Source organism: Prevotella multiformis DSM 16608 (genome assembly GCF_000191065.1).
Taxonomy (GTDB): Bacteria; Bacteroidota; Bacteroidia; order Bacteroidales; family Bacteroidaceae; genus Prevotella; species Prevotella multiformis.
The window spans coordinates 1259869-1317539 of the sequence record NZ_GL872282.1 but is presented as its reverse complement, the minus strand read 5'-3'; the positions used below and the strand labels follow the sequence as shown (position 1 = coordinate 1317539).

The 57671-nt window shown below is 52.6% G+C and carries 38 protein-coding genes and 2 pseudogenes (2 of these 40 only partly in view); 25 read left to right on the top strand and 15 right to left on the bottom strand.

The genetic code is table 11. The features are described from left to right. Nucleotides 1–1645 carry the 5' portion of a bifunctional aspartate kinase/homoserine dehydrogenase I gene (gene thrA / locus HMPREF9141_RS05205; RefSeq protein ID WP_007367492.1) on the bottom strand. The gene continues 791 nt to the left of window position 1, outside the view, so only the first 1645 of its 2436 coding nucleotides appear in the window; it begins with the start codon at nt 1643–1645; its stop codon lies beyond the left edge, outside the window. 153 nt (nt 1646–1798) lie between these two features. Here thrA and HMPREF9141_RS05200 point away from each other — a divergent pair, with 153 nt between their 5' ends. After that, nucleotides 1799–3373: an NAD(P)/FAD-dependent oxidoreductase gene (locus tag HMPREF9141_RS05200; RefSeq protein ID WP_007367491.1), complete on the top strand. Its 1575-nt coding sequence runs from the start codon at nt 1799–1801 to the stop codon at nt 3371–3373. 203 nt (nt 3374–3576) lie between these two features. Here the strand turns inward: HMPREF9141_RS05200 and HMPREF9141_RS05195 are convergent, their stop codons facing one another. Then, the gene (locus tag HMPREF9141_RS05195) at nt 3577–4104 is read right to left on the bottom strand and encodes a flavin reductase family protein (protein ID WP_007367490.1); all 528 of its coding nucleotides are present in this window, start codon (nt 4102–4104) and stop codon (nt 3577–3579) included. A gap of 576 nt (nt 4105–4680) precedes the next feature. Between HMPREF9141_RS05195 and HMPREF9141_RS05190 the strand changes: the two genes are divergently transcribed. The 14 genes and pseudogenes from HMPREF9141_RS05190 (at nt 4681) to HMPREF9141_RS05135 (ending at nt 22537) form a co-directional block, all read left to right on the top strand. Then, nucleotides 4681–5109: a Fur family transcriptional regulator gene (locus tag HMPREF9141_RS05190; protein WP_007367489.1), complete on the top strand. Its 429-nt coding sequence runs from the start codon at nt 4681–4683 to the stop codon at nt 5107–5109. A 1557-nt stretch (nt 5110–6666) separates the two neighbouring features. Next, the gene (gene ileS, locus HMPREF9141_RS05185; RefSeq protein ID WP_007367487.1) at nt 6667–10332 is read left to right on the top strand and encodes an isoleucine--tRNA ligase; all 3666 of its coding nucleotides are present in this window, start codon (nt 6667–6669) and stop codon (nt 10330–10332) included. Nucleotides 10333–10466: 134 nt separating this feature from the next. After that, entirely contained in the window at nt 10467–10850 is a 384-nt protein-coding gene (locus tag HMPREF9141_RS05180) for a TraR/DksA family transcriptional regulator (protein WP_007367486.1), read from the top strand. After that, the gene (locus HMPREF9141_RS05175; RefSeq protein ID WP_007367485.1) at nt 10850–11563 is read left to right on the top strand and encodes a lipoprotein signal peptidase; all 714 of its coding nucleotides are present in this window, start codon (nt 10850–10852) and stop codon (nt 11561–11563) included. The genes HMPREF9141_RS05180 and HMPREF9141_RS05175 overlap by 1 nt, the downstream gene beginning before the upstream one ends. Then, complete coding sequence (locus HMPREF9141_RS05170; RefSeq protein ID WP_040554290.1) at nt 11550–12503, top strand: DUF4296 domain-containing protein; 954 nt, start codon at nt 11550–11552, stop codon at nt 12501–12503. The genes HMPREF9141_RS05175 and HMPREF9141_RS05170 overlap by 14 nt, the downstream gene beginning before the upstream one ends. Further along, a complete protein-coding gene (locus HMPREF9141_RS05165) occupies nt 12500–12730 on the top strand; it encodes a hypothetical protein (protein WP_007367483.1) in 231 nt (76 codons plus the stop codon). Before HMPREF9141_RS05170 ends, HMPREF9141_RS05165 begins: the two co-directional genes overlap by 4 nt. Nucleotides 12731–12797: 67 nt before the next feature. Beyond that, nucleotides 12798–14435, top strand: coding sequence for a M23 family metallopeptidase (locus HMPREF9141_RS05160; protein ID WP_007367482.1), 1638 nt, complete (start codon nt 12798–12800; stop codon nt 14433–14435). A gap of 17 nt (nt 14436–14452) precedes the next feature. After that, on the top strand, nt 14453–16090 hold the full coding sequence (locus HMPREF9141_RS05155) for a dipeptidase (protein ID WP_007367481.1): 1638 nt from the start codon (nt 14453–14455) through the stop codon (nt 16088–16090). A gap of 854 nt (nt 16091–16944) precedes the next feature. Continuing rightward, nucleotides 16945–17571: a TetR/AcrR family transcriptional regulator gene (locus HMPREF9141_RS05150; protein WP_007367479.1), complete on the top strand. Its 627-nt coding sequence runs from the start codon at nt 16945–16947 to the stop codon at nt 17569–17571. 7 nt (nt 17572–17578) lie between these two features. Beyond that, nucleotides 17579–17734 (top strand): annotated as a pseudogene (locus HMPREF9141_RS12850) (3-oxoacyl-ACP synthase); the annotation flags it as partial. Between the two features lie 35 nt (nt 17735–17769). Beyond that, the gene (locus HMPREF9141_RS12845) at nt 17770–18036 is read left to right on the top strand and encodes an SPASM domain-containing protein (RefSeq protein WP_231556696.1); all 267 of its coding nucleotides are present in this window, start codon (nt 17770–17772) and stop codon (nt 18034–18036) included. A gap of 18 nt (nt 18037–18054) precedes the next feature. Continuing rightward, nucleotides 18055–20364, top strand: a complete 2310-nt coding sequence (locus HMPREF9141_RS05145) for a TonB-dependent receptor (protein WP_007367477.1) — start codon at nt 18055–18057, stop codon at nt 20362–20364. A 21-nt stretch (nt 20365–20385) separates the two neighbouring features. Continuing rightward, nucleotides 20386–21348, top strand: a pseudogene (locus HMPREF9141_RS05140) (cysteine peptidase family C39 domain-containing protein); the annotation flags it as partial. 643 nt (nt 21349–21991) lie between these two features. Continuing rightward, nucleotides 21992–22537, top strand: coding sequence for a hypothetical protein (locus HMPREF9141_RS05135; RefSeq protein WP_007367475.1), 546 nt, complete (start codon nt 21992–21994; stop codon nt 22535–22537). Between the two features lie 162 nt (nt 22538–22699). Here HMPREF9141_RS05135 and pyrI read toward each other — a convergent pair whose 3' ends face one another. After that, complete coding sequence (gene pyrI / locus HMPREF9141_RS05130; protein WP_007367474.1) at nt 22700–23155, bottom strand: aspartate carbamoyltransferase regulatory subunit; 456 nt, start codon at nt 23153–23155, stop codon at nt 22700–22702. Between the two features lie 193 nt (nt 23156–23348). Next, nucleotides 23349–24296 (bottom strand): aspartate carbamoyltransferase, encoded by a 948-nt coding sequence (gene pyrB / locus HMPREF9141_RS05125; RefSeq protein WP_040554505.1) that lies wholly within the window; start codon nt 24294–24296, stop codon nt 23349–23351. Nucleotides 24297–24459: 163 nt separating this feature from the next. On the opposite strand from pyrB, the gene HMPREF9141_RS05120 reads away from it, so the two are divergent. Then, a complete protein-coding gene (locus HMPREF9141_RS05120) occupies nt 24460–26763 on the top strand; it encodes a transglycosylase domain-containing protein (RefSeq protein ID WP_007367472.1) in 2304 nt (767 codons plus the stop codon). A 589-nt stretch (nt 26764–27352) separates the two neighbouring features. On the opposite strand, the gene HMPREF9141_RS05110 is transcribed toward HMPREF9141_RS05120, so the two are convergent. The 3 genes from HMPREF9141_RS05110 to HMPREF9141_RS05100 all read right to left on the bottom strand — a co-directional run bounded on the left by HMPREF9141_RS05110 (nt 27353) and on the right by HMPREF9141_RS05100 (nt 33094). Beyond that, nucleotides 27353–28093 (bottom strand): YebC/PmpR family DNA-binding transcriptional regulator, encoded by a 741-nt coding sequence (locus HMPREF9141_RS05110; RefSeq protein WP_007367469.1) that lies wholly within the window; start codon nt 28091–28093, stop codon nt 27353–27355. 12 nt (nt 28094–28105) lie between these two features. Next, entirely contained in the window at nt 28106–30574 is a 2469-nt protein-coding gene (gene pheT, locus HMPREF9141_RS05105) for a phenylalanine--tRNA ligase subunit beta (protein ID WP_007367468.1), read from the bottom strand. A 129-nt stretch (nt 30575–30703) separates the two neighbouring features. After that, complete coding sequence (locus HMPREF9141_RS05100) at nt 30704–33094, bottom strand: DUF3943 domain-containing protein (protein ID WP_169309943.1); 2391 nt, start codon at nt 33092–33094, stop codon at nt 30704–30706. Between the two features lie 587 nt (nt 33095–33681). On the opposite strand from HMPREF9141_RS05100, the gene HMPREF9141_RS05095 reads away from it, so the two are divergent. The 8 genes from HMPREF9141_RS05095 (at nt 33682) to HMPREF9141_RS05060 (ending at nt 44316) form a co-directional block, all read left to right on the top strand. After that, nucleotides 33682–34902: an HD domain-containing protein gene (locus HMPREF9141_RS05095; protein ID WP_040554288.1), complete on the top strand. Its 1221-nt coding sequence runs from the start codon at nt 33682–33684 to the stop codon at nt 34900–34902. A 50-nt stretch (nt 34903–34952) separates the two neighbouring features. After that, the gene (gene lpxD / locus HMPREF9141_RS05090; RefSeq protein WP_007367465.1) at nt 34953–35993 is read left to right on the top strand and encodes a UDP-3-O-(3-hydroxymyristoyl)glucosamine N-acyltransferase; all 1041 of its coding nucleotides are present in this window, start codon (nt 34953–34955) and stop codon (nt 35991–35993) included. Between the two features lie 172 nt (nt 35994–36165). Further along, nucleotides 36166–37554: a bifunctional UDP-3-O-[3-hydroxymyristoyl] N-acetylglucosamine deacetylase/3-hydroxyacyl-ACP dehydratase gene (locus tag HMPREF9141_RS05085; RefSeq protein WP_007367464.1), complete on the top strand. Its 1389-nt coding sequence runs from the start codon at nt 36166–36168 to the stop codon at nt 37552–37554. A gap of 16 nt (nt 37555–37570) precedes the next feature. Further along, nucleotides 37571–38341 carry an acyl-ACP--UDP-N-acetylglucosamine O-acyltransferase gene (gene lpxA, locus HMPREF9141_RS05080; RefSeq protein WP_007367463.1) on the top strand — a complete coding sequence of 257 codons (771 nt, stop codon included), beginning with the start codon at nt 37571–37573 and terminating at the stop codon, nt 38339–38341. Nucleotides 38342–38449: 108 nt separating this feature from the next. After that, entirely contained in the window at nt 38450–39361 is a 912-nt protein-coding gene (gene miaA / locus HMPREF9141_RS05075) for a tRNA (adenosine(37)-N6)-dimethylallyltransferase MiaA (RefSeq protein ID WP_007367462.1), read from the top strand. Between the two features lie 90 nt (nt 39362–39451). Continuing rightward, nucleotides 39452–41977 carry a transglycosylase domain-containing protein gene (locus tag HMPREF9141_RS05070; RefSeq protein ID WP_007367461.1) on the top strand — a complete coding sequence of 842 codons (2526 nt, stop codon included), beginning with the start codon at nt 39452–39454 and terminating at the stop codon, nt 41975–41977. A 15-nt stretch (nt 41978–41992) separates the two neighbouring features. After that, the gene (locus HMPREF9141_RS05065) at nt 41993–43756 is read left to right on the top strand and encodes an ATP-dependent DNA helicase (RefSeq protein ID WP_007367460.1); all 1764 of its coding nucleotides are present in this window, start codon (nt 41993–41995) and stop codon (nt 43754–43756) included. An 8-nt stretch (nt 43757–43764) separates the two neighbouring features. After that, entirely contained in the window at nt 43765–44316 is a 552-nt protein-coding gene (locus HMPREF9141_RS05060; protein WP_007367459.1) for a hypothetical protein, read from the top strand. A gap of 324 nt (nt 44317–44640) precedes the next feature. On the opposite strand, the gene HMPREF9141_RS05055 is transcribed toward HMPREF9141_RS05060, so the two are convergent. From HMPREF9141_RS05055 to HMPREF9141_RS05030, 6 genes are all read right to left on the bottom strand, one after another. After that, nucleotides 44641–47493, bottom strand: coding sequence for a M16 family metallopeptidase (locus tag HMPREF9141_RS05055; protein ID WP_040554502.1), 2853 nt, complete (start codon nt 47491–47493; stop codon nt 44641–44643). Nucleotides 47494–47499: 6 nt separating this feature from the next. Further along, nucleotides 47500–48834, bottom strand: a complete 1335-nt coding sequence (locus HMPREF9141_RS05050) for a thioredoxin family protein (RefSeq protein WP_007367457.1) — start codon at nt 48832–48834, stop codon at nt 47500–47502. A 199-nt stretch (nt 48835–49033) separates the two neighbouring features. Then, complete coding sequence (locus tag HMPREF9141_RS05045) at nt 49034–49507, bottom strand: hypothetical protein (protein ID WP_007367455.1); 474 nt, start codon at nt 49505–49507, stop codon at nt 49034–49036. A 3-nt stretch (nt 49508–49510) separates the two neighbouring features. Continuing rightward, a complete protein-coding gene (locus tag HMPREF9141_RS05040; protein WP_007367454.1) occupies nt 49511–50143 on the bottom strand; it encodes a hypothetical protein in 633 nt (210 codons plus the stop codon). A gap of 42 nt (nt 50144–50185) precedes the next feature. Then, on the bottom strand, nt 50186–51733 hold the full coding sequence (locus tag HMPREF9141_RS05035; protein ID WP_007367453.1) for a RagB/SusD family nutrient uptake outer membrane protein: 1548 nt from the start codon (nt 51731–51733) through the stop codon (nt 50186–50188). A 6-nt stretch (nt 51734–51739) separates the two neighbouring features. After that, nucleotides 51740–55225 carry a SusC/RagA family TonB-linked outer membrane protein gene (locus tag HMPREF9141_RS05030; RefSeq protein ID WP_007367452.1) on the bottom strand — a complete coding sequence of 1162 codons (3486 nt, stop codon included), beginning with the start codon at nt 55223–55225 and terminating at the stop codon, nt 51740–51742. Nucleotides 55226–55266: 41 nt separating this feature from the next. Here HMPREF9141_RS05030 and HMPREF9141_RS13340 point away from each other — a divergent pair, with 41 nt between their 5' ends. Beyond that, nucleotides 55267–55419, top strand: coding sequence for a hypothetical protein (locus tag HMPREF9141_RS13340; RefSeq protein WP_156792421.1), 153 nt, complete (start codon nt 55267–55269; stop codon nt 55417–55419). Nucleotides 55420–56348: 929 nt separating this feature from the next. Here the strand turns inward: HMPREF9141_RS13340 and HMPREF9141_RS05020 are convergent. After that, nucleotides 56349–56801: a YqaA family protein gene (locus HMPREF9141_RS05020; protein ID WP_007367450.1), complete on the bottom strand. Its 453-nt coding sequence runs from the start codon at nt 56799–56801 to the stop codon at nt 56349–56351. Beyond that, on the bottom strand, nt 56774–57671 hold the 3' portion of the coding sequence (locus HMPREF9141_RS05015; protein WP_007367449.1) for a hypothetical protein. It continues 47 nt past the right edge of the window; the window shows 898 of its 945 coding nt (coding positions 48–945); its start codon lies off the right edge, out of view; its stop codon occupies nt 56774–56776. The genes HMPREF9141_RS05020 and HMPREF9141_RS05015 overlap by 28 nt, the downstream gene beginning before the upstream one ends.

The following is a 57671-nucleotide window of genomic DNA, read 5'->3' as shown; positions in this document are numbered from 1 at the left end:
CGAACACCGAGTTGAAAATGTTCATCCCGAGAATCACATCACGCAGATGTTCTGGACTGGACGGTTCGCTTGCCCGGAGATCTTCCAGACAGTTGTCAAGGTCCAGCCCGTCACGATTGAAGATGGCATTGTGCGATGAAGCGATTCCCACGACATTCAGTTTCAGATGGGAATGCCGCTTCAGTTCTTCATACTGGTTCTTGATCTGCTCGATGAGTTTTCCGCCCACCGTACCGACACCGCATATAAAAAGGTTCAGCTCCTTGTATTCGGACAGGAAGAACGAATCGTGCAGTACGTTCAGGGATTTGCGCAGATCCGTCCCCCGCACAACGAAGGAGATGTTCATTTCCGTCGCACCCTGTGCCAGTGCAATGATGCTGATTCCCGACCGTCCGAGCGTGCCGAAGAGCTTTCCGCTGATGCCCGGCGTGCGCTTCATGTTCTCTCCCACGATGGCCACGGTGGCAAGACCGCTCTCAGCATGCATGGGGAACATCCGTCCGTCCTCTATCTCAAGCCGGAACTCCTCGTTCAGTACATTCACGGCTTGCACGGCATCTTCATCCTTCACGCCGATAGAGGTGTTGTTCTCTGATGCAGCCTGCGAAACGAGGAAGACGCTGATGCCGTTGTCGGCAAGCGAACTGAAAATGCGCCGGTTGACCCCCACGACACCCACCATGGACAGACCGGTCACAGTGATGAGCGTCGTGTCTTTGATGGACGATATGCCCTTGATGGGTTTCCCATTGTTCTCTATGTGCGACTTGATGACAGTTCCTTTTCTTTCCGGGTGAAAGGTGTTCTTCACCCGGATAGGAATGTTCTTCACACACACAGGGTATATCGTCGGCGGATAGACGACCTTCGCTCCGAAGTTGCAGAGCTCCATGGCTTCTTTATACGAAAGCTCATTGATGGTATAGGCTCCTTTGATGACCCTGGGATCAGCGGTCATGAATCCGTCGACATCCGTCCATATTTCCAGCACTTCGGCATTGAGTGCGGCGGCGAGGATCGAAGCGGTGTAATCGCTTCCGCCACGTCCCAGATTGGTGATGTCGCCCGAGTCTCGGTCCTGTGCGATGAAACCCGGGACGAGGGAGATGCGGGGAAGGTCGGAGAAGGCCGCCGAGACAAGCCTGTTGGTAAGTTCCGTGTCGAGACTCCGTTTGCCCAGCTTCTCCTCGGTCTTGATGAATGTACGTGCATCAAACCACCTGGAACCCCCGATGAGCGTGGCCACAATGTTCGAGCTGAGGCGTTCGCCGTAGCTTACAATCGTGTCCTGTGTCTTGTGACTGAGGTCGTGGATGAGGAAGACACCGTAATAAATAGACTGTAATTGCTCGAAGAGGGCATCCACCTTGCCGGACAGCTTCTCACGGTCCTGCGGATCGGTAATGACGGCATCAATCATCCTGTGATGGCGGTCAACCATTGCATCGAATGCCGTCCGCCAGCCTTCATCGCCCTTCAAAGCGAGCTGGGATGTGGCTATGAGCTGGTCGGTGATGCCGCCCAAGGCACTGACAACCACGATGACAGGCTGGTGCTTCGCCTCCCGCTCCACGATCTTCTTCAGGCTGAGAATACTCGAAACAGAACCTACGGATGTTCCTCCAAACTTCAATACTTTCATTGCTGATAGCTTTTGGGATTATCATCCGCCTCCCTTTTACAATGATGGAAAGGCCGGACTTGGGCGCAAAAATAACAAGAAATATCCCAATTGCCAACGTTTTTCTCAATATATTTGACTAATTTTGTGGCTATAAGAAGAAACAGCACGATTATGACAGAGGAATACCAGCTGCGTGTTTTACCACAGGCAGCCTATGACGAGGACAATCTGAAGGCATATATTGCCCGGGAAAAGGGACTTGACGAGCGCACGATCTACCGGGTACGCACCCTGAAACGGTCTATTGACGCACGTCACCGTGACATCTTTGTAAACCTGAAAGTCCGTGTCTACATCAACGAGTTCCCGCAGGATGATGCCTTCGTGAAGACCGAATACCGGGATGTGAGCAGCAGCCCTGCCGTCATCGTGGTGGGCGAAGGACCTGCCGGACTGTTCTCTTCGCTGAAGCTCATAGAGCTGGGCCTGCGTCCGATAATCCTCGAACGCGGAAAGAACGTGCGCGACCGGAAAACGGACATTGCCTCGATAAAGAAGACGCAGACGGTAGACCCGGAGTCGAATTACTGCTTCGGAGAGGGCGGAGCCGGAGCCTACTCGGACGGAAAACTCTATACGCGCAGCAAGAAACGCGGACCTGTCGACAAGATCCTCAATGTCTTCTGCCAGCACGGAGCACCGGTCTCCATCCTCGCCGATGCCCATCCCCACATCGGGACAGACAGGCTCCCTCGTGTGATCGAGAACATGCGCAACACGATTCTTGCCTGCGGAGGCGAGGTACATTTCCAGACCAAGATGACCTCCCTGCTGCTCGAAGGCAGCAAAGTCGTGGGCGTGGAAGCCGTCGACAACCGGGAGGCAACCGGCACAAAGCGTACGTTCCACGGTCCGGTCATTCTTGCTACCGGACACTCCGCACGGGATGTCTACCGCTATCTTGCCGGCGCCGGCATTGAGATGGAAGCAAAGGGAATTGCCGTGGGAGTACGTCTGGAACATCCGGCCCGGCTGATCGACCAGATACAGTATCACAACAAGAACGGAAAAGGAAAATATCTCCCGACGGCTGAATACTCGTTCGTGACACAGGTGCAGGGGCGTGGCGTCTACTCGTTCTGCATGTGTCCCGGCGGATTCGTCATCCCCTCGGCTACCGGTCCGGAACAGACCGTAACCAACGGGATGAGCCCTGCCAACCGCGGCACGCAATGGTCCAACTCGGGAATGGTCGTCCAGCTCGAACCGGAAGACGTGGAGGGAGACTACCTACTCCGCATCATGCACTACCAGGAGCAGCTGGAGCATGACACATGGCAACAGGGCAACCGCAGCCAGACAGCTCCCGCACAGCGCATGGCGGACTTCGTGAACAACCGGCTATCGTACGACCTCCCAAAGTCGAGCTATGCACCCGGACTGATTTCCAGTCCGATCCATTTCTGGATGCCCTCCTTTATCACAGAACGGCTTCAGGAGGCTTTCAAAACCTTCGGAAAACAGGCGCATGGCTTCCTTACGAACGAAGCCGTGATGATCGCCTCCGAAACCCGTACGAGTTCGCCGGTCCGTATTCTCCGCAACCGGGACACCCTCATGCACATACGGCTGGAGGGACTGTTCCCATGCGCCGAGGGTGCCGGCTATGCCGGTGGCATCGTCAGTGCAGGCATCGACGGCGAGCGGTGCGCCGAGATGGCCGCGGCCTACCTCCGGCAGCTGTAACGCTTTGCGCCCAGCTTCCCACGGAACATGGCAGAGAACTCCTTATACAGACACAGGGGCATGTCCTAAACCTCCCGACAGCCCCGGCCGCCGACAGCTGCCATTGTCATGCTTCTTGCCGGAGCTCCGGCACAGCTTGGCTGGCAGAGAGCCACCCTATCTGATTATCCGACACACACCCGGAAACAAGACCGTGCACCGGTCTACCGGGACAGATACTCGTCATCGCGGACCAGCACCTTTACGATTCGGCCGACATACATCGTGTGGAGGTCATGGGCCGGATAAGCCTGCCGGAGAATTTCCTTGTCGATGAATCCGCCTTCCTGCAGTTCAGCTGCATACTCTTTCTTGCAGACAAAGACCAGCTTGGCTTCCTTGAAGTAGACACTGTGATCGGCAAAGACCTTCGTCAGTCCGGCCTTTGCGATCTTGTCTTCATCACGTCCCGACACGGAGCCGAGATAGGCCATCTGCTGCCTGAAGGTTCCGTCCATGACACAGAGCGTAAAGTAATCTTCCCGGTCCACAAACGTCTTTGTATAGCGGCTTGGACGGAGGTAGACGACAGCAGTCGGGTCGTTATGTCCCCAGAGACAGCCCAGATGTCCCCAGCTGATTGTCATTGTATTACAGCCATCCTGCTCATTGCCGGCAGACAGCAGCATCCATTCTTTCCCCAGAAGGTTGAACGGATTGAAGTTCAATTCTTTGTAACTGATTTCTTTCATTATATGTTCGTTTTATAGTTGTAGTGTCTTCTGAATCACCTCCCTTGCCACTCCTTACCGACAGGGGCGGTGACCTCTTTACACCGTCCTGCCTCTACACGGCTTCCTCCGCCTCTCTCCGGTAATACAGCCCCCTGCCTTTTTTCTAAAAGACGAGAACCTGCCAAACGGAAGGAGAAACCTCGGGAACGCTTCAGCAGCCGCTGCCATGTAGGACATCCAGTTCCTATCCAACTGCAAAAATAAGAATTTTATATTCCAGAACGACAGACTCCAGCAGATATTTTCAGCTTTACGGAGGTTCCAAGAAACACCTTTGATGGGATTTTCAGGACACACCTTATTATGAGACTGTCAGCTAACAGCCATGAAAAGATGGAAAAACAAAGACGAAGTGTAAATTAAAGTCAAATTCGTTAAAGCATTGTATTATTTACAATAGATTGTTTGCAAATTCATACAAAGTTCGTACCTTTGCAAAGAGTATCGTGCGCGGTTTCCCTACGGGAGCCGACACCTTATTGTAATCGAACAAGAATATCCTTCAAATTAAAACCAACAAAGAAAGTCATCATCGTGGATTCAGCTTATAATAAACTTATCGCATTGGGCATCCGCCCTTCCATCCAGCGCGTTGCCATCATGAAGTATCTGCTTGCCCACCATACGCATCCGACTGTCGAAGAGGTGTTCGTGGCACTGAAGAAGCAACTGCCGACGGTGAGCCGTACGACGGTTTACAACACGCTGAGGATGCTGTCGGAACATGGGGCCGCACTGATGATAACCATCGACGACCACCGTGTATGCTACGACGGTGTTACAGAGCCACATGCACACTTCTTCTGCAAACGCTGCGAGAAGGTCTACGACTTTGAGGCCATGGAGATGCCGCGCTATACGGGCGAAATCGGCAAGGGATTCCAGATTGACGATACCCAGCTCTATTATAAGGGAATCTGCCCCAAGTGTCTGGAAGCGATGAAGAAGGAAGGGGTGAACTGATCCCTTTCCTCTCCGTCCGGGAAAGGATGCGTTGCAGAGCAAGCCTGTAACAGGAGCTACCTGCCGCCCGGAAATAACCATCCGCCCGACCGACAATGCCCCCTATCCTGTCAGGCTGTTGTTACAGAAACTGTCCGGGGACAACTCCAGGAAACACCGGTTTCCGCTGACACCGTATGCCGACAGCCTCCGCCCTCTCCCTATGCAGACAACGAAGACCAAGACGGAGAGAGCATTTTTGTATCGTGGAAACAGCCCTTCCCGATAAACGGGAAACGATCGGGGACTTGCTCCGAAAGGGAAAACATCTTTACATTTCAAACCCTCCATACGACTGCTTTCCCCTCCCGCGGCGGCCACTAAATCAACTCCAAAGAATCATCTGGTTTTCAATATGCCGTCAGTTGACATCCAACCAAGCACTCCTTGGGCTTCAAGGGATGCTTAGTTGCAGGCCAACCAACGCCCGTTTGCAACACAATCAGGCATCTTTTAAAATCAGGCGTACACTCCGCTGATTACAAGCGGTTTGCAAATCCCATGCGAACAGTCTGGCACTTATAAAGACACCGCTTCCGCTCAAAACCAAAACATATCCATATCCTACTGAAGAATCCCGGATTCAGGTGGTAATTTTTTACAACAGAAAATTAAGGGAAATGTATGCGGAATCTGCCTCTTCGATTTACGGTTTCCACCATATTTTTCCCAAACGCACATTGCCTACCTGTTCCCGAACCACACCGGCTGCCTGTCCTTTTTCAGGCCTCTTCCCGCCAAATCTGTCTGACATGCCCTATAAGCATGATCTAAAAATCCATGCCTGGCCGCTATTGACGGGGATCAAGCCGGTTCTTCATCGCATCATTCATGCAGCATCTTTCGCCTTCTCTACCAGCTGCATAGCCTGCTATGCGCTTTCAAGAAGAAAGCAGAGACTGCCTGCCTAAAAGATAAAAAAGGTATTCAGGAATTTGGAATGATTAGGTTTGCCTCCCAAGTTTAGAACCTTACCGGAATGTCACACAGAGAGGCGGAAAGCGGAGGATTTTTAAAAACAATGCAACGGCAGTCGCGGAGGCACTGTCGGTGCGTGGAGCAACATAGGATCTTTGCAAATTGTATTAGAACTTTTCTGAAAGGTCTATGAATAGCGTTGATTCCAAAACATCAGTAACTTATACGCTGCATCTCTGTCGCCTTTTGTGCCCATCCCCCCTCCGTGACAGGCTGTTTACCTCGGTTCTCTCCATTTCTCCGTGTGCACTATGATGTAGTAGGCTTGCTTTATCACTTCATATTTCGGGAAGACCCGAAAAAATAAAGGTGTTTTTGGAACCTGCCGGAAAACACTTGGAAGTCGGCCAATAACCCCAAATATTCCGGGAATCTGCCTAAGATTCCTTCATGAGGACTTCAGCTTTTGATTTCCCCACGGCCATCTCAGACAGAGCCACCTCCGCCAGACGAAACGAAAGACTTAAAAGTTTGGTATTTTCAGTTGTTATTCGTATCTTTGCAGGTATTTAGAAAATAAGTACAATAAGCATAGATAATATGGCAAGGAAATTCGCCGAGCACAAGGGACTGGACCTTGTAAGTACCAACCAGGAAATCCTGAAAGCGTGGGAGGAGAAAGACATCTTCCACAAAAGTATCGATGAAAGAGAGGGTAATCCCCAGTTCATCTTCTTCGAGGGTCCTCCCTCGGCCAACGGTCACCCGGGTATTCACCATGTGCTGGCACGTTCCATCAAGGACGCTTTCAACCGCTACAAGACCATGCAGGGCTTCCAGGTTCGTCGCAAGGCGGGTTGGGATACGCACGGCCTTCCTGTTGAATTAGGTGTAGAGAAAGAGCTGGGTATCACCAAGAAAGACATTGACAACCACGCATCCCCAAAATATATCTCGACGGAAGACTACAACCACAAGTGCCGTGAGAACGTGATGAAGTTCACAGCCGAGTGGAAGCAGTTGACAGAGGAAATGGGCTACTTCGTTGACATGGAGCATCCCTACATCACCTACGACAACAAGTATATCGAGACGCTGTGGTGGCTGCTCAAGCAGCTTTACAACAAGGGGCTGCTCTATAAAGGTTACACCATACAGCCCTACTCCCCTGCTGCCGGCACTGGCCTTTCGAGCCATGAACTGAACCAGCCGGGGTGCTATCGTGACGTGAAGGACACAACCGTTACGGCGCAGTTCGCCATCCCTGCTGCTGATTGGAAAGTATTAGCAGAGAAGGCAGATCTTCCCAAGGAGGCCTGGGGAAAGCCCTGCTTCGTGGCATGGACCACCACTCCCTGGACCTTGCCTTCAAACGTCGCGCTCTGCGTAGGACCAAAGATAGAATACGATATCATCGAGACCTACAATCCCTACGATGCTGAAAAACTGACGCTGGTCATGGCTTCAAGCCGTGTCGCTGCCTATCTGAAACCGGAAGGCGAGATAACGGACGGCGGCGAGCTGCCGTCCTACGAGCGCGGCGACAAGTATGTCCCCTATCGTGTCGTAGCCAGACTGACGGGTACGGAACTCGAGGGCCTGCACTATCGGCAGCTCATGCCATGGGTAAAGCCGGTGGAGAAGACCGGTGAACTTGCTCCTAAGTTCGTGAACGACTATGCTGCCGCCCATCCGGAGAAGGTGTTCACGGGCGAGGACGGCCGCGACAGGTTCGTCGAGATGGAAAGCGAGGCTTTCCGCATCATCCTCGGCGACTACGTGACGACAGAAGACGGTACGGGCATCGTACACATCGCCCCTACCTTCGGTGCAGACGATGCCAAGGTGGCCAGGGATGCCGACATTCCTGCACTCTACCTTATATCAAAGAAAGGCGAAACACGCCCGATGGTGGATCTGCAGGGGAAATACTACACGATTGACGAACTGGACAGAAACTTCGTCAAAGCTTGTGTCAACGAAAAGGCTTACGGCCATCATGCCGGTGACTATGTGAAGAATGCCTACGATCCGCGCTTCAATCCGAATGGCATCTGGGACAAGAAGGCCTCAGAAAAGGCGGAAGACCTGAACATCGTCATCTGTATGGAGATGAAGCAGGAGGGAACGGCTTTCAACATCCAGAAACACGTACACAACTATCCCCACTGCTGGCGTACCGACAAACCCATCCTCTACTATCCGCTCGACAGCTGGTTCATCAAGGACACGGCAAGGAAAGCGCGCATGGTTGAACTGAACGGAACCATCCGGTGGCAGCCGGAGTCGACAGGCACCGGCCGTTTCGGCAACTGGCTGGAGAACCTGAACGACTGGAATCTGAGCCGTTCACGCTTCTGGGGCACTCCGCTGCCGATCTGGCGTGACGAGAACCGAGGCGAGAAGTGCATCGGTTCGGTAGAGGAGCTTTATAATGAGATTGAGAAGGCTGTCGCCGCCGGTGTGATGGACAGGAATCCGCTGAAAGAAGCCGGATTCGTAGTGGGGGACTTCAGTCAGGAGAATTACGACAGGATTGATCTGCACCGTCCTTACGTGGATGAGATTGTTCTTGTAAACGAGGAGGGCAGACCCATGTACCGGGAGACAGACCTTATCGATGTCTGGTTCGACAGCGGTTCCATGCCTTATGCCCAGTTGCATTATCCGTTCGAGGGCGAGATCAATGCAGAAGGATTGAAGGCCACAGGCAAGACCGAAGCCGAATACCGCAGGGAACTGGTACACTCCACCTACGAAGGAACAGCCGTTCCACCGGCTTTCTTCCCGGCCGATTTTATCAATGAGGGTGTCGACCAGACCCGCGGCTGGTTCTTCACGCTCCATGCCATTGCGACGATGGTGTTCGATTCTGTCGCCTTCAAGAATGTCATTTCGTCCGGCCTTGTGCTCGATGCCAAGGGCAACAAGATGAGCAAGCACGTGGGGAACGTGACCGATCCGTTCGAGATGCTGCATAAATACGGTGCCGACCCTGTCCGCTTCTACATGATGACCAACAGCGAACCATGGGACAACCTGAAGTTCGACCCGGAGGGAGTTGACGAGTGCCGCCGCAAGTTCTTCGGCACATTATACAACACATACAGCTTCTTTGCACTCTATGCGAACGTTGACGGATATGATGCCGCAACCTGCGAAGCGGTGAAGGCCGGTGCTCCGGAGATCGACCGTTGGATCATCTCCAAACTCAATTCACTCATAAAAGGTGTTACCCATGAGCTGGAGAACTTTGACCCGACACGTGCCGGCCGGTTGATTGACGCTTTCGTCAACAACGACCTCAGCAACTGGTACGTCCGCCTGAACCGCAAACGTTTCTGGGGCAAGGAAATGAGTGCTGACAAGAAGAGTGCTTACGACACGCTGTACACCAGTCTGATGACCGTTGCACGGCTGCTGGCACCTTTCGCTCCGTTCTATGCCGACCAGCTCTACAAGGACCTCGGCGGAGAACTCGAGAGTATCCATCTCGACCGTTGGCCAATGGCCGACGAGGCTGTCATCGATGCTGACCTTGAAGCACGTATGGACATGGCACAGCGTATCACATCAATGGTTCTCGCCCTTCGCCGCAAGGTGAACATCAAGGTGCGTCAGCCACTGGCACAGATCATGATACCGGCTGTTGACACAACACAGAAGAAGTACATAGAGGCTGTGGCCGACCTTATCAGACACGAGGTGAACGTGAAGGAACTCGTATTCGTTGAAGGTCAGGGCGTTCTTGTAAAGAAGGTGAAGTGTAACTTCCGTGTCATGGGCAAGAAATATGGCAAGCTGATGAAGCAGGTCGCTGCCCGCATGAACGAACTGACACAGGAGGAGATCGCCACACTGGAGACATCCGGCGAGTTCTGCTTCGAGGTAGAAGGTCAGCCGGTCAAGGTGGAGGCAGCCGATGTGGAAATCATCTCGGAGGACATCCCGGGCTGGCTGGTCAGCAATGAGGGTAACCTGACGGTGGCCCTTGAGGTTGAACTGACAGACGAACTCCGTCGCGAGGGTATGGCACGAGAGCTGATCAACCGTATCCAGAACCTGCGCAAGGAATCCGGACTTGAGATAACCGACCGCATTGCCGTTGTCATTGAACCGAACAAGGCGGCGGCGGCAGCAGTCGAGTCATTCGGCGAACTGATCAGGACCCAGGTGCTTGCCGATGATGTCACTCTTGGCGAAAACAACGGTACGGAGGTCGAATTCGATGACTTCAGACTGCATATCGACATACGAAAGAACTAAAGCCATGGGCTCCGGGGGCATTGGCAAATGCGCCCGGAAGCTCTTTCTCAGCAGGCAAGATGTCTTCTTATGAGACGGCCTCTGCTCCTGTATTCTACTGATCATATTCAATAAACCTAATTCAATTTTACTTTATGGAAACAAAAAAGCGTTATACCGATGAGGAGCTCGAGGAGTTCCGCTCGATTGTAAATGACAAACTGTCTGTTGCCAAATCCGACTATGAGGAAACGATGAAAATCCTGATGAACAAGAATACAAATGACGTGGACGACACGTCGCCGACGTATAAGGCACTGGAAGAAGGCAGTTCAAGCCAGACGAAGGAGGAGCTGGTGCAGATGGCACAGCGCCAGCAGAAGTTCATCCAGGCACTGCAGGCCGCACTCGTCAGAATCAACAACAAGACCTACGGCATCGACCGAATCACGGGAGAGCTGATTCCCAAGGAACGCCTGCGCATAGTGCCTCATGCAACATTGAGCGTTGCATCCAAGATAGCAAACAAAAACCACTGATGAGCAAACAGAAGAAACAAGCTCTGACAGCCGCCATACTGATTGTCCTGTTGATCGCCATCGACCAGGTCATCAAGGTGGCTGTCAAGCTGAACATGAATTTAGGGGAGTCCATCCATATCTTCGACTGGTTCCAGATAGAGTTCGTCGAGAACGTGGGTATGGCGTGGGGCATGGAGCTGGGAAGCAAACTCTTCCTCAGCCTGTTCCGTATCATTGCCATCGTCTTCCTTGCCTGGTACATAACCGACCGTATCAGACAAGGAGCAAGGACGGGATACATCGTCGTACTGGCCATGATCACTGCCGGTGCCGCAGGAAACATCTTCGACTCCATCTTCTATGGACAGATCTTCACCGCCTCAGCACCTTATTACATAGAGGGTGCAACGCCGGCGACACTCGTCCCATGGGGCGAAGGGTATGCCCCGGTGCTGATGGGAAAAGTGGTCGATATGCTCTATTTCCCCCTCTTTCATGGCACATTCCCAGACTGGATTCCGCTGTGGGGGGGCGAGTCTTTTGTCTTCTTCTCACCTGTCTTCAACTTTGCCGATTCCTGTATTTCCATTGGAGTAATGACCATTCTCCTCGCATTCCGCAAGGACTTCAACGGCTGGGTTCCGGCCGGCAGCAGACCGGTCGCAGACAACAAGGCGGCTGCCGACAATCAGAACAATGCAGATAATCATACGTCAGATGACAAGGAATAGACATCGAGGGCGTTTGTGTGCCCTGCTCTGCTGGCTTGTACCTGCAGTCTTCTTTGCAAGCTGCAAGCCGGCCATTCCTTCGGAGTATATCCAGCCTTCGGAAATGGAAGACATGCTCTACGACTACCATCTGTCGATGGCAATGGTGAGCCGTGACGGTTATACTGCCGTAAGGGAAAAGGCCTTCAAGCTGGCCGTGATGAAGAAGTATGGCGTATCGGAAGAGAAGTTCGACAGGTCGCTTCAGTATTATATGCGCCATACAGAGAAACTGCACGACATCTATGTAGACCTAACCAAACGGCTTGAAAACGAAGCAAGAGCACAGGGCGCATCCGAGAGTGAACTGGCCCAATACGGCGACATCACTTCAAAGGGAGACACGACCGACATCTGGCATGGCAGCCGTTCACTGGTGCTCTCCCCCTACGCTCCTGTAGACCGGGAGACCTTCGAGATCAAGGCGGACACGGCCTACCACAAGGGCGACCGCCTGCTGCTGAGTTTCGACTCGCAGTTCCTGATACAGGATGGCATGCGGGATGCTGTCGTCGTGCTGGCTGTCACCTACTCCAATGACAGCATCAACACGCAATACCAGCACATCTCGTCCGACTCTCATCAGACCATGACCATCGATTCAGGCGACTCCCTACGTATCAAGGATATACGCGGCTACTTCCTGATGTTGAGGGGACAGCAGCCCACGACAACCTTCAAGATGCTTGTCCTGAGCAACATCCACCTCGTGCGAATGCACATTCGGCGCGGAGAAGGTGTGCAGAACGCCGACTCTTTACAGAATCCCGACCCGATACGCACCATCGGCGGCGAGCCTGTCAACCCACAGGCCATCCCCGAGCAGCCTGCTGCACCACCGGCAAGGACACCGGCAGATGCGATGAGAGAACGCGGCATACCAGAAAGAAACCGCCCATGACGAAGAAAAAAAAGACAACGATAAGACGCATCGGAGCCCATGCAATCGAACTCCCTGAAGGCCTGATCGAACAGGGCATAGCAGTGATAGAAGACGGCATCGTCAAGATGACCTTCCCTTTCACCGCAGAACAACCCATGACAGAATGGTTATCCGGCACCATCACCGTACGTCTCGACGACGAGGGAAAGCCCAGGGCCTACAAAGGAGACACACTGCTGGAATAATCCTTCCCTCCGTTTCGGCAAGCATGATTGAACCGTAACATAGAATAAGACAAAAATCTGATAGCGAATGAGCCTGTTAGTGAATCTTTTATTATCCGCACTGCCTTTCGGATCGCCCGTCCACATCCCCGTACAGCTGGCAGGCAACTTCGGCGAGCCCCGCCCCAATCACTTTCACGGAGGGATTGATGTCAAGACCGACAGGGAAGTCAACCTCGGGGTCTACTCCATCGCCGACGGCTACATTTCCGGAGCCGTCATCGAGAAATATGGTGAAGGTCATGCCCTGATGGTCGCCCACCCGAACGGCTATACAAGCTATTATTTCCATCTCAACCGCTTTGCACCACAGATAGAAGCTGCCGTCCGCAAGTGGCAGTATGCACACCGCCAATATGCCTGCGACATAAAGTTTCCCCGGGGGGAGTTCCCTGTCGCAAAGGGACAGCTCATCGCTCTCAGCGGAAACACAGGTTCGTCGCAGGGGCCGCACATCCACCTGGAGATGCACAGGACGAAGAACGACAACCTCTGCGATCCGCTCAACTTCCTCAAAGGGATCGTAAAAGACAGGACGGCACCGGCCGTCTATGCCTTCAAGACATATCCGCAGCCGGGCGAGGGTGTCTTCCAGCATTCCCCTTCCTCACGCATCTTCACTTTCGACAAAGGACATTTCCAGGCATGGGGCAAGGTGGGCTTCGGCGTAAGGGCCAACGACCACATGGACGGCGTGTACAACAATTACGGCGTACGCTATACGCACCTGTACTGTGACGGCAGGCTCGTCTTTACCTCCGACGTGAACGACATCCCGACAAGCTGCCACCGGATGGTGAACTCATGGGGCGATTACGACCATTTCCTGTCCACCAAGATCTGGTTCATGAAATCGTACATCGAACCCGGCAACACGCTTCCTGTCCTGCGGGCAGGGAAAGACAGGGGCATCATCAACTTCAACCAGCAGCGCGACTATCACCTGCGTTACGTGATAAGCGATGTCTTCGGCAACCAGACGGTCAAGGAATTCGTCGTGCGCGGTGAACCGGAAGCCATCCCCAAGCCTGCCCGTCCGGAAGGGGCAAGTCCGCTCTATTATGCCAAGGACAACCACTTCAAGGCTGACGGTGTGCAACTGAACATCCCGAGAGGACTGCTCGCAAAGGACAGTTGGATCCAGCCGCAATACTTCCATGCCGCCGGGGCACTGTCAATGGGTTATAGTTTTTCTAAAGCGTCATTCCCGCTATTCCACTACGCACGGATAAGCATCAAGCCGGCAGGCGTAGTCCGTAATCCCAAGAAACTGTATATTGCCATGCGGACGAGCATGGGGGCTGCTGCACCGGCATCGTTCTGCGGTGGTGAATATGCCGACGGCTGGGTGACAGGACGACTGCGCGAGCTGTCGGGCATCTATTACATCGCATCTGATGAAACCTCGCCGGCAATTACACAGATGAACCTCAACCCGCACCACCTCTTCTTCAAGATAACCGATACGGGGAGCGGGCTGAAAGGATACGAGGCTTATGTCGACGGGAAGTTCATCCTCCTGGCATTCGGAAAGAACAAGGAAGTCTTCTTCTGCGACCTGGCCGACACCCCCGTCCGTCCTACTGGAAAAGAACGGACGCTGAAGGTCATAGCCGTCGACAACCGGGACAACCGACATGAATACATGACAAAGATAAAGTATTAATTCTTAAATTGCAGATTATGAAGAAAACATTTGCAACACTGTTCTTCCTTTCCATGATGGCGCATGCCCATGCGTGTACCAATTTCATTGCAACCAAGGGAGCGACAAAGGACGGATCTGTCCTCGTGACTTACAATGCCGACGACTACGGCCTGTTCACCAACCTGTGCCATTATCCTGCCGGCACACATGCCAAGGGGGAACGCCGGGAAATCATCGACTATGACACGCACGAAAGCCACGGCTTCATCCCCGAGGCTTCAGTCACCTACAACGTCATCGGAAATATCAATGAATACCAGGTCAGCATCGGCGAGACGACTTATGGCGGACGTGAAGAGATGGTCGACAAGTCGGGGACAATCGACTACGGTTCACTGATGTATATCGGTCTGCAGCGCAGCAAGACCGCCCGCGAGGCCATCAGAATCATGACTTCGCTGGCAGAGACCTACGGCTATAATTCTGAAGGCGAGACCTTCACCATCGCCGACCCCAACGAGGCCTGGCTGCTCGAGATGCAGGGGTGCGGCGGTGACAAGAAACAGAAGGTGGTATGGGTGGCCGTGCGCATCCCCGACGGGATGATCTCCGCTCACGCCAACCAGAGCCGTATCGGGCAGTTCTCGACCTATGAAACCGAGGTCATCACTTCAAAGAACTGCATCAGCTTTGCCCGCTCAAAGGGCTGGTTCACAGGCAAGGACAAGGACTTCAACTGGAAGATGGCCTATGCAAAGCCCGATTTCACCGGCCGCCGCTGGTGCGATGCCCGCGTATGGAGTTTCTTCAACCACTTCAAGGACATGTCCCGCTGGATCCCCTGGGCACTGGGCAGAGACGAACAGGCAGAGGATATGCCGCTCTGGATCGCACCGGACAAGAAGCTCGATGTCGCCATGATGGAGAGCTGCATGCGCGACCACTATGAGGGAACACCGCTGGCACTCGACAAGGACATTGCCCAGGGAATATGGAACTCCCCCTACCGCCCTACTCCGCTCCAGTTCGAGGTAGACGGGAAGAAATGCTTCAACGAGCGTCCTACTTCTACCCAGCAGACCGCCTTCTCCTATGTCGCACAGCTCCGTTCCTGGCTGCCACGTGAAATCGGAGGAATCCTGTGGTTCGGCAACGACGACGGCAACATGGTGGCATACGTGCCGATCTATTGCAGCAACACGAAGCGTCCCGAGTGCTTCAATACACCCGGCGCCGATGCCGTGACCTTCTCTGACAAGAATGCCTTTTGGGTATGCAACTGGGTCAGCAACATGACCTACCCCCGCTATTCACAGCTTTTCCCGGCCTTGAAAGAGGTACGCGACTCGCTCGAAAACTCTTATTTCGCAGCACAGAAAGATGTGGAAGCCAAGGCACAGGCACTCTATGCCAATGACAAGGCGGCAGCTGTAAAATATCTCAACGACTATTCCATCCAGAAAAGCGACGAGATGATTGCACGCTGGCGGCAGCTGGCAATCTACATGATTGTGAAATTCAACGACATGGCTGTCAAGCCTGAAAAAGACGGCAAGTTCCTCCGCACAGCGACCGGGCTCGGGGAACGGGTACAGCGTCCGGGCTACAGTGAATTTTTCAGAAGAGAACTGATCAGGCAGACGGGTGACAAACTCGTCATGCCGGAGAAGTAAATCGGAAAGCAATACGGAAAGGGAGGATGACCGCCTGCCAAGTCAGGACGGCCACCCTCCCTTTCTGTGTGCCGGAAGATGAAACACCATCCGGCAGACCGCCCCTGGCCACCGTTGTCCGGCAGACAGTCTCCGTATAGGCTGGTCACCCGCTGCCTGCTATATATGACGCAATGACAGGAAGGACGCAGGCTTCCCACCTGCCGGCGATGTATTGATGCCCGACACCAACCGTGCTGGGGATCGCCCCCTGTCGTGTTGAGGGTCGACACCACTCGAGTTGAAGGCTCACACATTTGCATTCCGCCGCCCGGTTGGAAAAAGCCTGTCGCCAAAAACAAAGGTGAACATTCTTTTCCGATGAAAGCCGCCTGCTTCTCCAAAGTCTTGAAGGCATAATACGGACTATGCGAGTGAAAGATTCAATAAATTTGTATCTTTCAGATAATCAATAGAGTAAGAATGAATAAAGGATAAATGGGTTACGACTTGGAAACGAGCGAGTTTCTTTCTCCTTCTTTATTCTGCAATGCCTCAAAGAACACTTAAATTGATTGTGCAAAGATAATGCTTTTCTGATGAAAACAGTGTGCTTTTACGGAAATAAATAGGAAACACACCTAAAAAATAATCACATACAAAGTCTAATGGGAGGAATTTGACGGGATTTTCAGCCTAATTATTAAGCCTGCAAAAAATACCCAGAATCAACTCTTTTGCATTGCAAAATAAGAAAAATGAAACTTTTTGGAGAAAAATCCTCCGAAAAATTTGGCAGATTGAAATAATTTGCATAATATTGCACTTATAAACACAGAACGAACGTTCTGTTCTAATTCTAGTATAATGAAATAATGGAAAAACAAATAGATAAAGAAGGCATAAGCAAAAGGGACATTATCCTTAATGAATCGTTCAGGCTGTTTCTGAAAAAAGGTTATGCAGCTGTATCATTTTCGGATTTAGTGGAAGCTACCGGCATTTCTCGTGGCAATATGTTTCATCACTTCAAGAATAAGGAGGATATATTCAATCATGCCGTTGATAGGTTTGTATTTGAATTCTTGACAAATGATGCTACAGACTTTCTTGAACTTACAAGCTCGACACCATTAAAGGACTTCATTGATAATCGTGTAGAAAACATCGGTCGCCGTATGAAATCATTTCTTATAATGACAAAAGGCACAGTCACTCCTGCCAATTTCATGTCATTTATCTTGTATCTGAAAGACAACTACCCGGATTGGAAAGAGAAATTTCAAGAATATGAGAATAGAAAGAACCTTGAGTGGAAAGAGGTGATAGAGCTTGCCAAACAGAAAGGAGAGATTACTCAAACTGTGGAAACAGAAAAGATTATATCTTCCATTAGAAATATATATCTTGGATTGTCATACAGAAGTGCATTGAGCAGCCAACTTTCTATTTCCGAATTGAAAGAGCAAATATACACAATATACTATTTAATAACCAAATAATATTCCTATGGAAAAAGCAGCATATATCAATAGCGTATCGGCCTATCTTCCTAATTCTCCCATCGCCAATGAGGATATGGAAGACTATATCGGAAAAATTGGTGGAAATCCGTCAAGGGTTCGTTCCATTGTCCTTAGACAAAATGGCATCAAAACGAGTTATATAAATGTTGGAATGAACTTGGAGATAGCAAGAAAATAATTGGTTATATTAACGATCAAGACTTCAAAAACAAAGATTTAATACGAAAATATGTATTATCAGCCAATTGTTTTGAAGATGAAAAATGTAAGGATTGCGAATTTATACCTATTTGCATGGGAGGATGCGCCTTTTATCGAATCAAGAATATGTTTGACAATGGGAATTTTGACATTTGCTCACTCTACAAAGATAACGGAGTAATAGAAAAATGTATTTGTTTACATTTGGATAAACTGAGGATTAAAACACCTTCTATCTGAAATTTTAATATAATCTATATGCAAAGACTATTTTTGTTCGCGTTCATGGTTTGCACATTTAGCAACATAAATGCGCAGTATTCTATTATTGGAAAAGTCCTCATCGAGAATGGTGACACCCTTGAATCCAATGTAGAGCTGTACACCAAAAGCCATACGGTTGTCTCTGCCGTACAAACACAGAAAGGAATGTTTTCATTCTCAAATCTCGCAAAAAACAATTTTTATTATGTGGTTGCATCACATGTCGGATATACTACTGACACAATAAAGATAGACCGCATAACAAAGGATCTGAACATTGGGACAATGTTCCTTAAAGACAGTCTTACTACGTTGGACGAAGTTACCGTTGTGGGAAGCAGCATAAGTTTTCAAAATGGAAGCAAGAGAATTTTCCCCAATGAATTTCAAAGAAACAGTCCTGACGCTATGGTTATGCTTGACAAGATGAACCTGTCGAGGATTAATGTTGACCCACTAACAAAAAGCCTGACACTGAACGGTGGCGGAAGCGTTAAGACATTGCTTAACGGAAGGGAGGTATCAGCCGTTGAAATTGCTGCACTTTCCCCGGAAATTATACAGCGCGTAGAATACCACGACACGCCGGAAGCACGGTATGGCAATGCAGACGTGGTCTTGGATTTTATTACCAAAAACGACCAAGTTGGCGCAAGGGTTTACCTTTCTTTGTGGCAGGGGCTTTTAACGAGTTTCGGAGAGGACTACATTTCCTTGAAATTCAACCGCTGGAACAGCCAGTTTTCATTAGACTACAATATGGCATACCGCAATTGGAAACACCTCAGCAGGGAATATGAAGAGGACTTTAATCTGCAAAATGAGAACTTTTCGAGAACCGAACTGGGGCATCCTGGACGATACAGATACGACAATCACAACGTACATTTCAATTACAACTATCAGGAGAACAAGAAAATAATTAACTTTTCACTGGGGACAGCCATCCAAAATGCACCGTATAAAGAGTGGAACAGTGATTTGCACTATAAAGGGAAAGCACTCAACTTATACGACAATGCGAAATCATCGGCCACAAATCCTTATTCGCAACTATATATACAGTTGCCCATAGGAGAAAATCAACTATATGTAATGAATCTCTCTGGTCAATACAACAAAGGGAAATACAACCGTCTGTATCAGGAGGCAGACAACGAAAGTGAATCCAACCAATTCTGCAGTAATGTCCGTGAGATTCAAAAAGGCTATGCGCTGTCGCAATTATACGAGAACAGGCAGAATTGGGGAACTTTGACCATTGGAGCAAACTTCAACCAGCAGTTTACCAAAAGCGACTACAATTCAGTCCGAAACGATATGACACAGAAGCATCACACAGGCCAACGCCAGACCAACCTTTATTCTTATGCACAATGGGGAAAGGCATGGAGCGAACTTTATTGCCGAGTGGGCATTGGACTGAACCAGCGATGGATGCATGTGGGAGAACAAAAACAAAGCACCTTTACGATTCGTCCGATGCTATTCGTCCGTTATACCGTTTCTCCAAAAATCGAACTTCGTTATCAGGGGTCGGTCTCTAATATAATGCCTACACTTTCGGCTATTTCTGACTATTCACAGGATATAGATTTTATACAGATACAGCGAGGTAATCCTAATCTCAAGCCGCAGATTGATTTCTATAATGCGTTGGTATTCAATTATAAATTCACAAAAACAGCATTGGCTCTCTACTTGAATGAAACATATTCAAAGTCGCCAATCATGGAATGCACATATCTGGATAATGAAAAGGTAGTCAGAACCATGGAAAACCACAAGAATTTTCAGAACTATAATGCGGAATTTGAATATGGAGGGCAGCCTTTTGGCAATCTGCTGTCGTTCAAAGTTTATACCGGCTTGAAATTTTGTAAAAGCAATGGCAATCAATACACTCACCGCAAAACAATACCCTACTATGGAGGTCAGGTTTCTGTTTACTATAAACAATTCACTATGAGATGGCAGTTTCGCAAGAATGTGCAGGACAGGTTTTGGGGAGAAACGCTTTATCGGTATGAAGACGGCCACATGTTGTCGTTTGGCTATCAGACAAATAAACTCAGCCTTTCTGCCGATGTGCTGAATCTGTTTTCTTTGAAGCATATTTCCGCACAAGAAAACTATTCAAGCGTGGCTCCTTACAAACGCTATGAATATCTTGATGAAACAAGAAATCTTATACGTTTAAACCTTACGCTGAACCTATCGTATGGTAAAAAATACAAGGAGGCTTCAAAACGCATAAACAGCAACACAAGCAGTGAATCATCCGTCATTAAAGGAGAGAAATAATAATAATTTTTGATTTTAATAATGAGTTTTGCAATAAAACGACAGCGAGATGCTATGGATTGCGGTCCTTCCTGTTTGGCAATGATAGCCAAACATTATGGACAGCAAGCTGATAAGGAGCAATTGCGGAAAATCTGTTCCTTAGGCAAAGATGGAGTGTCTCTTCTTGGTATCAGCAAAGCAGCAGAGGAGATAGGCTTTAAAACTATCGGTGGTCGTTTGAGTTTTGACACGCTTACGTCAGAAGTTCCCTTACCTTGCATCATTCATTGGAACCAGAACCACTTTGTGGTTGTTTATAAGATAAAGAAACGCAGAGGTAATCGATATGAAGTTTATGTGGCAGATCCTGGAAAAGGACTTATAACCTATACCAAGGAGGAGTTCTGCGAGCATTGGATAAGCACCAAGACCAATGGCGAGGAGAAAGGTATTGCTCTTCTCCTCGAACCAACAGAACAATTCTATGCTCAAAACGATACGAAAGCAGTGCCGACTCAAAGGCGAGTGAAATTTCTCTGGAGCTATCTCAAGAAATACAAGCGTTTCTTTACGCAACTCATTCTCGGTTTGTTACTCGGCTCACTCCTGCAACTTGTCTTCCCGTTCCTCACCCAAGCTATTGTAGATACAGGTATAGGGGGAAAGGATGTCGGCTTTGTGTGGTTGGTGCTGCTGGCAGAGATGATGCTTCTTTTCAGTCGTACCGCCATTGACTTTATCCGCTCAAAGATACTCCTGCACATCTCCACCCGTATCAACATCTCGCTCATATCAGACTTCTTCATCAAGCTGATGAAACTACCGATGAAGTTCTTCGATACCAAGCTGATGGGCGACCTTTTGCAACGCATTGAAGACCATCGGCGGGTTGAGCAGTTCCTCACATCGAGCAGTCTTAGTTTGCTTTTCTCATTTTTTACCTTCCTTGTCTTCGGTGTTGTGCTGGCAGTCTATAATCTCGGTATCTTTGCCGTCTTCCTCACATAGCCTTAACGAAAGAACCGAAGTCATTCATTCAACAAAAACATAGCCAAGGATGTCAACTGTCCATCCTGTCATCATCCTTTGTTACAAAAACCTTTTCATTTTAATATGTTGGGCATACAGACAAGGTTTTGAAAAACCATTACATAATTCCAAACAAATCATCTGCAAATATAAAAAACACGTGCAAAAAGCAGGTTGGTAACCGGCAGTCGATCAATTGGTTATTAAGTCATTTCTGACAGGTGCCTGATTGGACTTCAAAAGGGCGTTGGTAACACGCTAAAAGAGCATCAGTTGCAAGTCAATCAGACACCTTTTAAAAGCTAAAAGGGCATGTGTTGCCTTGCGTTGCATGAAAACAGTTTACAAATACCGATGATAGGGGAATAAGTTGTCTGTGGAAGACGGAAAGACACGCCGATGGACAGGCAGCATATCTATTTACTTTTTTTGAATTTTTATCCCGTAGTTTACCCCCTTTGTAAGACCATCTGATTTTGTATAGTCATACCCTGCAAGTGAATAAGCCTTTATCCTGTTTCCCATCTATCCATTTAACGGAAGAACCCGGAATTTCGCATGGAAAGGGGAGACAATCCTGATTTTTATCGTAACTTTGCCGCCAAAACATAGCACAATGCAAAACGGACAGACTCAATATCCATTCGAGGAGAATTTCAGGAAAGACCTCTCCACTTACCTGCAGGACAGGAACCTTACAGACAAGATGCTGCCGGAAGCAGCAGACATCGAAGAGAAATGGCAGAAGATTGCAGAAGCCTATCTGCCTGACGGCATGCGTGAATTTACGGCTTACCCCATCGTCTCCCTCGGCTGGATGATGTACATCGGCATGGCGATAGCGAAATACTGGGATGAAGACTGGGAACTGTACGACAAGGTAGAGAACCTATACACCTATCTGCGCGACCGCATCGACTATGACCACATGGACGATTATATCTGCGAGAAAGTGCTGCTCCTCACCGCTGACGAACACAAGCAGCTGACAGCCGTCGTCGGCGAATGTGCCGCCCGGACCGACAGTCTGCTCCGCCATCTGCCGGTCGCCGCAGGCAGCAGTGATGCCTTCCACGCTTATGTCGCCGCCCTTCACCAGCTTTATCTTCTCGGCGCCGCCATACAGCTGAAGCGCATGGGATACCGCATGACGAGAATGTAAAACCCCGTCAGCAAGCCCCTGCCCCAAGGGCATTCAGCAGAGGAAAGGGCGATACTGACAGAATCCGGCAGCCGGGGAAAGACATCGCCCCACTGCCGACGGCCTCAGCCCCGCATAAGCCCATGCACGCTGCAGGCACGGGCCATGCCGGCAGGAGAGCGGCTACACCAGTTCTACCTCGTCCATTACCTGTTCCTTATCGCAGTAATGACATTTCAGAATCCCATGTGCCTTGTCAACGACATGGAAGATCGTATCCATCGGTTCGTTGTTGGTGATGCACTTGGGATTGTTGCATTTTACAATGCTCCGAAGCTCGTCCGGTGTCACCACCTTCTTCTTCTCTACCACTTCATAGTCATTAATGATGTTCAACACCACGTTCGGTGCCACGACCGACAGACGGGAGATCTCATCATCGGTGAAGAACTTGTCGCTCACCTTGATGATTCCCTTTGTGCCTACCATCTTCGATGAGAAGTTATAGCCGATGGTGACAGGCGTGGAGAGCTTCTGGAGCTGTAATAGGTTGACCACCTGAAAGGTCTTTTCAGCTGGAATATGATCAATGACGGTGCCGTTCTCAATGGCGGCTACAAGGCGTTCTTTCTTTGACATTTTTGCAGGATGGAATTAATGGTTGGAGGAATGAGGGCTTTTTATCGAGTGATGAAGGGAATTGCCGGAAACGAGGGACGGGCACGGAAACTGTCGATGAGGAGGAGAAGGTAAAGGCAGTGGCACGCATCGGGAGCACCGCCGGGGACATCCTCTCCGGGAGGAGCCGTCCGCATCCGTCATTCCGTCTCCCTCATCTGATGATGGTTCTGTCATTCCTTATCTGCTCTAACGATATGCCGAGACAGTGGCAGAAGATGGCCTCACGGGCAAAGAGACCGTTACGGGCCTGCTGGATATAGTAAGCGTGCGGACTTTCATCCACATCGTAGGCGATTTCGTTGACACGAGGCAGCGGATGGAGAATCCTCATGTTCGGGCGGGCCTGCGAGAGCATGTCACGCCGGAGGATGTAGACGTTCTTCACCCGTTCGTATTCCATCAGGTCGGAGAACCGTTCTTTCTGCACACGTGTCATATAGAGAATATCAGCCTTTGCGATGACATCCGGTGTAAACGCCTCGTGCTCTTCAAAGCGGATGCCATGTTCACGGCAATAGAGCTTGTACTCTTCCGGCATGGCGAGTTCCTTAGGCGCGATGAAGTGAAACGTCGGGTTGAAATGCCGCATCGCCATGATGAGCGAGTGGACGGTCCGGCCGTATTTGAGGTCGCCGACAAGATAGATGTTCAGATTCTCGAGCGTCCCCTGAGTCTGACAGATCGTATAAAGGTCGAGCAGACACTGTGAGGGATGCTGGTGGGCACCGTCTCCGGCGTTGATGATCGGTACAGGAGCCACCTCTGAGGCATACTGCGCAGCACCTTCTATATAGTGCCGCATGACAATGGCGTCTGCATAATTTGAGACCATGAGAATCGTGTCCTTCAGCGTCTCGCCCTTGCTGACGCTCGATACCTTTGCATCCGTAAAACCGATGACACGCGCACCGAGCCGGTTGGCAGCCGTCTCAAAACTAAGACGGGTCCGTGTCGAAGGCTCATAGAAGAGCGTTGCGATCACCTTTCCCTTGAGCAGTTCACGATTCGGGTGCCGCTCGAATTCCTGTGCCATACGGATGAGGTAGAGCAGCTGCTCACGGTCCAACCCCTGGATATTCACAAAGTTATGCTTTTCCATATTCTGCTTGTGATGTTTTGGTTCTTTCCGTCTGTAAAGGTACATATTAATTTTCTTTCCATCGAAGCGTGGAAAAGGAAAGTTCTGCGAGCGGCAAAAAAACATCCATTTATTTTGCTTATCCGCTGATTTACATTATCTTTGCATAATATTTCCGTAGTTTATGAGAAGGCATTTCGTACATTTCCTCTGGGGATTCCTGACAGTCCTGTTAGGCTTTATCGCCGTATTCTTCATTTCCGTATGGAATGGATGGATAGGCTATATGCCTGACATGGACGAGCTTTCCAACCCTATAGACAAATTCGCCTCACAGGTCTATTCGGCTGACCAGCAGCTCATCGGAACATGGAACCAGGACAACAACAACCGTGTGGCAATCGACTACAACGGCCTGTCGCCGCATCTTGTCCATGCGCTTGTTGCCACGGAGGACGAGCGGTTCTACGAACATTCTGGCATCGACTTCATCGCACTGGGGCGTGCCATTGTGAAACGCGGCGTGATGCGGCAGGCGAGTGCCGGCGGAGGGTCGACCATTACCCAGCAGCTGGCGAAGCAGCTCTTCTCGGAAAAGGCACACAACACACTGGAACGCCTCCTGCAGAAGCCCATCGAATGGATCATTGCCGTCAAGCTGGAACGCCACTTCACGAAGGAGGAGATTCTGGCAATGTACTTCAATTACTTCGACTTCCTGCACAATGCCGTGGGCATCAAGCGGGCGGCCAATGTCTACTTCAACAAGGAGCCGCGCAATCTGAACGTGACGGAGGCAGCACTGCTGGTGGGTCTCTGCAAGAACCCGTCCATGTTCAATCCGCTCCGCCACCCGGGACGCTGCATGCAGCGCCGCAACGTGGTCTTGATGCAGATGGTGAAGTCGGGATACGTCACGAAGGACGAATATGCGGAACTGTCGCAGCGGCCGCTGGGCATACACTTCACAAAGGCCAAGCCTGTGAACGGTTCGGCCGACTATTTCCAGGCTTTCCTCCGGCAGTACATGATGGCGAAGAAACCCGAACGGGAGAACTACCAGGCCTGGCAGAACCGCCAGTTCGTCCTTGACTCCATCGCCTGGGAACAGGATCCGCTCTACGGCTGGTGCAACAAGAACACGAAACGCAACGGCGAGCCTTACAACGTGAACACGGACGGCCTGCGCATCTATACGACCATCGACACACGAATGCAGCAGTATGCCGAGGAAGCGGTACGCAAGCATGTGGGCGGCTACCTGCAGGCACAGTTCAACCTTGCCAGCCGCTACAAGAAGAATGCGCCGTTCTCGTCGAACATCTCGCGGCGCACCATCAAAGAGATACTGAACCGTTCCTGCCGCCAGAGCCTGCGCTACCAGCGCATGAAGGAACAGGGAGCAACACCGGAGGAGATCAAGCGCAGCTTCCGTACCCCCCACGAGATGACGCTCTTCACCTATCATGGCGACATAGACACGGTGATGTCTCCGATAGATTCCATCCGCTACTACAAGTCGTTCCTGCGTGCCGCATTCATGAGCATGGATCCCCATACAGGAGCCGTGAAGGCCTATGTGGGCGGAATCGACTACCAGCACTTCAAGTATGATGTCGTGATGGGCGGCAGGCGGCAGGTGGGGTCGACCATCAAGCCTTACCTCTATGCACTTGCCATGCAGAACGGCATGACACCCTGCACGCTGGCACCGAATGTACAACGGACCTACGGCGGATGGACACCGCGCAACGGATCACGCGCCCGCTACGGACAGGAAGTGCCGCTGCGGTGGGGCTTGCAGCAGTCTAACAACTGGATTTCAGCTTATCTGATCAATCTGCTCGGACCGTCACAGTTTGTCAATATCCTGCACGACTTCGGTCTGAACAATCCAGACATAGACAAGAACACAGGCCCCGTGCTCTGTCTCGGGCCATGCGAAGTATCCGTCGGCGAGATGACCAGTGCCTATACCACCTTCGCCAATGGCGGAATCCGCTGTGCGCCGCTCTTCGTCACGAAGATTGAAGACAGCCATGGGAATGTCATCGCAAAGTTCCAGCCGCTGATGACCGAGGTCATCTCGGAAGTCAGCTCCTATCAGATGATTGACATGCTGCGTGCCGTCATTCAGGGAGGTACGGGCAGCCGGCTGCGCTACGCTTATCATCTCACTGCGGACATCGGGGGCAAGACCGGTACGACCAACAACAATGCCGATGGCTGGTTCATGGGCATCACGCCCGATCTCGTCAGCGGCTGCTGGGTAGGCGGTGAGGACCGGGACATCCACTTTGACAACACCGCAATGGGACAGGGAGCCACAACCGCTCTGCCGGTCTGGGCTTATTACATGCAAAGCATCTATGCAGACAAACGGTTAGGCTACAGCCAGAACACGAAGTTTTCCATACCTCCCAAATTCAATCCCTGTCAGGCTGCTGACACGATCAACGTGAACGGCATACAGGAAGAATACTTCTAAGCCGTTCCGCAGACGGTTCAGATGTGCTGGCAGACGGACAGACAATAGAATCCTTTGCCGACGACCTTGCGTATGGAGGAGCAGAAGACTGTATCATGAGAAAGCGCCGCTTCTTCTACTGCCCCCTGCGTAGTCTGAAAGCAACACTTCCCGGGAAAATACAAAGAAGACCATTCCAAAACATGAAAACGGGTTTTGGAATGGTCTTCTTCATTTGGGACTTTCTCAAGCTTTTATGGATACAATCCCACGTTGATGACGGAGCTGCCAGACTTTTATCGGACTAATCCATACTTTCGCCAGCACTGGCCAGGCTACTACCATGATTCCCCCTAGGCTTATGTCAGGATTGTCTCAAGCTTTTATCAGGGACTGATACAAACCTTTAGAAGAGCCGATTCAAGCTTTTATCAGGGACTTTCTCAAACCGGGAAAGTCCTGAAAAGCATTTGCCGATGGGCAACAGGCTCATCGTCCGGGACAGCCGGTCATCTATCCGCCTGCGTTTATATACAGAAGGAATCGCCCGATATGGTACATATCATATGCCCGTCGGAACGAGACCTGCTGCATGGAAGAAGCTGAGGTATTATGCCTCCTCATCGGCCGCCGGCTTCATATTGGTATAGACATTCTGCACATCGTCGAAGTCCTCCAGCTTCTCAACCATCTTGTCGATGGTCTCCCGCTGTTCAGGTGTCACATCCTTCAGATCATTGGGAATGCGGGTGAACTCGGCAGAAGTGATCTCGAAGCCATTGTCCTCCAAATGCTTCTGAATATCACCAAACCTTGTCGGCTCACCATAAATCGTGATTTCATCCTCTTCGTCATCCTCATCGTACTCATCATCAACCCCATAGTCAATCAGGTCGAGGATCAGTTCTTCCATGTCCAGCCCTTCCTTCTTCTTGAAGGTGAAGACCGCCTTATGGTCGAAGAGGAAAGCGAGCGACCCCTGCGTGCCGAGGTTGCCGTTGAACTTGTTGAAGACCGAACGGACATCCGCTACCGTACGTGTCGTATTGTCCGTCAGAGTATCGACGAACACGGCAATCCCATGAGGCCCATAGCCCTCGTACGGCACTTCCTTGTAGTCGCTCTGGTCCTTGCCCATCGCATTCTTGATGGCACGCTGGATATTGTCCTTCGGCATATTCTCACGCTTGCAAGTAGCGATGATGGCACGAAGGCGAGGGTTGTTCTCAGGTTCCGGACCGCCTGCCTTGACGGCGATGGCGATTTCCTTGCCTAACTTGGTGAATGTACGGGCCATGTGACCCCATCTCTTGAGCTTAGTAGCTTTGCGGTATTCAAATGCTCTACCCATTGGATTTGTCTGTTAACGGAGTTCTGCTCCGAGTTTATTTGTTAAATTCTTGATTAGTTTCTGCATGATGGCATCAATCGCCTTGTCGTTGAGCGTCTTGCTCTCGTCCTGAAGAATGAAATTGACAGCATAGCTCTTCTTGCCCTCCGGCAGATTCTTTCCCTGATAGACATCGAAGAGTTCGACACGCTTCAGCTGCTTCTTATCGGTCTGACGGGCAATCTCCTCAATCTGTGCGAACTCTACTTTGTCGTCAACCAGCAGTGCAAGGTCGCGGCTGACAGCCGGATACTTGGATATTTCCTGGAACTGGAGTCTGTTCTTTCGGATGGCCTTCATCAGCCCAGCCCAGTCCAGTTCGGCATAGTAAACCTTCTGCTCAAGGCCGAAACTCTTCAGGAGCCTGTGGCTGAGAATACCCATTTCCACCAGCACCTTACCGCCCCGTGTCTTCAAGGCAATCGCCTTGTCGAACACATTGTTATCGGATTTCTCACTGACGAGCAGGCCCTGTGCGATGCCGATACGGCGGAGAACATTCTCAACGTATGCCTTCAGTTCATAGAAAGAACTCTCCTCGTCAGGGTGCGCCCACGAACCCTGCACACGCTTTCCGGTCACCCATAACGCCATATGATAGTCCTGCACATAGGCCTTGATGGGACTTTCCTCCGTCCATTTCTCCTTATTGTATTTATAGACATTGCCCACCTCGAAGAAGCGCAGGTTCTGTGCCTTGCGGTTCACATTACGGACAATGCTCTCCAGACCGCCGAAGAGAAGCGTCTGGCGCATTACGCCCAGATCGGCCGACAGCGGATTCATTACCTTTACCGTCTCCTCCCAGGGATAGGCATTGAGTTCTGTCTCCTCATAATAGGAGCTCTTGGAGAGGGAATTGTTCATGATTTCAGAGAAGCCCTCGCCCACCAGCTGTTCGCCGATGATGTTCTCCCGATGGTAGTTCCTGTCGGCTTCTTCCGCAATCGTGAGCGATGACTTCAGCTCTGTCGGAATCTCCACGTTGTTGTATCCGTAGATACGGAGGATATCCTCGACCACATCACACGGACGCTGGACGTCTACGCGATAGGCAGGAACAAGCAGGTCAAGCCCCTCGGCATCTTCCTTCTGCACCCGCATTTCAAGGCTCTCGGCAATGCGTCTGATGGTCTCATGACCCAGTTTCTTGCCGATGAGGCGGTCGCAATATTCATAGTTCAGCCGGACGGGGAAATCCTCCATCTTCGTCGGATACTCGTCACGTACCTCCATGCTGACCTTTCCGCCGGCCAGTTCCCTGCAGAGGATAGCCGCCTGCTCCAGCGCATAGACCACCCCGTTCGGGTCAATACCACGCTCGAACCGGAAGCTGGCATCAGTCGAAAGGCCATGCCGGCGCGCGCTCTTGCGGATCCATGTCGGATGGAAATAAGCACTCTCCAGCACGACATTCTTCGTTGTCTCATAGGTTCCGCTACCCTTCCCGCCGAAAACACCGGCTATGCACATCGGTTCTTCCGCATTGCAGATAGCGAGGTCATGCTCCCCGAGCGTATGTTCTTCTCCGTCCAGGGTGACGAACTTCTTACCTTCGTTCTTGTCTTTGACGATGATACGATGCCCCTTGACCATGTCCGCATCAAAGCAGTGCATCGGCTGGCCATAGGCCATCATGATGTAATTGGTAATATCGACAATGTTGTTGATCGGGCGCAGACCGATGACATTCAGCTTGTCCTTCAGCCACTTCGGGCTTTCCTTCACCTCGCAGCCGGTTATGCTCAGACAGGCATAGCGCCGGCAGGCATCCGTATTCTCGATGGTCACATCGACAGGAAGGTCGTGGTTGTCAACCCTGAAGGCACTGCAGTCCGGACGATGAAGCGATGTCTTGTAACCGTTCTGCGTCAGCCAGGCATAGAGGTCACGGGCCACACCGTAATGGCTCAGCGCATCCGCACGGTTGGCCGTGATGTCTATGTCAATCAGCCAGTCGCTGTCCAGATGATAATACTCGGCGGCAGGCTGTCCGACAGGTGCATCCTCCGGCAGCACGATAATGCCGTCATGGCTCGTACCGACGCCGATTTCGTCCTCGGCACAGATCATACCGAAGCTCTCCACGCCACGCAGCTTGCTCTTCTTGATGGTGAATTCCTTGTCGCCGTCATAGAGCACGCAGCCCAGATCAGCCACAATGACTTTCTGTCCTGCAGCCACATTCGGTGCGCCGCACACAATCTGCTGCGGTCCGCCCTTGCCGAGATCGACGGTTGTCACGTGGAGATGGTCAGAGTTGGGGTGCGCCCCACAGGTCAACACTTTGCCGACGAAGAGTCCTTTCAGTCCTCCACGTATTGTTTCCACCTCGTCCAGTGCATCCACCTCAAGTCCCGTGGAAGTCAGCGCATCCGCTGTCTCCTGCGGGGTCAGGTCAAAATCGACGTATTCCTTAAGCCATTTGTATGAAATCTTCATTCTATCGATATGTTGTTATATTCCGAAATACGTGCAAAAGTACGAAAATTCCCAGACATGGCAAAGGGATAAAAAGAAAAAAACAGGAGGAGCAGGTACGGTCAACGCTCAAAGGGGCGACCGGAAGAATCAGAAGCGGTAGGCCATGCCTAACAGAATTTCGTAGGTATGCAGATAAACCTGGTCATGGCTGTGATACGTCGTCACCCTGCTGTAGGAGGCTCCGGAAACGGAAAGCTCCCATCCATGACGGAGCCGAAGGCGATAGTTCGGCGAAATGACGATCAGCCTCGCATGGCTATGGTCGCCCTGGACATTATAGAAGTGAGGGTCCACCCCGGCCAGGTCACGCTCCTCGTATCCTTTCCACGTCCACAGGTGATAGAACGCCGCATGGAAAGAGAATTTCCCGAAACGGTGGAACTGCATGAGGGTAGACGACTTCATGCCGTATCCTGATCCGATATTGTAATCACGGTCGAGCACGCTGTAATAATCGCTCTTCACGCCTCCCAGCAGGATTCCATTGAGGAAGATGCGCTGTTCCAGACGCTTCAGCGATCCGATTCCGTTGATCCGATAGATCAGTCCGGGACCGAATGCCGCAGTCTCGGAGATTTTGTAGGGAATGTTGTCCGAGCCGTGGGTAATCTTTTCAGAAGCATAATAATCGAAATGCTGGAAAATGCCCGCCTGCATCTTCACATGATTGCCGTTCCGTATCTGCCTGGAACAGAGGCGCCCCATCAGATGTATCCCACTGACAAAAGGCTGGCTGCCGCCCAGCATCAGGCTCAGGTCGGCCGTGAAGAAGTCATAGGGCCGGACAGTCGTCTCGTTGAAGGCGTCGCCATACTCCAGGTGGACGTTCAGGAAGGGGCTGTACTCTCCGCGTGTCATGGCTCCGCCGTCGGCCAGATAGCGTACGCCGAAGGAAAGCGAGAGATCGACAGGCAGACGCATGAAGTCATGGTACAGCGCATGATCCGACCGGACCCGCCATGCCTGTCCTGTCACGATGCGGTTGAATGCCCTTACGGGATTCAGGATACCGGCTCCCAGCTCGCGCAGAAAGCGTGAGAAGCCTCTGTCACGATCATCAAGAAGGAGGCTGCTGGTGCGGTAGAACACCTCGCCGATAGCGGCTCCTCCGATGGAGGTCGAGACGATGTCGTTGAGAGCGGGAGGATCGGTTTCGCCGGCCAGCTCCCACATCAGGCTGCCCCCGAGTGCATAGGGGAAAGAGGCGAGAAACCCCAGGCCGCTGGTGCGTGCCGCATTGAAATAAAGATTGCCGTGGTAAGGGTGAGCAAACTGGTTGGTCGAAAAGTAATCGTTGTCCCACACAAAGCCGTTCTTCATATTGCGCCATACAGTCGCCGCGCTGGTCTTCGCATAGTCGTAATGCAGCATGAAACGGTCGGCCGAATTTACAAGCAGGTTGATGCCTGCCACCTCGGCGACGGCTCTCCAGGGACGCCTCCTCCCTGCCCGGGGGTCATGGCAGGCAAAAAGCTGCTGCCGGACGGATTCTGCGCTGTCTCCGGCAAGGGCGAGCGTCTCCTCTTCCAGCGTTCTCATCCTGTGCGAGAAACCGGGCTGCTCATCGTGTGCAGGTGTCAGACGGAACGTCATTCCTGCCTCCAGGACCGGTTTGTTGCGGAACCTCTCATGATGGGCATACCAGCGGGTATGACCGTATCCGCCCGTGACGAATGCCCCGACGTGCCGGCCGAACTGATAGTCTATGGATAAACGCCCCTGCAGGGAGAACAACCGCTGCGGGCGGTCAGATGATTTCTCTTCAAAAGTCTCGATGTGCGCATAACCGATGTCAGCACTGACCGTCAGGCGCGAGGAAAGCTGGAAATAACGTCCCATACGGTAGAAGACCGAACCGGAGAAACGGCGGTCGAAATCGGCATAATAGAACCCGGTGCCTATGATGCTGTAAGCACTGCGGTTACGGAAACGCCATGCGATGTTCCCGGCCGTGCTGTTTCCTCCGAAGACAAGCAGGTCGGTCGTCGTGGCGGGACCGACGTTGAGCAGTCCGAGACGCACGCCGGAGAGATCATTGCTGAGGTTGATGAAACCGAACTGGAATCCCCTGGGATTGCGGTCGTTGACATTGACAAGCCCTATCTGCACGCCGCAGAGCGTGTCGGCATAGTTGTAGACGCCACCCTGCACGCCCCGCATATCCCCCGAAGTGATGTTGAGGCCGCCAAGCTGGACACCCTTCCTGACACCTCGGGAAAGGTTGTTCAACGGTGAAATCTGCACACCATAGAGGGGCGTAAGGCAGAGATTGCCAAGCCCCGCCAGCTGGACTCCCTTCACCTCACGCGCATCGTTTACGATGATACTCGCCTGAATACCTGTCAGTTCCCCCCGCACATGAGCCGCCACCGGCCCGAGATTCAGCCCGCGGACAGTGTCCGCACTCGACTGGGCAACGGCATGCGACACATTGCAAAGCAAGACTATCCAGATGATCAGCTGATGTTTCCGCATCATAAAAAGAGTTGTTGTCAGTGCAAAGTTAGCAAAATATTCCTGATTATGGGAGGCACCATGACCGATAAAGTAACGGAAAGACGTATATTCTGTCATAAAAAATCATCCTCCGGGAGATCCTTTGAAACACAGCCCGTCCATGCCTCCTGCCCCATCAGGGCCGAACAGGAGCAACGTCACGCATCCGCTTTTCCAGCACAACATAAACACCTAACAGACAACCTGTTATAATCATCATTTCAAACGGTGCCCCCTTGCGGTGCAAACGACCGTCAGTCGGCATGCAAACAAGCACCCCTTGAAGTCCAATCGGGCACAGATTGGAACACAAGTAACGCCATGTTGCAGAACAGGGGAGCGTTCTCCGCCCTCAGACCGTTCGTCATGACGGATAAAAGAGAGGGTGAGAACCGCCCGGATTGTAAACATATTTCGCAATGTGCCCGACTGCCTCGAATGGCAGTAGATGGAGGGGGCGACTTCCCCCACAGCCGCCCTGCAAAGAAATCGCAACAGAATTTTGCGCATTACAGCATTATGTGGTATCTTTGCAGGCAAACGACGACAGAAAAATCAAAACAGGCACGATGACAGACTCGAAGATCATCAACGACCCGGTGTTCGGATTCATCAAGGTACCGCGAGGCCTGCTGCTCGACATCGTCCGCCATCCGCTTCTCCAGCGGCTGGCACGCATCAAGCAGCTGGGACTCACGCAGGAGGTCTATCCCGGCGCACAGCACACGCGCTTCCAGCATTCGTTAGGAGCATTCCATCTCATGAGCGAGGCGCTCATTTCCCTGCGGCAGAAAGGCGTGTTCGTCTTCGACAGCGAGGCGGAGGCGGTGCAGGCGGCCATCCTCATGCACGACATCGGACACGCCCCTTTCTCGCACGTACTGGAGAACACCCTCATCAGCGGCATCACCCACGAGGAGATCTCGCTGATGATGATGGACCGCATCAACCGTGAAATGCACGGTGCGCTGAATCTCGCCATCAGCATCTTCAAGAACGAATACCCCAAGTCGTTCCTCCACCAGCTGATTTCCAGCCAGCTCGACATGGAGCGGCTGGACTACCTGCGCCGTGACAGTTTCTTCACAGGAGTGACAGAGGGAAACATCGGGTCGGCACGCATCATCAAGATGCTCAACGTGGTGGACGATGCCCTGGTGGTGGAGTCGAACGGCATCTACTCCATCGAGAATTTCCTCACCTCCCGCCGGCTGATGTACTGGCAGGTGTACCTGCACAAGACCACCGTGGGCTGCGAGCATATCCTCATCAACGCCCTGCGCCGTGCCAAGCAGCTGGCAAGGACGGGAACGGAGCTGTTCGCTTCACCTGCCCTGCGTTATTTTCTGTACGACGACATCACGGCCCGCTCGTTCCACACCCACGCCGAGGCCTTGGACAACTATATCGCTCTGGACGACAACGATATATGGAGTGCGTTGAAGGTGTGGCAGCAACACGACGACCGGATTCTCGCACGCCTGTCGTCAAACATCGTCAACCGGAGACTCTTCAAGGTGGAGGTACGGGAGGAAGAACCGACCGCCGGAGAGATGACCCGGCTGAAGGAACAGATAGCCGCCCGGTACGGGGTGAGCCTTGCCGACAGCAGTTATCTGGTGGGGGTCGACAGGGTGCAGAAAGACATGTACAATCCTTTCGACGACCACATCAGCATACTTTACAAAGACGGCACTTTACGGGACATCACCGAAGCCTCTGAGATTCTCAACATCGAGCTGCTGTCTAAAAAAATATGTAAATATTACCTCTGTTATCAACGATTCTGATAAAATTTACCTATCTTTGCACAATTGAAAACCCATAAACGGTAATTTAAATGGAATTCTCTGCGAAACAGATCGCGCAATTCATACAAGGCCGTGTGGAAGGTGACGAGAACATCACCGTCAACACTTTCGCCAAGATTGAAGAAGGCAGGAAAGGGGCGATTTCCTTCCTTGCCAATCCCAAATACACACATTATCTATATGATACGGAATCGTCCGTCGTCCTGGTCGACGAGGGCATAGAGCTGGAAAAAGACGTGCAGCCCACGCTGATCCGGGTGAAGAACGCACGCGACTGCGTGGCAAAGCTGCTGCAGCTCTACGAAAGCATGAAACCGAAAAGGCAGGGCATCGACTCCCTCGCTTTCATCTCCCCCAAGGCGACCCTCGGCAAAGATGTCTACATCGGCGCCTTCGCCTACATCGGCGACGGCGTGAAGCTGGGCGACGGCTGCCAGATATACCCCCATGCGACCGTCATGGACGGGGCACAGCTGGGCAGCAACTGCATCGTCTATCCCAACGCCAGCATCTACCACGGCTGCAAGATCGGCGACAACGTCATCCTGCATTCCGGCGCGGTCATCGGAGCCGACGGCTTCGGCTTCGCTCCCAATGCGGAGACCGGCTGCTACGACAAGATCCCACAGATCGGCATCGTGACGATCGAGGACGACGTCGAGATCGGCGCCAACACCTGCGTGGACCGCTCCACCATGGGCAGCACCTACGTGCGCAAGGGCGTGAAACTCGACAATCTCGTACAGATAGCACACAACAACGACATCGGCGAGAATACCGTCATGTCGGCCCAGGTGGGCATCGCCGGCTCTACGAAAGTGGGAAAGTGGTGCATGTTCGGCGGGCAGGTAGGCATTGCCGGACACATCACCATCGGCGACAAAGTATTCCTCGGCGCACAGTCGGGCGTGCCGGGCAGCCTGAAAAGCAACCAGCAGCTCATCGGCACACCGCCGATGGAACAGCGTCCCTACTTCAAGTCGCAGGCCATCTTCCAGCGGCTGCCGGAGATGTACAGACAGCTGAACGCCCTGCAGAAAGAGATTGAAGAACTGAAAAAGAACAGATAACAAAACGTCCGCAGGCGAGAAGAGACAGCGAGGCCGGAAAGCGCTTCGCACCATGCGGAAACCGCAGGCAGGACACCGGAGACCGGTACCGTCCCCGGCTCCCCGCTAAAAGCTCCGGACGCCTTTCCGCCTCCAGACGGAACGGAAACAGCGAAATATCAGATATACATACATGGACACTGTCAAGCAGAAAACACTGAAAGGGAGCTTCTCCCTCTTCGGGAAAGGACTTCACACAGGATTGAGCCTCACGGCGACCTTCAATCCTGCACCGGAGAACACCGGGTACAAGATTCAACGGATTGACCTCGAGGGCCAGCCCACCGTCGATGCCGTCGCCGAGAATGTGGTCGACACCCAGCGCGGAACGGTTCTGGCAAAGGGGGATGTCCGCATCAGCACCGTAGAGCACGGCATGTCAGCCCTCTATGCAATGGGCATCGACAACTGCCTGATTCAGATCAACGGCCCGGAATTTCCGATTCTCGACGGTTCCGCAATGATGTATGTAGAGAAAATCAACGAGGTGGGCATCATCGACCAGAACGCCCCGAAGGACTACTACATCATCCGCAAGAAGATCGAGATCAAGGACGACAACGGCTCCGTCATCACCCTCCTCCCGGATGAGCAGTTTTCGATTACGGCCATGTGCAACTTCGACTCGAAGTTCATCAGCAGCCAGTTCGCCACACTGGACAATATCGAGAACTATGCGACCGAGATCGCACCGGCCCGCACGTTCGTCTTCGTACGCGACATCATGCCGCTGCTGCAGGCCAACCTCATCAAAGGCGGCGATCTGGACAATGCCATCGTCATCTATGAGCAGCAGGTGTCGCAGGAGAAGCTCGACCAGCTTGCCGACCTGCTGAAAGTGCCCCACATGGATGCCAACAACATCGGCTACATACAGCACAAGCCGCTGATGTGGCACAACGAGTGTACACGGCACAAACTGCTTGACATCATCGGCGACATGGCACTCATAGGAAAGCCCATCAAGGGACGCATCATCGCGACACGTCCCGGACACACGGTGAACAACAAGTTCGCCCGCCTGATGCGCAAGGAAATCCGCAAGCATGAGGTACAGGCTCCCATCTACGACCCGAACGACGAACCGCTGATGGACAACATCCGCATCCGCGAACTGCTGCCCCACCGCTATCCGATGCAGCTGGTCGACAAGGTAGTCGCCATGGGATCGACGAGCATCATCGGCATCAAGAACGTGACGAGCAACGAGCCGTTCTTCCAGGGGCACTTCCCGCAGGAGCCGGTCATGCCGGGCGTACTGCAGGTAGAGGCCATGGCACAATGCGGCGGACTTCTCGTCCTCTCACAGGTGGAAGAGCCGGAACGGTGGTCCACCTACTTCCTGAAGATCGACGACGTGAAGTTCCGGCAGAAGGTTGTCCCGGGCGACACACTGCTGTTCCGCGTCGAACTGCTCGGACCTGTCCGCCACGGAATCAGTTCGATGAAAGGATATATGTTCGTCGGCGACCATGTTGTCGCTGAGGCGACATTCACCGCACAGATAGTAAAGAACAAGTAAGGAATTAAAGGAAACAATGAACCAGATAAGCCCATTGGCCTTTGTTCATCCAGAGGCAAAACTTGGTGACAACAACATCATCGGCCCGTTCTGCTATATTGACAGGAACACCGTCATCGGCGACAACAATGTGTTCCAGAACAGCGTGACGATCAACTACGGTGCACGGCTGGGCAGCAACAACGAGATTTTCCCCGGAGCGAGCATATCGACAAAACCGCAGGATCTGAAATTCCGGGGGGAAGAAACGATCTGTGAGGTGGGAGACAACAACTCCATCCGGGAGAATGTCACCATCTCGCGCGGTACGGCATCGAAGGGTACGACCAAGGTGGGCAGCAACAATCTGCTGATGGAGTGCGTACACATTGCGCACGACTGTATCATCGGTTCGGGCGAAATCATCGGCAACTCGACGAAGTTCGCCGGTGAAGTCATCGTGGAGGACAATGCCATCATCTCGGCCAATATCCTCTGTCACCAGTTCTGCCGCATCGGCGGATATGTGATGATACAGGGGGGCAGCCGGTTCTCCATGGACATTCCTCCGTACATCATCGTAGGCAAGGAGCCTGCACGCTACATGGGCATCAACCTCATCGGACTGCGCCGGCGGGGATTCTCCAATGAACTGATCGAACTGATACACAACACCTACCGCATCCTCTACGGGACCGGCACACGTGCGGAGAACATTGCGAAGATCAAGAATGAGCTGCAGGTCACACCGGAAATCCAGCACATCATCGATTTTGCAGAGACTTCACAGCGGGGAATCATCAAGTAAGGGGTTCCCCCTATCACCGCCTACCCCCGCCTATCCCGCTTATCACCGCCTACCCCAACTTATCACCGCCTACGCACCCTCTGATGGATTCCGAGGAGGCTCATCATCTTGAAAGACAAAACACTCATCGTCATCACAGGCCCTACAGGAGTAGGCAAGACCGAAGCGACACTGCGTATCGCCGAACACTTCAATGTACCGGTCATCAATGCCGATTCACGTCAGATATTCTCCGAGATACCGATCGGCACAGCCGCTCCGACCGCCGAACAGCAACGGAGAGTGCGGCACTACTTCGTGGGAAGCCGACATCTGGAGGATTATTACTCGGCAAGCCTGTACGAACAGGAGGTGCTGAAGCTGGTCCGCAGCATGCCCTCCTCTGTTGCACTCCTGTCCGGCGGGTCGATGATGTATATCGACGCAGTCTGCAAAGGCATCGACGACATACCGACCATTCTGCCGGAGACACGCATGGAAATGAAAAGGAGGCTGGAGACGGAAGGACTTGCGAAGATGTGCGGACTGTTGAAAGAACTGGATCCCGAACACTGGGAGACCGTCGACCGGAACAATCCACGCCGTGTCATCCATGCCCTTGAAATCTGCATACAGACAGGAAAGACCTACACCTCCTTTCGTTCTGACACCAGCAAAGAACGCCCATTCAACATCCTCAAGATAGGACTGAGCCGCAACCGGGAAGAACTGTACGACCGCATCAACCGCCGTGTCATACAGATGATCGACGGAGGAATGATCGAGGAAGCGCTGCGCGTCTATCCAAAGCGGGCACTCAATTCGCTCAACACCGTGGGATATAAGGAACTGTTCGAGTACCTCGACGGGCTGACAACGCTCGATGAAGCCATCTTCAAAATACAGAGCAATACACGCCGGTATGCCCGCAAACAGCTTACATGGTATAAAAAGGATGCGGGTCTCCGGTGGTTCGAACCCGACAACGTTGAAGAAATCTTAAAATATATCCACACTGCTTTATCAGATACAAGTAAATAACTACTTTTGCAGGCAGATAGTAGACTTCCTTGCCGCACTGCTTCCTTATAAAGCTGACAAGGAAATTATCAACGCGAAGATTGTCAATCAATGGTAAAGAAATTCTCAAAGTTCATCAGGAGCATTATCCGTGGTGTCATTCACTTCTTCCCGTGGTATGCCAGACTTTATAAAGGGCGTGCCTGGTATACAAAAGGCGCAATAGGCATCGTCTCGTTCTTTGTCGCTATCTTCCTCTACCTGGGAATGGTGGACATCAACTTCCTGTGGCTCTTCGGGAAGTCACCGGGCTTCGTGGAAATAAAGACGCCGCCGACCTACGCAGCATCTGAAATATACAGTGCCGATTCGGTACTTATCGGCAGATTCTACAAGGAGAACCGTACACCGGTAAAGTATGAAGAAGTGACTCCGGCCTTCTGGAAGGCGCTCATCAGTACAGAGGATGAACGCTTCTACAGTCATCACGGCATCGACTTCATGGGCATCGGAGGAGCAATCAAGGATGCAGTGACCCGCGGCGACGGACGTGGTGCGTCGACCATCACGCAGCAGCTGGCCAAGAATATGTTCCGTGTCCGTACGCAGTATTCTGCCGGACTGCTCGGACATGTGCCGGGTCTCCGCATGCTCATCATGAAAAGCAAGGAATGGATCATTGCCGTAAAGCTGGAGATGATCTACTCCAAGAAGGAGATTCTGACGATGTATGCCAACACCGTCGACTTCGGAAACAACTCCTACGGAGTGAAGACCGCAGCCAAGACCTACTTCAACACCACTCCTGCAAAGATGTCGGTCGACCAGGCCGCGACACTCGTGGGCATGCTGAAAGCGACTACCTACTACAATCCGATTACCCATGCCAAGAACTCCATACGCCGCCGCAACACCGTATTATACAATATGGTGACGCATAATGCACTTCCCCGGACCGAGTATGACGAATACTCCCGGCAGCCGCTGAAGCTGGATATACATGTCGAAGAGAACTATGAGGGACAGGCACAGTACTTCCGCGAGTATGTCGCCGACTATCTCAAGAACTGGATGAAGGACAACGGCTACGACCTTTACAGCAGCGGACTGAGAATTTACACCACCATCGACACACGTATGCAGAAGTATGCCGAGCAGGCTGTCTCAAAGCAGATGGAGAAGGTACAGCAGCAATTCGACAACCACTGGCGCGGCATGCAGCCATGGCGAGATGCAAAGGGAGATGAGATACCGGGCTTCATCGAAGGGATCGCGGAACGCCAGCCGTTCTATAAGAAACTGGTGCAGAAATACCCCAGCCAGCCTGACAGCGTGCTTTATTATCTCAACAAGCCCCACAAGGTAAGGCTCTTCGACTATGCGAAAGGACAGATTGAAAAGGAGATGTCTTCCATGGACTCCATCCGTTACATGGTGAAGTTCATGCACTGTGCGATGGTGGCTATGGAGCCACAGTCAGGTGCCGTGCGGGCCTGGGTGGGTGACATCGACTTCAAGACGTGGAAGTATGACAAGGTCGTGGCCGAGCGACAACCGGGTTCTACCTTCAAGCTTTTCGTCTACTCAGAGGCCTTCAACCAGGGACTTACACCTTGTGACAAACGCCGTGATGAGTACATCAGCATGCAGGTACTCGACAAGAAGACAGGACAGATGAAGACCTGGACACCACACAATGCCAACGGACGATTCTCCAACGACTCCCTCACGCTGAAGAGTGCCTTCGGGCGCAGCATCAACTCCGTGGCAGTACGGCTCGGTCAGGAGATGGGCATCAAGAACATTATCCGTACTGCTCAGGACATGGGCATCAAGAGTCCGCTGGACGACGAGCCCTCACTGGCTCTCGGATCCAGTGACGTGAACCTGCTGGAGATGGTCAATGCCTACGGTACCGTGGCCAATGACGGAGAACATCATGTCCCGGTCGTCGTCACACGCATCCTCGACAAAGACGGAAATGAGGTCTATGTCGCACCGAAAGACCATGAGAAAGCCCTTCCTTACCGTACGGCTTTCCTCATGCAGGAGATGCTGAAGGGCGGTGTGAATGAAGCCGGCGGAACCAGTCAGGCTCTGCGCCACTTCATCTTCAACGACACCGACTGGGGAGGCAAGACCGGTACGTCCAACAACCATTCTGACGCCTGGTTCATGGCCGTAAGCCCCAACCTTGTCGTCGGTGCATGGGTCGGTGGCGAGTACCGTTCCATCCACTTCCGTACAGGAGCATTAGGACAGGGGTCGAAGACCGCACTGCCTGTCTGTGGAGAGTTCATCTACAGCCTCATGCGCGACAAGGCTTTCCAGAAGTATCATGCCAAATGGCAGTTGGATCCCGACGAGGACATAGACCCGACCATGTACAATTGCCAGCCGGTGGTTGTCCGCCGTCAGCTGCCCGATTCGCTGCGCGGCGCATCGTCGGCCCGCCACCATCATCAGGGACAAGGGGAAGAAGTCCCCGAAGAGGGGGCTGAAGGAAACGAGGAAGGAGGCTTCGAACTGGAGACCGCCCCGCAACCTGCACCCGAACGGCACGGCAACAACGGCAACGAGACACAACAGATCATCAAAAAGGCAAAGCGGCCACACAGCGAAGACATGGAGATATAACCCCGTCAAAGTACAATGTCGCAGAAGAACCAAGCCATAGATGCAAAGGCGATAGACCTGGATAACCCGGAGTTACAGAAGGCGCTCCAGATCATCCAGTTCACAAACAATTCCCTGTTCCTGACCGGCAAGGCTGGAACAGGGAAGTCTACGTTTCTACGGTATATAGCTGCGACCACAAAGAAAAAACACGTTATCCTCGCACCGACCGGCATTGCCGCCATCAATGCCGGCGGCAGCACACTGCACAGCTTCTTCAAACTCCCGTTCTACCCGCTTGTCCCCACCGACAAACGATACACGAGACGCAACCTCCGCAGCACGCTGAAATACAACAGTGACAAATGCAAGCTGTTGCGCGAAGTGGAACTGATTATCATCGACGAAATCAGCATGGTCAGATCCGACATCATCGACTTCATCGACAAAGTACTCCGTGTTTACAACCGCAACATGCGTGAACCGTTCGGTGGAAAACAGCTTCTGCTGGTGGGCGACATCTACCAGCTGGAACCTGTCCTCAAGGAGGAAGACCGCCAGCTCCTGCAGCCTTATTATGCCAGCAGCTACTTCTTCGATGCAAAAGTCTTCCAGGACTACCCGCTGGTAAGTATCGAACTGAATAAAGTCTACCGGCAGAGCGACCCCTCCTTCATTTCCATCCTCGACCATATCCGTACCAACCAGGTCTCCGAGAAAGAAATCAGATACATCAACACCCGTGTCGGGACACAGATAGAAAAGGCAGAAGAAACCTTCACCATCACCCTGTCTACCCGGCGGGACACGGTAGACTGGATCAACAACCAGGGACTGGAAAGCCTCAAAGGTGACCCCGTGACGTTCCTCGGTGAAGTCAAAGGAGAATTTCCGGAGAGCAGTCTTCCCACGCCCGTCGAGCTCAACCTCAAGGCAGGCGCACACGTCATGTTCATCAAGAACGATGCGGAGAAGCAGTGGGTAAACGGCACGCTGGGACTCGTCATCGGCATTGACGAAGAGGCCGGCCTGCTCTACATACACACAGAAGACGGCGACGACCTGCAGGTACAGCGGGAGATGTGGGAGAACGTACGCTACCATTTCAATGAAACCGAACAGAAGATCGTGGAGGAGCAGATCGGCACCTACGTGCAGTTCCCCATCAAGCTGGCATGGGCCATCACGGTGCATAAGAGTCAGGGGCTGACCTTCCGGAATGTCAACATCGACTTCACGGGCGGTGTCTTCGCCGGCGGACAGGCCTATGTCGCCCTCTCACGCTGTACAAGTCTGGAAGGCATCACCCTCAAAGAGCCGCTCCGCCGCAACGAGGTGTTCGTCAGGAGCGAGGTGGTACAGTTTGCCAGACACTACAACGACCACAACATCATATCGGCAGCGCTCAGGCAGAGCAAGGCGGACAAGGAATACTCCGATGCCGCAAAAGCATTCGACAAGGGGAACTTCGATGCCTTCCTGCACAATTTCTTCCTCGCCATCCACAGCCGGTACGACATAGAACGTCCTGCGGCGAAACGCCTCATACGGCGGAAACTGGATGTCATCAACCGGCTGCGCGACGAGAACGGCCGCTTGAAAGAGCAGATGGAGGAACAGAAAGCATATCTCAAAAAACTATCTGTGGAATATGTCATGATGGGAAAGGAATGCGAACACGAGGGCATGACCGAGGCGGCCATAGCCAACTACGAGAAAGCTGTCACGCTCTGCCCCGACAACCCCACGGCACTGAAACGGCTGAAAAAGCTGAAACCCGCAACTTACCGGAAGCAATAGATACGATTATGGAGAAGAAAAGAAATCTGTCAAAAATCATAACGACCATCATCCTCTGCATCATCCTCGTAACTGCCATGATAGCCTCCTGCCATCACAGCAGAGCCATCGAGGGAACCGACAACGGCGACACCGTGGCTGCCTCCGAATTTGAACCCCAGACGGAGAGCGGAAAGCCCGACATCAGTCTGCAGCGTATCACCGCTGTCCGGTTTCCTAAATACAAACTGTCGAAAGCGACCCCTTTTGTCCCGGATTCGGTCAGTCTGGCGGCCGATGAAGAAACCGTTGCAAGCGGGAACTACACAGCCGTCCTGCTGCTTGACACGATTCCCGGCAAGCATTTTTACGAAGCCGTCGACCTTGCCGCACAGCAGGATACCTGCTGGAACATCGGCAGGAACTCATACACGTACGAACGAAGAGACAAGACCGGGGGTCTCTACAAAGTCGCTTTCGACAGAGATGCACGGCAGATTGTCGTCACCCATCTGAACAGAGAACTGGTCAGACCTGATTCTCCTCAGAAGCACAAGGGGAGACCTGAAAAACACTCCTGACGGACTGTTCTCCAGCCAACAGAGCAGCCGGACGCAAGCCGACAGGCGGCAGAATGAGGCTGGAATGCCGATGCCGACAACATGCATCACCGTCCGACATTCCAATTCCACACCGTGTCCGGGGAACATCATGACCGATAAAAACCTCGCAATCCCACCCCGCAACGGCAAGGACCGCATCGTGCCGGTGTTCTGCCCTTCTCCACATCTTCCGTCCTCCCCTTCACCGCACTTATCCATACGAAACGGCAAAGAGGCTGTATCAAGACATTCCACATGCTTGATACAGCCTCTCTTCATTGCATCATCCGGATGACTGTCTGCCTATTCGAATGTACGTTTTCCTTCTTGTACGGCCGGCCTGACAATGATTTCACGTTGTCTGGCACCGGTCGTGACCTTCATGGCTACGCCGGCAATTTCCTGCGGCGTAAGCGTACTGAATACAGGTGTGGCGACGGCTTCGTCATCCGGCGAAAGCTCCTTTCCGGTCTCGGCATAGACATTGAGCAGTCCCATCCACTCCGACAGTTTGTTTTCACCTTGGGGAGACTCCGGTTCCTCCTCCCGGATGGCAAGAGGCACCATGGCCGCCTTGAAGTCGTCAGCAGTAAAACGCTGCGCCTTGATGTCGTCAAGAAGCTGATGAATCAGCGTGAGCACCCTGTCCACATGCTCCCTTGCCGTAGAGAGGTGGATGCTGAGATGCTCGTTCGCTTCAGGACGGGGAGTATAGTCAGCGCGGACACCTACGGTATAAGTCAGGTGCTCTTTCTCACGCAGAACGTCAAAACAGCGGCGTTCCAGCAGGGCACGCATCACCTCCATGGCGGCCTGCTCGCGGTCGGACAGCTTCAGCTTATTGACAAACGAAATCTCAATCTCCGCCATGTCTCCTTCGGTCTCGGCAACGAACGTATGTCTGATGACAGGTGCGGCGGATGAGAAGTCCATAGGCTTCGCCTCCGTCTTCACAGGCTTACCCCCTCCCTTGAGCGAACCGATGTAACGCAGTACCAAGTCCTTTGCCTTCGCCTCCGGCAGGTCGCCGATCAGGCAGTATGTGAAACGGGAAGCATCTCCCAGATGCTTCTGGAACTGCTCCTGCAGCCCGTCATACCGGACGGACTTGAAGAAAGCCTCATCCTGACGCGGGTTCATCGCACTGACCGGATAAAGCAGTTGCCGGATAGAATCCTGGACGGCATCCATACCGCTCTTCGCACGGTTCTCGTAGACATAAAGGCTGCGCTGGACATACTTGTCAAAGACCGGTTTCGAGAAGTTCTGGCGGGACAGGACCAGATACAGATAACCGAAGAAGTCGTCGGCGTTGCCGGCAGGAGCGTTGCCCCCTACCCCGTCGCTGTAATCCTCCAAGGAGAGCGAGAGATCGATGTTCTTCCCCTGCAGCCACCGCGCCAGCTGGTTGCGGTCATAGTTATACACCCCCGACTGCATCAGCAGCGAACGCATGGCCGTGTAATCGGCAAGTTCCTTTGCCGGCACGATCGACTTCCCGCCTTCCGCAGAACCGACGAAGAAGAACCTGTCCTGCAGCTCCGGCACGTGCTTGTACAGCACCCTTGCCCCGTTAGAGAGCGTCCATTCCTTTGCCTGCAGGCGGTTCAACGGCTTCTCCGCAACGATCCTCCCCGGTGTCAGATTGAAATCGACAAGCTGCCTGACCGGCTTGACGCTGTCGATATGTATCAGACCGCCATACGATCCCTTTGCATTCAAAGCCTCCCTGAAGTCGGCCTCCGTGATATTCATCCCGTCCGGTGTCTTGGAATAGGTGACGAAAGCAAGGTTGTCGTCGTTGAGCAGGGATTTCATCCATGCGTTCATGTCCTCCGCCTCCAGTTCGACCAGTGTCTCTATGTTGCGGCTGATCTGTGTGCGGAAGTCCTGTACGGGAATACCGTAGAGGAAGTTCTGGCGGAAGAGCATCAGGGCATTGTCTGGTGTGCCCAGTCCCTTCTCGCCCAACACGCCTTTCATCCCGTCGTACATCCGTTCTTTCTCCTCATTGAACTCGGCCGCCGTAAATCCTTTGTCACGCAGCGACTCACGTACCGCCAGCAGCTGGTGCAACGCTTCCTGCTCACTGCCCCGGTACGGCACCATGTCCCACGCCATCTGAGAATAGCCTCTTACCAGAGACGAAAGACTCACTTCGGCGGCAATATACCGTTCCTTGCCGGCATTCTTCAACAGGGCAAAACGCTTGGTAGCAAGCAAATTGAAAAACTGCATGAAGAGGAACTGCCGCACACGGTCGTCCTCGGGAGCATCGCCTTTCACCGCATAACGCTGGTAAAGTCCGAATGATGCGCTCTTGTTCTCCGGATCGACAAAACGCATATACAACGGCGTGGCGTTGTCGGGAATCTGCCTTGCCTGCGGACTCACCGGAGGTGTCTGCCTGGCAGGAAGCGTCTTGAAAACAGCCTGGACGCGCTGCTCCACCCGGTCGGGATCGACGTCGCCGATGACGGCGACAAACTGCTTGTCCGGACGGTACCACTTGTCATAGAACTGCCTTACCTGCTTTTGCTGGAACGATTCCAACAGCTTCCGCGAGCCGATGACATTATGCGTCGCATATCCTGAATGATTATAGACGACAGGCGCAATGGCATCTGTCAGCCGGCGGTCCACCCCCGCCCGATGACGCCATTCTTCGAGGATGATGCCCCGTTCCTTCTCTATGTCCTTCGGCAGCATCCTGATGCCATGACACCAGTCACGGAGCACCCAGAGCACATCTTCATTGAGCTTCGCATCCCCCGCCGGCACATTGTGTACGGCATACCGGGTATCGTCGACACCGGTGAACGCCTCAAAGTCGTTGAGGTCGTGGCTGCGGAGGAAGTTCATCACACCACCGGGGAAGTGGTCGGTGGTATTGAACGCCAGGTGCTCCAGCACGTGTGCCAGCCCCAGTTCCCCGTCCGTCTCCAGGATGGCGCCCACATTCTGATAGAGGTAATACTGCGCTTCACCCGAGGCCGAGCCGTCGTTGTATATATAATAGGTGAGCCCGTTCGGCAGCTTCCCCGTCCGCAGACCCCGCATCTGCGCACGGGCCGTACCGGAGGACAAAAGCAGGAAGCCCACGAGCAGTGCCTGCGCCATGCCCGTGAGGCGTTGAATGAGATTCTTGAACATCATCGTCATTTACTTTTCAAGGAGTTCGAGTGTGGAGAGCTTCTGCTTGATGGCTCCCTGCAGCATCGCCTGCGGCATCTCCATATTCTCCAGCCGGAGCGTCTCGGCAAAAGCCTGGTTGTAGAACTCACGTGCCTTGGCGTAGTTTTTCAGTTCACGGTAGGAATCGCCGATCATCACCATGTAGTTCACACGGTCCATGACGGCGTCTTCCTGTGCCAGAGCCTTTTCAGCCCACTGGATGGCCACCTCATGATCCTTGCTCTTCAGACTCTTGCCGGCCGCCATATAGAGATTCTGCGCCGCCTTGCCATAATCCGCCGACCGAAGGTTCCCCTCCATCTTGCCGAAATAGATCTGCATCGCCTTCACATAGCCGTCCACGTCCTTGTTCTTGTACAGATTGTAGAGGGCGTCGAAATAGAGTCTGGATTTCTCGTAGGGAGTGATGCCCTTCAGCCCGACGACCCCGTATGCCTTTGCGTACTGGTTCTTCACCTTCTCCACATACTCTTTATACTTTGCATTCCCGTCCTTTGCTAGGTCTTCCGCAAAGAGATCGTTGGCTTCGACGATGTAATAGGAAGGTGCCTTTCCGACAGCCTTTGTCCAGTCGTCGAGATGGTCGTTGATGAGGTCTATCACATACTGCTTGTGCTCCTTGTCCTCGTCGCCCTCAAGCGTCAGAATGATCTTGTAGTCGTTCTCGTTGATGAGCTTCAACGGTGCTTTGGCCGCAATGTAGTTCTTATAGAGCTTCTGCAGACGGGTCACCCATTTGTCGGCCTCCATTCCCTCCTGCGCCTGCAGGAAAGAAGGAGCCTTCAGGAGGAGCTGCTGCTGTACGTCAAGGTCGCTGTTGTCGGCCTTGTACTTGTTGTACAGTTCTTCAAAGCTGACCCGCTCGCCTGCGACGATCTTCGCCGCTTCCATGAGTTCGTCCTTGTCCATAGCACCCGTATTTACCGACAGGGCCTTGCCGTCAGGTGCAATGAAGGCTACCGTCGGATAAGCTGCCACCTTATAGTTTCTGGCAATCTCGACATTCTCGCCTTTCTCGGCATCCAACTGCAGGCTGATGAAATGTTCGTTGAAATACTTCCCGACTTCCTCCTGCGTAAAGACGGTCTTGGCCATCTTCTTGCACGGCACGCACCACACGGCGTAGAAGTCTACAAAGAGCGGTTTGTTCTCCTGCTTCGCCTTTGCAAGTGCCTCTCCGAATGTACCCTTAAAGAAAGCGATTCCGTTTGCAGCATCGGATGTCGCACCCTGTTGTGCACGTCCCTGTACTGCCAGCAGGAGAAAGGCTGCAAGCAACAGGACACATCTACTTCTTTTCATAATCAATCTGATTAAAATGGTTTATAATCTTTTTGTTTCTGATCGTTCCGGATCCTGTCGGCTGGAGCAGACCGGCCTGCCGCCGGGATTCACATTCCCGGCCGTCGGGAACGATGTTCCCAGCCGCTGGGAGCACTGTTCCCAACCGGTCGGGAACAGCAGTCCCAGCCGCCGGCCTGTCCTCCGACTGTCTTCAGCGTCAGTCCAAAGGCAGTTCGTCGTCGGTCACGACAACCTTGAAGACATTCTCCAGAACGGCCTCATGATCTTCGTTATACACCCTGAACGACAGCTGGTATCTGCCATTCGGCAGCTGTTTCACCGCTTTCAGCGAGACAACGACCAGACCGCCCGTCACCGAGATTTCGCCCTCCCGGCAGAGCTTCAGGAAGAGCTGCTCCTGCTCCGGGCTGCCGGCTTTGACACCGGCCAGTTCGAAATTGACGGGATTGGTGCCGGCAACGCCCTGGATACGTGTCGAAACGAACGGGAGATTGCCGACTGCACGGTCGCTCGTCGGGTCGATGTTGTGGAAAACGTTGATCGAATCGGGGGTAAATGAAGCTCCTGTCGTCCGCAGGTAGCCGACATCCATCCTGCGGCAGGATGCCATGAAACCTATCGTGAGCGCCGTCAGGCAGAGCAGGGCGATCCTTTTCTTCATCTTTTTCATGTTCTAAAAGTCCGTTAGTTTGAAGTTGTAATCAAGTGAGTGGACGACCCCTGTAAGCGTTTCGATGTTACAGGAAGCGACATCCGTGGTCTGCGTCGTCGCAGGCGAGACAAGATGAATCCGCAGAGGCCCCTTGCCCGGCACATTGTTGTAAGCCTCGCGGAAGGTGTAGATCCACAGCCGCTTTCCCGAAGCCATCTGCACCTGCTCGCCTCCCTTTCCGATCGGTGTGGAAGGGTCTGACGACTTGACGCCCTCCTTGAAGTCGTCAAGCATCACGCGCCTGCCGGGGAGGACACAGTTCAGGATAAACGTCCGGCAGTCGGCCACAGGCATGTCAGCGACCGTCTCCATGCCGTTGTCTAACAGATAACGGCGGATGCTGTGGCTGGTAGGGCCGAAGAACGTGAAGTCCTTTCCATACCGGCTTGTCCCCTGGAAGAGCGGAACCAGGCCGGCACGCTCCGTCATTTCGCACAGGAGTTCCCAGTTGTACTTGTCGCCTTTGAAGTAATCCCACATGGTGGTCTCGTGCTTGCCGTTGGCAAGTCCGGTATCGTCGAAATTGTATTGGGTGCAGCTGGCGAACAGTCCCGCCGTCAGGCACACCATTGCGATATAGATAATCTTTTTCATTTTTCAGACAATTATATTTGTTATGCAGCTTGGGATGCCGGATCAGTTGTAAGACTGCCAGTAAGGTTTCTGCCGCAGCCTGTTGTTGATCACGTGTCCGTCCTTGTCCTGCCATGCATCCTTGGGCAGCGGCAGGAAGAGTGCGCCGCCCTGAATGTTCTGGTTGGTCAGCAGCTTGAACTTACCTTGCAGTTCTTCCTTCACGTAACCATTGCGGATGATGTCGGCATACCGTGCATCGTTCTCGCCGATGAACTCCCTCTCCCTCTCGAGGAAGATGGCTTTCTTCAGGCCTTCCGTATCATAGACCGAGGGATAGGGCTGTGCGCCCGCCCGCGACCGGATCACATTCAGGTCGGTGATGGCATGGGCCGCATCGCCCAGCTTCTGATAACATTCTGCCCGCAGAAGGTAAATATCGGCCAGTCTCCAGTACACATAGTCGGCATCTACCGTGCGGTAACTCTTCCCGCTCGGCGAATACTGGTCAGGATCCATGATGGCCTTCCGGAACTTGTACATGACGGCATAATCCTGTCCGTCGACCTCGTGCGGCGTCCCCCACTCGTAGAAGAAAGCCTTGGGACGCCGGTCCGCAGCATCGGGGAAGAGCTGGTCGACGGTCGACTTGTAGAGCTGGTAGGTGGTGTTTGAAGGCAGGTCGGCCAGCGTATGGTCTTCCCGTACAGGCCAGCTCACGAAGTTCTGCGCCACCTCGTTGGGCGAGACGACGTATTCCGAACGTGTCTTGTCGAACAGCAGGCTGAAGATCGCCTCTGGGTTGGGGCTCTTCTCATTGGACAGATACTTGCACAGTTCCTCCGGAGAAGCACACAGCTGGTAACTGCCAGCCTTTCCATCAATCAGTTCCGTGGCGTACTTAACCGCATTCCGATAGTCTTCCTGTGCGTTCCCCTGCAGCCTGTAAAGCTCCGTCACACTGCCTTTCCAGGCATAGATCTGTGCCAGCAGGGCCGCAGCGGTACCTTTCGAGGCCGTCTGCCGGTTGGTTATCGCCACGCCGTTCAGGTCCTTCAGCTTGTCCCATGTAGGCAGGAGGTCGAGTGCCTTCTTCGCATGGTCGACGGCCGCATTGAGCACTTCCGTCTTGGAAGACAACGGATAAGGCTTGATCTCGGAAGAGTTCTCTGTGATGATGGCTTCGCCATAACGCTGTGCCAGCAGGAAATAAGACAGTCCGAGAGCGAACTCCGCCTGCCCCACATGGAAATCCCGGCGGTCAGGTGTCAGATCCTTCGGCTTGTCGATGTTGTCGAGCAGCAGATTGCTCTCAAAGATAATGTTGTACAGGTTCTTCCATGAATACTCGCTTGAGATGACCGTCCGCGGGTTCCATTCGCGCAGCTGACTGGCATTCAGCACCTCGTCGGCCTTCATGCCGGCTGTCGCAAGAACATAGTTGTCGCCGACAACCGTATTGATGAAGTACTGGATGGACGTGGTCGTCGCATCCAGTTCTTTTTCATTGTTGAACGAATTGCTGTAAGTAAGCCCGTTCTCCGGCTGCAGGTCAAGACTACAGGAGGAGAGGAGGCAACCGCATATCGAGAGTAAGATAATCTTCTTCATTTGCTGTCAGAATTTTAAGTTGAGACCTAATGTGACTTTCCGGTTCAAGGGGTACTGCGTACCGTCGTCCTTGCCGGTATAAGGATTGATGACCTCCGGATCCACACCCGAATAGTTGGTAATCAGGAACAGGTTCTCGCCGCTGAGGTAGAGGCTGACATCCTTGATGAACGAGCCTTTCAGCCAGTTCTTCGGCAGCTGGTAGCCAATGACCAACTGCTTCAGACGCAGGAAACTGATGTTCTCGATGTTGGAGTCGACATTGCCGTCGAACTGTCCTATGTAATCCTTGTCGGCAAACTCAAGCGACGGATACTTCGCATCTCTGTTCTCCGGTGTCCAGAAGTCGCTGGCATGGAAGTAGTTCATGATGACCCCGAAGTCCTTTGTAAAGGTGAAGGCGCTGTTCTTGTACATGTTCATCACCTTGCGGCCGATCGTATAACTGAAGAGCACATCGAGGCTCAGCCCCTTCCATGCAAGGTGACTGTTCAGACCGCCGTAGACAGCGGGGAGGGTGCTGCCGGCATAGTAAAGGTCCTTGTCGTCGATCACACCGTCATAGTTCTGATCCTTGATCTTCCTGCCGCCGACACGCAGCGGGTTGTTGATAGACTGGAAATACAGCGGTATCAGCTTGCCCGATGCGTTGCGGTACATCGGGATGTCTTCCTCCTTCTGGACGATTCCTTCGTCCTTGAACGTATAGATGCCGTAGACCGGGCGGCCGAGCACCTTGTCGTTGAGATCTTCACCGTTGTAGGTCTTGCGCAGCATGTTCTTGTTGTGCGAGAGGTTCATGCCTACGCTCCAGTTCCAGTTCTTCTTGCGGATAACATCATACTGTGCTTCAAACTCGATACCCTCGTTGGAGATGGCGGAAGCATTGTCCCACATGTTGTTTGCAAGGAAGACATTGCCCGGGAGATAGGACTGCATCAGCAGCTTGCTGGAATACTTATAGTAATAGTCCAGCTTGAGTTTCAGCCGGTAATCCAGCAGCTGCAGGTCGAGACCGAGGTCGTACTGGTCGCTCTCCTCCCACGTCAGTTTCTTGTTCGCCATAGACTGCGGTATCAGTCCCAGCTTTCCGTTGAAGACATTGCTTTCCTCCATCACACCCAAGGCGAGGTAAGGCTCCTGGAACTTCTGCCCCGACTTGCCCCATGAGGCACGCAGCTTGCCGAAGCTCAGCCACCATAGCTTCTTCATGAACCGTTCTTCACTGAAAGCCCAGCCGAGACCTACCGAGGGGAAAGTACCCCAGCGCACATCCCGTCCGAACACACTCGAACCATCCGAACGGATGGACAGCTCGGCCATGTAACGCTTCTTATAGCTGTAAGCCGCCCGGCCAAGAAAGCTGACAAGAGCCTGCTCCTGCTTGTCGGTGCGAAAAGTCTGCGCGGCTCTCGTCGTACCGCCGTCGTTCAGCAGCGAGGGCCATCCCTCCCCGGCATACTTGATGGAATTGGTAGGACCGCCCTTTGCCGTACCGTTCAGGTTCTGCAGCAGGTCGTAGTTGTAGGTCATACCTGCCATCAGCTCGAGTTTGTGCTCGTGCGGAAGGGCGAGGTTGTAAGTGAGGATGTTCTCCGTCTGGATGTTCGTCATGGCGATATTGGATGCCTGAACCTCCGACTTCATGTCATATTTCAGATAATCGGGCGTGAACGTATAGACCCGCGTGAAGTAATGGTCGAGCGAATAGGTGGACGAGAACTTGAGCCCTTTCAGGATGTTATAGTTCAGGCCGACGCTCAACCGGATATTATAGTTGGAGTTGGTCTTGTCAATATCCTTCAGCTCCCTCAAAGCCGCCTGCTCAGCGACACTCCCCTTGCCAGGGAGCAGCGTTGACGTGCGTTTGGGGTCGAAGGTCAGTCCCTGCACACGTCCTCCGTCCGAGCCGGCATTCTGTGTGGCATAGGTGAGGTTGATGCGTGTGAAGGCGCTCAGCTTCGTCGACAGATTGAAGTCGAGGTTGCTCAACAGACTGTAACGGCGGAAGTTGGAACTGATCATGATGCCCGTCTCGTCATAGATACCGGCATTGACCATATACCGCATATTGTCCGTTCCGCCTGCCAGCTGCATATCGGCTTTCGTCACCTTGCCGACCCGGAAGGCATACTTCCACCAGTTCGTACGGTTGTTGTAGAAGGTGTTGAGCGAGTCCTGTGCAATACCGGGAAGACGACGGTCAGGGTCCAGCACCTTTCCGTTGCGCCACAGATAGTCGTAGGCACCGTCGTTGTCGGCATCCCAGCCGTAAGAGTCCTTATAGGAATGAGGATAGACAAGCTTGTCGGTAAGATAGTCATAGTGCGCTCCCCGCTGGCTCTTTGCCAGAAGCAGGGCGATGTCACGTTCTCCCTTTCCCATTGTCTGCATCGGTGTGCTCGGCAGCCAGGAGAGCGACTGCGACACGTTGAAGCTGACCTCCGTCCGGCCGGACTTGCCTTTCTTCGTGGTGATGAGGATGACACCGTTGCCGGCTCTTGAGCCGTAGAGAGAAGCCGATGCCGCATCTTTGAGCACCTGCACCGACTCGATGCTCGACGGATCCAGTCCCGCCAAGGGGTTGATGCCGCCGGTCGCCTCCGTGGCACTGCCCGAAACAGGGACACCGTCGATGACGTAGAGGGGCGTTCCGTCGTTGACACCCTGCTGGTTCAACGAGCTGAAGCCGCGGATGGTGATGCGTGAACCGCCGCCGCCGGGCGATCCCGAGAGGTTGGTCACGTCTACACCTGCCATACGTCCCTGCAGCAGGTTCTCGATGCTTGCCGTCGGGGCTTTCTGGAGGTCTTCCACCTTCACGGAAGCGACGGCTCCCACCTGTTCACGGGTGTTGCGTTTGCCGTACGCCACCACCGTCACCTCGCCCATCGCATAGGCTGACGAAGGCAGGACGACGTTCAGGGGCTTGCCGGCATGGTACTTCAGCGTCTTCGCCTCATACCCCACGCTGGAAATGCTGACGGTCCCCTCCTCCTGCTCGACAGGCATGGAGAAGTTTCCGTCTATATCGGCCGTAACGCCCTTCGATGTCCCCTTTATCTGCACGATGGCAAAAGGGACGCCCAGTCCGTCTTTGTCCTTCACCGTTCCGTGAAGCGTGTACTTTCCCTGTGCAGCGTTCTTCATCTTGAACACGTCAATCACATTCCCTTCCACATTGTGTATGAAGGGCGTATGCGACAGCAGGCTTTCCACAGCCCCCAGCTCGTCCACATCCTCGAAGGAGATGGTCAGGAGCAGCGAGTCGTTCTTCACATCATCGGAGTAATGAATCTTGTAATCTCCCTTTGTGGCAATAAAATCTAAGATCTGCGCAACGCCCTTGTCCTTGAACGAGATCGAGAACTTCTTCCCTGCAACCTGTGCGGAAGCAGGAGAAGCCCACGACAACAGCAGGGCAAACGCTGCCAGAAACACGAAAGAAGGTAACCTCCTTACCGTGTTGAAAACATGTTGGTGATGCTTCATTGATCAGTTTGTATAATTAATATGCGCTTTGATTAAAGTGAATGACTAAAAGCCAATGTCCTCCATTCCTTCCTCATTTAAAGTATGCTTCGCCTGAACAAATGAATGTAGATTCTCGTGGCCCATTTACAGCATTTTTACATAAAAAAGGTATTAATATCGAACAAGCTGCAAATGTACATAATTTTTTTTAATCTCATGGCAATTGACTGAAAAAAAGAACTGTCACTGTTCCAAACAGATTGCAGACAGATTATGGGCCGGGTTGAAAGCCTACCGGGGCTCCCTGACAGGAACGAAGACGGGAAACGGTGCACAGACCGGTACAGGACAGAGCATGCGGAGAACGCAGCCTGGCTGTATTGCGGCGGGCGTTACTTCCCACGCCGGCAGGCGTTGAGCGCACTGCATGCAAAACACTACTTGAAAGACTTTCCGAATAAAGAAAAACAATCCGGGGACATCGGGACAGATGCCGGCATACAGCTTACGGAAAAAAACAAACGGCACAGCCTTCCATGCGCAGTTTTCCTTTAAGGCAGAAATTCCGGTTCTTCCCGTTAGATGCATAGATTGGAATAAGAATAAAGGCTTATGCACTTGCGGGGTATGGCTATCCAGGATTAGATGCCTTGCAAAGGACGATAAACTACAGGATAAAAAGCAGAAAAGGCGAATTGATACGATGCCTGTCCATCAGCATGTCTTTCCGTCTACTACAACCAACCTGTTCCCACATCATCGGTGTCTGTAAACTATTTTCATGCAACCCAAGCTGGCACATGCCCTTATGGCTTCTGAAAGAGGCCTGATTGACTTGCAACAGGTGCTCTCTTGGCGTGTTACCAACGCCCTTTTGAAGTCCAATCAGGCACCTTTTACGAACGACTTGATAACCTGTTGATTTACGGCTGTTTACGAACCTGCTTTTTGCACGTTTCTTTTATATTTGCAGAAGATTTGTCTGAAATTGTGTAATGGTTTTTCAAAATCTTATCTGTATTTCCAACGTATTAAAATGAAAAGGTCTTTGTGTCGGAGGAGAATCCATGCTCTCCCAAGAAAGACAGGCTCGCACGGCTGAAAAGACCGAAATCCACCAGAAGTATCTTTCAGAACCTGCCTAAAGAAAGAAGTCTGCCCCCCAGATGAGAACGGCATAACGCATCACCTTTCCTATTGTGATACTGAGAACAGACAGCGGGAGGTTGGCACGTGTAAGCCCCAGCACGATGGTGATCGCACTGCCCAGTATCGGAAGAAAAGCAAAGAAACCCATCCATGCGCCATGCCCGCCCATGAACCGGTAGGCTCTGTCGATAGAGGCCTTCTTCACATGGAAATAGCGTTCAAGCCACTCCAGCTTGCCCAGTCTGCCCAGCCCGTAGTTGAACATTCCCCCCATCACGTTGCCGATACTGCCGTAGACAAGCAGTAAGACAGGGTCAAGTCCTGCGGCAAGGAGGCCGAGCATGACCGCCTCACTGCTGAAAGGGAAGAAGCTCCCGGCAAGAAATGCCGACAGCAGCATCCCCCAGTAACCGTAATCTAGAAGGAAGTGTGTAAGAAAATCCATAGATTGATCAACATGATGATGACGGCGGAACAAGAAAGGAAGACAAACATCCAGTTGGTCAGCCGCGTACGTGTCAGTGCGAAGAAATGTGCGATCAGCGGTGCTGTCGTTACCATCAACATGCTCAGCAATGCTTCATAATGCCGGGGCTGAAGCAACAGGAATACGGCAGCGGAAAGGTCGACCGTAATGAAAATCTGATAGAACAGACGGGTACGTATGTTGTCGTTCCGTTTCTGATTCAGGAAATGGACAATACCGATCAGCGCACATAACAGTACAAACGAAATCATGACCAACTCACTTACGCTCAGGCTGGTGAGACGGAACGGCTCATAAAACACTGCAAGCTGTGCAAAATGATTTACAAGCACTGAAAGATCTCCCTTGGCCGCCAGATAACCTGAAAAAAACCAGTAAGGAAGCAGGAGCCCGAGGATAGAGGCACAGAAGTTGCGGATGCTCAATGCAAGAAGATTCGTGCGCATGATTATCCAGAATATGGGCAGGAAGAAAAGAATCTGCACCCATGCGATGCTTGCCATGCCGATGCAAAAGTAAGCATAGAAAGTCCAGCCAGGTGCATGGGCATCCTGGTAACAGCGGAAAGACAGGGTGTAATAACCTACCGTCCCGAGCATGACGATTGCTGCCCGGACAGACGGAAACATGAACCCCGCCATTGTGGCGAACACGAGAAACGAACAGGAGACCATCCGACTGTAGATGCGGATGAGCGCATTGCCGTTGTTCAGTTCCATCATAAGATAGGTGGACAGCAAGAGGCAGATTCCCGGTACGATCACCGCCGGATGATGCAGACCTGCGATAATCCATACAAGAGCAGCCGCTGAGACGACATATACTTGC

Coding starts and splice junctions, on each gene's coding strand:
- HMPREF9141_RS13340 (WP_156792421.1), top strand. CDS start 55,267: ATGACTAAAAGCCAATGTCCTCCATTCCTTCCTCATTTAAAGTATGCT.
- HMPREF9141_RS05045 (WP_007367455.1), bottom strand. CDS start 49,507: ATGAAAAAGATGAAGAAAAGGATCGCCCTGCTCTGCCTGACGGCGCTC.
- HMPREF9141_RS05175 (WP_007367485.1), top strand. CDS start 10,850: ATGAGCAAACAGAAGAAACAAGCTCTGACAGCCGCCATACTGATTGTC.
- HMPREF9141_RS05200 (WP_007367491.1), top strand. CDS start 1,799: ATGACAGAGGAATACCAGCTGCGTGTTTTACCACAGGCAGCCTATGAC.
- HMPREF9141_RS05145 (WP_007367477.1), top strand. CDS start 18,055: ATGCAAAGACTATTTTTGTTCGCGTTCATGGTTTGCACATTTAGCAAC.
- HMPREF9141_RS05170 (WP_040554290.1), top strand. CDS start 11,550: ATGACAAGGAATAGACATCGAGGGCGTTTGTGTGCCCTGCTCTGCTGG.
- pyrB (WP_040554505.1), bottom strand. CDS start 24,296: ATGGAAAAGCATAACTTTGTGAATATCCAGGGGTTGGACCGTGAGCAG.
- ileS (WP_007367487.1), top strand. CDS start 6,667: ATGGCAAGGAAATTCGCCGAGCACAAGGGACTGGACCTTGTAAGTACC.
- HMPREF9141_RS05040 (WP_007367454.1), bottom strand. CDS start 50,143: ATGAAAAAGATTATCTATATCGCAATGGTGTGCCTGACGGCGGGACTG.
- HMPREF9141_RS05085 (WP_007367464.1), top strand. CDS start 36,166: ATGGACACTGTCAAGCAGAAAACACTGAAAGGGAGCTTCTCCCTCTTC.
- HMPREF9141_RS05030 (WP_007367452.1), bottom strand. CDS start 55,225: ATGAAGCATCACCAACATGTTTTCAACACGGTAAGGAGGTTACCTTCT.
- HMPREF9141_RS05070 (WP_007367461.1), top strand. CDS start 39,452: ATGGTAAAGAAATTCTCAAAGTTCATCAGGAGCATTATCCGTGGTGTC.
- HMPREF9141_RS05110 (WP_007367469.1), bottom strand. CDS start 28,093: ATGGGTAGAGCATTTGAATACCGCAAAGCTACTAAGCTCAAGAGATGG.
- HMPREF9141_RS05135 (WP_007367475.1), top strand. CDS start 21,992: ATGCAAAACGGACAGACTCAATATCCATTCGAGGAGAATTTCAGGAAA.
- HMPREF9141_RS05155 (WP_007367481.1), top strand. CDS start 14,453: ATGAAGAAAACATTTGCAACACTGTTCTTCCTTTCCATGATGGCGCAT.
- HMPREF9141_RS05050 (WP_007367457.1), bottom strand. CDS start 48,834: ATGAAAAGAAGTAGATGTGTCCTGTTGCTTGCAGCCTTTCTCCTGCTG.
- HMPREF9141_RS05060 (WP_007367459.1), top strand. CDS start 43,765: ATGGAGAAGAAAAGAAATCTGTCAAAAATCATAACGACCATCATCCTC.
- HMPREF9141_RS05195 (WP_007367490.1), bottom strand. CDS start 4,104: ATGAAAGAAATCAGTTACAAAGAATTGAACTTCAATCCGTTCAACCTT.
- HMPREF9141_RS05095 (WP_040554288.1), top strand. CDS start 33,682: ATGACAGACTCGAAGATCATCAACGACCCGGTGTTCGGATTCATCAAG.
- HMPREF9141_RS05165 (WP_007367483.1), top strand. CDS start 12,500: ATGACGAAGAAAAAAAAGACAACGATAAGACGCATCGGAGCCCATGCA.
- pyrI (WP_007367474.1), bottom strand. CDS start 23,155: ATGTCAAAGAAAGAACGCCTTGTAGCCGCCATTGAGAACGGCACCGTC.
- HMPREF9141_RS05160 (WP_007367482.1), top strand. CDS start 12,798: ATGAGCCTGTTAGTGAATCTTTTATTATCCGCACTGCCTTTCGGATCG.
- pheT (WP_007367468.1), bottom strand. CDS start 30,574: ATGAAGATTTCATACAAATGGCTTAAGGAATACGTCGATTTTGACCTG.
- HMPREF9141_RS05065 (WP_007367460.1), top strand. CDS start 41,993: ATGTCGCAGAAGAACCAAGCCATAGATGCAAAGGCGATAGACCTGGAT.
- HMPREF9141_RS05020 (WP_007367450.1), bottom strand. CDS start 56,801: ATGGATTTTCTTACACACTTCCTTCTAGATTACGGTTACTGGGGGATG.
- HMPREF9141_RS05180 (WP_007367486.1), top strand. CDS start 10,467: ATGGAAACAAAAAAGCGTTATACCGATGAGGAGCTCGAGGAGTTCCGC.
- HMPREF9141_RS05055 (WP_040554502.1), bottom strand. CDS start 47,493: ATGATGTTCAAGAATCTCATTCAACGCCTCACGGGCATGGCGCAGGCA.
- lpxA (WP_007367463.1), top strand. CDS start 37,571: ATGAACCAGATAAGCCCATTGGCCTTTGTTCATCCAGAGGCAAAACTT.
- HMPREF9141_RS05120 (WP_007367472.1), top strand. CDS start 24,460: ATGAGAAGGCATTTCGTACATTTCCTCTGGGGATTCCTGACAGTCCTG.
- HMPREF9141_RS05100 (WP_169309943.1), bottom strand. CDS start 33,094: ATGATGCGGAAACATCAGCTGATCATCTGGATAGTCTTGCTTTGCAAT.
- HMPREF9141_RS05035 (WP_007367453.1), bottom strand. CDS start 51,733: ATGAAGAAGATTATCTTACTCTCGATATGCGGTTGCCTCCTCTCCTCC.
- lpxD (WP_007367465.1), top strand. CDS start 34,953: ATGGAATTCTCTGCGAAACAGATCGCGCAATTCATACAAGGCCGTGTG.
- HMPREF9141_RS05150 (WP_007367479.1), top strand. CDS start 16,945: ATGGAAAAACAAATAGATAAAGAAGGCATAAGCAAAAGGGACATTATC.